At 73.6% G+C, this 57280-nt stretch carries 44 protein-coding genes, 1 tRNA gene and 2 pseudogenes (1 of these 47 cut by a window edge); 22 read left to right on the top strand and 25 right to left on the bottom strand.

The window, feature by feature from the left end; genetic code table 11:
- The 3 genes from ACFPP6_RS03125 to ACFPP6_RS03115 all read right to left on the bottom strand — a co-directional run.
- A protein-coding gene (locus ACFPP6_RS03125) for a sigma-70 family RNA polymerase sigma factor (RefSeq protein WP_382036914.1) crosses the window boundary here: on the bottom strand, positions 1-901 show its 5' portion. Its footprint begins 773 nt before the window's first position; 901 of the gene's 1674 nt are visible here — the first part of the coding sequence; its start codon is at positions 899-901; the stop codon falls past the left edge of the window.
- A 130-nt stretch (positions 902-1031) separates the two neighbouring features.
- A complete protein-coding gene (locus ACFPP6_RS03120) occupies positions 1032-2576 on the bottom strand; it encodes a PH domain-containing protein (RefSeq protein WP_382036911.1) in 1545 nt (514 codons plus the stop codon).
- Positions 2573-3118 carry a PH domain-containing protein gene (locus ACFPP6_RS03115; RefSeq protein WP_382036910.1) on the bottom strand — a complete coding sequence of 182 codons (546 nt, stop codon included), beginning with the start codon at positions 3116-3118 and terminating at the stop codon, positions 2573-2575. The genes ACFPP6_RS03120 and ACFPP6_RS03115 overlap by 4 nt, the downstream gene beginning before the upstream one ends.
- 84 nt (positions 3119-3202) lie before the next feature.
- Between ACFPP6_RS03115 and ACFPP6_RS03110 the strand changes: the two genes are divergently transcribed.
- The gene (locus ACFPP6_RS03110; protein ID WP_382036907.1) at positions 3203-3802 is read left to right on the top strand and encodes a TetR/AcrR family transcriptional regulator; all 600 of its coding nucleotides are present in this window, start codon (positions 3203-3205) and stop codon (positions 3800-3802) included.
- A gap of 249 nt (positions 3803-4051) precedes the next feature.
- On the opposite strand, the gene ACFPP6_RS03105 is transcribed toward ACFPP6_RS03110, so the two are convergent.
- The 6 genes from ACFPP6_RS03105 to iolC all read right to left on the bottom strand — a co-directional run bounded on the left by ACFPP6_RS03105 (position 4052) and on the right by iolC (position 12770).
- Positions 4052-6148: an FUSC family protein gene (locus ACFPP6_RS03105; protein ID WP_382036904.1), complete on the bottom strand. Its 2097-nt coding sequence runs from the start codon at positions 6146-6148 to the stop codon at positions 4052-4054.
- Between the two features lie 49 nt (positions 6149-6197).
- Positions 6198-7691: a CoA-acylating methylmalonate-semialdehyde dehydrogenase gene (locus ACFPP6_RS03100; RefSeq protein ID WP_382036902.1), complete on the bottom strand. Its 1494-nt coding sequence runs from the start codon at positions 7689-7691 to the stop codon at positions 6198-6200.
- A gap of 19 nt (positions 7692-7710) precedes the next feature.
- Complete coding sequence (gene iolD, locus ACFPP6_RS03095) at positions 7711-9612, bottom strand: 3D-(3,5/4)-trihydroxycyclohexane-1,2-dione acylhydrolase (decyclizing) (RefSeq protein WP_382036899.1); 1902 nt, start codon at positions 9610-9612, stop codon at positions 7711-7713.
- The gene (iolB, locus tag ACFPP6_RS03090; RefSeq protein WP_382036897.1) at positions 9609-10457 is read right to left on the bottom strand and encodes a 5-deoxy-glucuronate isomerase; all 849 of its coding nucleotides are present in this window, start codon (positions 10455-10457) and stop codon (positions 9609-9611) included. The genes iolD and iolB overlap by 4 nt, the downstream gene beginning before the upstream one ends.
- A gap of 292 nt (positions 10458-10749) precedes the next feature.
- A complete protein-coding gene (locus ACFPP6_RS03085) occupies positions 10750-11628 on the bottom strand; it encodes a Cgl0159 family (beta/alpha)8-fold protein (protein ID WP_382036891.1) in 879 nt (292 codons plus the stop codon).
- Positions 11625-12770: a 5-dehydro-2-deoxygluconokinase gene (iolC, locus tag ACFPP6_RS03080; RefSeq protein WP_382036889.1), complete on the bottom strand. Its 1146-nt coding sequence runs from the start codon at positions 12768-12770 to the stop codon at positions 11625-11627. The genes ACFPP6_RS03085 and iolC overlap by 4 nt, the downstream gene beginning before the upstream one ends.
- A gap of 191 nt (positions 12771-12961) precedes the next feature.
- Here iolC and ACFPP6_RS03075 point away from each other — a divergent pair, with 191 nt between their 5' ends.
- The 5 genes and pseudogenes from ACFPP6_RS03075 to ACFPP6_RS03055 all read left to right on the top strand — a co-directional run.
- Positions 12962-13888: a sugar phosphate isomerase/epimerase family protein gene (locus tag ACFPP6_RS03075; protein WP_382036886.1), complete on the top strand. Its 927-nt coding sequence runs from the start codon at positions 12962-12964 to the stop codon at positions 13886-13888.
- A gap of 19 nt (positions 13889-13907) precedes the next feature.
- Complete coding sequence (locus tag ACFPP6_RS03070; RefSeq protein WP_382036884.1) at positions 13908-14927, top strand: Gfo/Idh/MocA family protein; 1020 nt, start codon at positions 13908-13910, stop codon at positions 14925-14927.
- Positions 14928-15340: 413 nt separating this feature from the next.
- Complete coding sequence (locus ACFPP6_RS03065; protein WP_382036882.1) at positions 15341-16363, top strand: Gfo/Idh/MocA family protein; 1023 nt, start codon at positions 15341-15343, stop codon at positions 16361-16363.
- Between the two features lie 188 nt (positions 16364-16551).
- Positions 16552-16758, top strand: coding sequence for a helix-turn-helix transcriptional regulator (locus ACFPP6_RS03060; RefSeq protein ID WP_382036879.1), 207 nt, complete (start codon positions 16552-16554; stop codon positions 16756-16758).
- 212 nt (positions 16759-16970) lie between these two features.
- A pseudogene (locus tag ACFPP6_RS03055) lies at positions 16971-17174 on the top strand (heavy-metal-associated domain-containing protein); the annotation flags it as partial.
- A 473-nt stretch (positions 17175-17647) separates the two neighbouring features.
- On the opposite strand, the gene ACFPP6_RS03050 reads toward ACFPP6_RS03055, so the two are convergent.
- Both ACFPP6_RS03050 and recD2 read right to left on the bottom strand, forming a co-directional pair.
- The gene (locus ACFPP6_RS03050; RefSeq protein WP_382036877.1) at positions 17648-18934 is read right to left on the bottom strand and encodes a citrate synthase; all 1287 of its coding nucleotides are present in this window, start codon (positions 18932-18934) and stop codon (positions 17648-17650) included.
- A 265-nt stretch (positions 18935-19199) separates the two neighbouring features.
- Entirely contained in the window at positions 19200-21416 is a 2217-nt protein-coding gene (gene recD2, locus ACFPP6_RS03045) for an SF1B family DNA helicase RecD2 (RefSeq protein WP_382036875.1), read from the bottom strand.
- Positions 21417-21574: 158 nt separating this feature from the next.
- Between recD2 and ACFPP6_RS03040 the strand changes: the two are divergent.
- Positions 21575-22468: pseudogene (locus ACFPP6_RS03040) on the top strand (sugar phosphate isomerase/epimerase family protein); the annotation flags it as partial.
- Here ACFPP6_RS03040 and ACFPP6_RS03035 read toward each other — a convergent pair.
- Complete coding sequence (locus tag ACFPP6_RS03035; RefSeq protein ID WP_382036872.1) at positions 22449-23432, bottom strand: EamA family transporter; 984 nt, start codon at positions 23430-23432, stop codon at positions 22449-22451. The pseudogene ACFPP6_RS03040 and the gene ACFPP6_RS03035 overlap by 20 nt on opposite strands.
- Before the next feature lie 92 nt (positions 23433-23524).
- On the opposite strand from ACFPP6_RS03035, the gene ACFPP6_RS03030 reads away from it, so the two are divergent.
- From ACFPP6_RS03030 to ACFPP6_RS03020, 3 genes are all read left to right on the top strand, one after another.
- The gene (locus ACFPP6_RS03030; protein ID WP_382036869.1) at positions 23525-24430 is read left to right on the top strand and encodes a LysR family transcriptional regulator; all 906 of its coding nucleotides are present in this window, start codon (positions 23525-23527) and stop codon (positions 24428-24430) included.
- Between the two features lie 104 nt (positions 24431-24534).
- On the top strand, positions 24535-25155 hold the full coding sequence (locus ACFPP6_RS03025) for a TetR/AcrR family transcriptional regulator (RefSeq protein WP_382036866.1): 621 nt from the start codon (positions 24535-24537) through the stop codon (positions 25153-25155).
- Positions 25156-25544: 389 nt separating this feature from the next.
- Complete coding sequence (locus ACFPP6_RS03020; RefSeq protein WP_382036864.1) at positions 25545-26168, top strand: hypothetical protein; 624 nt, start codon at positions 25545-25547, stop codon at positions 26166-26168.
- Positions 26169-26192: 24 nt separating this feature from the next.
- Here the strand turns inward: ACFPP6_RS03020 and ACFPP6_RS03015 are convergent, their stop codons facing one another.
- From ACFPP6_RS03015 to speB, 6 genes are all read right to left on the bottom strand, one after another.
- Positions 26193-27623 (bottom strand): S28 family serine protease, encoded by a 1431-nt coding sequence (locus ACFPP6_RS03015; RefSeq protein ID WP_382036861.1) that lies wholly within the window; start codon positions 27621-27623, stop codon positions 26193-26195.
- Positions 27624-27749: 126 nt separating this feature from the next.
- Complete coding sequence (locus ACFPP6_RS03010) at positions 27750-28331, bottom strand: dihydrofolate reductase family protein (protein ID WP_382036858.1); 582 nt, start codon at positions 28329-28331, stop codon at positions 27750-27752.
- Positions 28332-28406: 75 nt separating this feature from the next.
- Positions 28407-32288: an ABC transporter ATP-binding protein gene (locus ACFPP6_RS03005; protein WP_382036855.1), complete on the bottom strand. Its 3882-nt coding sequence runs from the start codon at positions 32286-32288 to the stop codon at positions 28407-28409.
- Positions 32289-32334: 46 nt separating this feature from the next.
- Positions 32335-33420 (bottom strand): esterase-like activity of phytase family protein, encoded by a 1086-nt coding sequence (locus tag ACFPP6_RS03000; RefSeq protein WP_382036852.1) that lies wholly within the window; start codon positions 33418-33420, stop codon positions 32335-32337.
- 113 nt (positions 33421-33533) lie between these two features.
- A complete protein-coding gene (gene kdpB, locus ACFPP6_RS02995; RefSeq protein WP_382036850.1) occupies positions 33534-35720 on the bottom strand; it encodes a potassium-transporting ATPase subunit KdpB in 2187 nt (728 codons plus the stop codon).
- A gap of 182 nt (positions 35721-35902) precedes the next feature.
- The gene (gene speB, locus ACFPP6_RS02990) at positions 35903-36883 is read right to left on the bottom strand and encodes an agmatinase (protein WP_058044362.1); all 981 of its coding nucleotides are present in this window, start codon (positions 36881-36883) and stop codon (positions 35903-35905) included.
- A gap of 178 nt (positions 36884-37061) precedes the next feature.
- Between speB and ACFPP6_RS02985 the strand changes: the two genes are divergently transcribed.
- Positions 37062-37865, top strand: coding sequence for a phosphatase (locus tag ACFPP6_RS02985; protein ID WP_382036846.1), 804 nt, complete (start codon positions 37062-37064; stop codon positions 37863-37865).
- A 26-nt stretch (positions 37866-37891) separates the two neighbouring features.
- Here the strand turns inward: ACFPP6_RS02985 and ACFPP6_RS02980 are convergent, their stop codons facing one another.
- The 4 genes from ACFPP6_RS02980 to ACFPP6_RS02965 form a co-directional block, all read right to left on the bottom strand.
- Positions 37892-38137: a hypothetical protein gene (locus ACFPP6_RS02980; RefSeq protein WP_382036844.1), complete on the bottom strand. Its 246-nt coding sequence runs from the start codon at positions 38135-38137 to the stop codon at positions 37892-37894.
- A gap of 49 nt (positions 38138-38186) precedes the next feature.
- A complete protein-coding gene (gene tesB / locus ACFPP6_RS02975) occupies positions 38187-39089 on the bottom strand; it encodes an acyl-CoA thioesterase II (protein ID WP_382036841.1) in 903 nt (300 codons plus the stop codon).
- Between the two features lie 20 nt (positions 39090-39109).
- Positions 39110-40267 (bottom strand): acyl-CoA dehydrogenase family protein, encoded by a 1158-nt coding sequence (locus ACFPP6_RS02970; RefSeq protein WP_382036838.1) that lies wholly within the window; start codon positions 40265-40267, stop codon positions 39110-39112.
- Between the two features lie 134 nt (positions 40268-40401).
- Positions 40402-41118: an SACE_7040 family transcriptional regulator gene (locus ACFPP6_RS02965; protein ID WP_382036836.1), complete on the bottom strand. Its 717-nt coding sequence runs from the start codon at positions 41116-41118 to the stop codon at positions 40402-40404.
- Between the two features lie 104 nt (positions 41119-41222).
- On the opposite strand from ACFPP6_RS02965, the gene ACFPP6_RS02960 reads away from it, so the two are divergent.
- The 4 genes from ACFPP6_RS02960 to ACFPP6_RS02945 are packed head-to-tail and all read left to right on the top strand — an operon-like array spanning position 41223 to position 47115.
- Complete coding sequence (locus tag ACFPP6_RS02960; RefSeq protein ID WP_382036834.1) at positions 41223-42854, top strand: carboxyl transferase domain-containing protein; 1632 nt, start codon at positions 41223-41225, stop codon at positions 42852-42854.
- A gap of 8 nt (positions 42855-42862) precedes the next feature.
- On the top strand, positions 42863-45010 hold the full coding sequence (locus ACFPP6_RS02955) for an acetyl/propionyl/methylcrotonyl-CoA carboxylase subunit alpha (protein WP_382036832.1): 2148 nt from the start codon (positions 42863-42865) through the stop codon (positions 45008-45010).
- On the top strand, positions 45007-45945 hold the full coding sequence (locus ACFPP6_RS02950; protein ID WP_382036829.1) for a hydroxymethylglutaryl-CoA lyase: 939 nt from the start codon (positions 45007-45009) through the stop codon (positions 45943-45945). The genes ACFPP6_RS02955 and ACFPP6_RS02950 overlap by 4 nt, the downstream gene beginning before the upstream one ends.
- Positions 45946-45954: 9 nt before the next feature.
- Positions 45955-47115, top strand: a complete 1161-nt coding sequence (locus ACFPP6_RS02945; protein WP_382037685.1) for an acyl-CoA dehydrogenase family protein — start codon at positions 45955-45957, stop codon at positions 47113-47115.
- Positions 47116-47191: 76 nt separating this feature from the next.
- Here ACFPP6_RS02945 and ACFPP6_RS02940 read toward each other — a convergent pair whose 3' ends face one another.
- A complete protein-coding gene (locus ACFPP6_RS02940; RefSeq protein WP_382037684.1) occupies positions 47192-48814 on the bottom strand; it encodes a beta-N-acetylhexosaminidase in 1623 nt (540 codons plus the stop codon).
- A gap of 160 nt (positions 48815-48974) precedes the next feature.
- On the opposite strand from ACFPP6_RS02940, the gene ACFPP6_RS02935 reads away from it, so the two are divergent.
- The 3 genes from ACFPP6_RS02935 to glmS all read left to right on the top strand — a co-directional run bounded on the left by ACFPP6_RS02935 (position 48975) and on the right by glmS (position 52143).
- The gene (locus ACFPP6_RS02935; protein WP_382036826.1) at positions 48975-49889 is read left to right on the top strand and encodes a DUF4429 domain-containing protein; all 915 of its coding nucleotides are present in this window, start codon (positions 48975-48977) and stop codon (positions 49887-49889) included.
- A gap of 86 nt (positions 49890-49975) precedes the next feature.
- Entirely contained in the window at positions 49976-50251 is a 276-nt protein-coding gene (locus ACFPP6_RS02930; protein ID WP_190020631.1) for a hypothetical protein, read from the top strand.
- A 77-nt stretch (positions 50252-50328) separates the two neighbouring features.
- Entirely contained in the window at positions 50329-52143 is a 1815-nt protein-coding gene (glmS, locus tag ACFPP6_RS02925) for a glutamine--fructose-6-phosphate transaminase (isomerizing) (RefSeq protein ID WP_382036823.1), read from the top strand.
- 321 nt (positions 52144-52464) lie between these two features.
- Here the strand turns inward: glmS and ACFPP6_RS02920 are convergent, their stop codons facing one another.
- Positions 52465-52986: a universal stress protein gene (locus ACFPP6_RS02920; protein WP_058044349.1), complete on the bottom strand. Its 522-nt coding sequence runs from the start codon at positions 52984-52986 to the stop codon at positions 52465-52467.
- A gap of 379 nt (positions 52987-53365) precedes the next feature.
- Here ACFPP6_RS02920 and ACFPP6_RS02915 point away from each other — a divergent pair, with 379 nt between their 5' ends.
- The 4 genes from ACFPP6_RS02915 to ACFPP6_RS02900 all read left to right on the top strand — a co-directional run bounded on the left by ACFPP6_RS02915 (position 53366) and on the right by ACFPP6_RS02900 (position 56214).
- A complete protein-coding gene (locus tag ACFPP6_RS02915; RefSeq protein WP_382036820.1) occupies positions 53366-53698 on the top strand; it encodes a hypothetical protein in 333 nt (110 codons plus the stop codon).
- 368 nt (positions 53699-54066) lie between these two features.
- Positions 54067-55428, top strand: a complete 1362-nt coding sequence (locus tag ACFPP6_RS02910) for a helix-turn-helix domain-containing protein (RefSeq protein ID WP_382036817.1) — start codon at positions 54067-54069, stop codon at positions 55426-55428.
- 5 nt (positions 55429-55433) lie between these two features.
- Complete coding sequence (gene orn, locus ACFPP6_RS02905) at positions 55434-56042, top strand: oligoribonuclease (RefSeq protein ID WP_336013667.1); 609 nt, start codon at positions 55434-55436, stop codon at positions 56040-56042.
- A gap of 99 nt (positions 56043-56141) precedes the next feature.
- Positions 56142-56214, top strand: a tRNA-His gene (locus ACFPP6_RS02900).
- 102 nt (positions 56215-56316) lie between these two features.
- Here ACFPP6_RS02900 and ACFPP6_RS02895 read toward each other — a convergent pair.
- The coding region (locus ACFPP6_RS02895; protein ID WP_382036814.1) for a tetratricopeptide repeat protein at positions 56317-57280 on the bottom strand (964 nt) is incomplete at its 5' end.

The following is a 57280-nucleotide window of genomic DNA, read 5'->3' as shown; positions in this document are numbered from 1 at the left end:
CCCGGTTGCCGTTGCCCGCGCGGCGGTGGCCCACGCGCGCGCCCGCACGCGTGCCCTCGCCGACGCCGGCCGGGGAGCCCGCCGGGGACACGTGGGCCACCGGCTGCGTCTGCAGCGACGAGCCGCCGGGCCACCAGCCCAGCAGACCGGCGCCCAGCGGCACCAGGCCGAGGCCGACGAGCAGCCCCTCGGCGGGGACCAGGGCCGACGTCGCGCCGACGCAGCGGCCGCAGCCGCGCACGTGGCGGGCGACGCGCTTGCGCCACAGGGCGGAGGGGGCGCCGTCCCAGGAGGCGACGACGTCGCCGAGCTGCGGGCAGGCCGGCTGCGCCGCGAGGGCCCGGACGACGCCGCGGGCGGTGTCCAGCTGGGCCTTGGTGCGCTGGATGCGGACGGCGGCGTGCTGCGGGGTCATGTCGAGGGCGGCGGCGACCTCGGCGCGCGTCAGCTCGCCGGCGGCCTCCAGCCACCACAGGGACAGCACGGTCTGCTCGTCGTCGTCGAGCCAGCGCGTGGCCTCGGCGACCTCCTTGCGCTGCCCCTGCAGACCGAGCCGGACGATGGTGATGTCGACGAAGTCCGCCTCCGGGTCGGGGACTTCGGCGACCTCCTGCAGGCCACTGACGGGAGTCTCCGGGCGCTCCCGCCAGTGGCTGCGTATCTGGTTCATGGCGATGGCGACGAGCCAGGACCGGAAGGCGGCGGCGTCGCGCAGCTCGCCGAGGCCGTTGATGACCCGGAGCATGGTCTCCTGGACCACGTCGTCGACGTCGGCGTGGCCGCCCAGGGCCCGGCCGACGATGTTGTAGACGAGTGGCAGGTACGCGGCGACGAGCTCGTCCTGTGCCGCCGTGTCCCCGGCTCGCGCCGCCTCGACCACGGCCACGCTCTGACTGTTCACGCTCCGCCACCCTTCTCCGGCATTCCGTTTCGGGAGTCGATCCGTTCGGTCCGACACATAGGAGATGCGGATGGGGCGCGACGATAACAAAAACTGCTCGGAAAACTTCAAGAGGACCGGACAAATCCCTCTATGTGTGGCTGCTGTTCGCCGCGCTCCGGGGAGGCTCCAGGAATTCGGTGAGGATTCCCGGAGTCGCCGCCTCCGCGAAGCCCGCGGCGGTACCGGCGGACATGTCCCGAATGCGGTATCCGCCCTCTCCCGCGGCGACGGCGGCGGTCGCGGTGACGACGCCCGCCCGGCGGGAGAAGGGGCTGTCGGTGAAGGTCCACGCCAGCACGGCCGACCGGTCCAGGGCCGTCGTCTCCCGGCCGAAGGTGCCGGACCGCACGAGGAGGAAGCGGCCCCGGAGGCCGTGGCCGAGCCCGCGGTAGGCGTCGCGCGCGAGCCCGTACGCCACGGGGGCGGCGAGGAGCGCCCAGCCCGCCGCGCAGTACAGCAGGACGGGCGTGAGGAGCGCGCCCAGCACGGCCAGCGCGACGGCGGGCGGCAGCACGCACCACGCGAACGCCCGCACGACGCGGCGGCGGAGCGCGGCCCGCGGGTGGGGCGCCAGCTCCGGCGCGCCCAGGGGCTCGCCGAGCACCCCGTCGCACACGCGCAGGGCCTCGCCGTACGAGGCGGGCGGCAGGACGACGCTGCGGCTGCGGTTCTCCTCCTTGGTGCCCAGGCCGCCCGCGACGGCCCGGACGCTCGCCCCGCCGCCCGCGCGCAGCAGCAGCGGCTCGCGCAGGGTCACGCCGCGCAGCCGGGCGCGCTCGATGGAGACGGACCGCGTGGTGAACAGGCCTCGACGCACGCGCAGGGTGGCCTCGTCGGCCCACTCCAGGCGGTAGTCCCACCACTGCTCGGCGTACAGCGCGACCGCGCCGACGGTGCCGAGGGCGGTGATCGCGAGGAGGGCGAGCGGGATCGTGACCCACAGGAAGCTGTGGCCGAAGTCGTCGAAGGCGCGGCGGACGAAGCCGATGCGCCAGGGCTCGATGCCGATCCCGTCGAGGATCCGCCACACGCCGCCCGCGGCGGCGAAGACGCCGCCGACGACCCAGAACGTCAGCGGGGCGTAGCGCAGCCGGCGCAGGTCGGCGGTGGCCAGCACGGGGTCGTCGGCGCGGCCGGCGCCGGAGCGGGCGAGGAGCTCGGCGCGCAGCCGGACGGCCTCGGGGCGGGCGAGGGCCTCCAGGGAGATCTCGCCGCCGCTGCCCCCGCCGCCGGTGCCGGCGCGCAGCACGGCGAGGCCGAGGACGCGCTGGACGGCGTTGGCGGTGATGTCGACGTTGCGGACGCGGTGCAGGGGGATCGCGCGGACGCTGCGCGTGAACAGGCCCGTGCGGAGCTCGACGGCGTCGGCGGTGACGCGGTAGCGGGTGCGCCGCCAGGTGACGACGCCGCTCGCGGTGATGGCGGCGAAGACGGCGCCGATCACGGCGAGGGTGATCCACGCGCGCGTGTCGAACCGGCCGTCGGTGGCGAGCGCGGTGAGGGCGAGCGAGCCGAGGGGCGCGCCCAGCCAGGTGCAGTGCACGGCGATCGTGCGGGGGTCGAGGGTGCGCCACTGCTCGGGGCGCCGGTGGGGGTGCTGGTGGGGGTGCCGGCCGGGCAGCTGCTCGCTCATGCGGCGTCACCGTTCCCGGGCACGAGGCGGGCGGCTTCGGTGATCCGGGCGGCCAGCCACTCGGCGGCCTCGTCGGAGACGCCGGTGATGCGGACGTCGCCGGCCGTGGAGGCGGTGGTGACGGTGACCGTGGCGAGGCCGTAGCGGCTCTGGAGCGGGCCGCGGACGGTGTCGACGGTCTGGACGCGCGAGAGCGGGGCTATGCGGCGCTTGCGCAGGAGCCAGCCGCCGGCCGCGTAGACCGCGGCCTCCCCGACCTCCCAGGCGTGGACGCGGCAGCGCAGGCGCGGCATGGCCAGGACGTAGCCGGCGGCGGGCAGGACGAGGACGGCGAGGACGAGCGGGGCGAGCCACGGGAGGGCGCCGGGGAAGAACAGCAGGGAGTTGACGAGCAGGGCGACCGCGACGAGCAGCAGGGGGCCGGTGACCGTCAGCAGTGCCTGCACGGTCCACCAGCGGCGGGCCCGCGGGTCCACTCCGTTGCGGGGTGGCCTGAGCACGGGCTGCGTCTGTGCGTGTGCGCCGTGTCGGTGTCCTGTCATGGCGTGCCGCTCCTGTTTTCCAAGTCAGTTGTATGGCAATAAGCTATAGCAATACAAACGACTTGGAAAGGCGAGGTGGTGGGCGTGCCCAAGCGCGTGGACCACGAGGAGCGCCGCCGGGCGATCGCGGAGGCCCTGTGGCGCATCGCCTGCGCGCGGGGGCTCGACGGCGCGAGCCTGCGCGACGTCGCGGCGGAGGCGGGGATCTCGCTGGGGCAGCTCCAGCACTACTTCCCCAGCAGGGACGAGCTGCTCGTCTTCGCCCTCAAGCACCTGGGCGGCCTGGCGGAGGAGCGCATCCGCACGCGCCTCATGGGCCTCGCCGCGCCGCCGTCCCCGCGGGACGTCCTGCGGGAGACGATCACGGAGATGCTCCCCCTGGACGAGAAGAGCCGCACCGGGAACCTGGTCCAGATCGCCTACTTCGTCCGCGCCCTCCACGACGAACGGCTGCGCGGCCACGCCAAGGAGGGCGTACCGGCCCTACGGGCCTTCTACGCGGACCAGATCCGCGCCGGGATCGCACAGGGCGAGGTGGGGGCGACCCGCGTCCCGGACGCGGAAGCGATGCTTCTGATCGCCCTGACGGACGGGCTGACGACGTATCTCCTCCTGGAGGTGTGCACGCCGGAGGAGGCGAAGGGCCTACTGGAGGACCACCTGGAACGCCTGTTCACGCCGTGATCCGACCGCCGGGCAGGCCCGGCACCGCCGGAACGCGGGGTTGATCGCCGCCGCGGCGGAAGAATGTGCCCGGCTCGGCCGGCGCTGAGGGGCCGGTGACGCCGCACCGAATCCCTCCGCCGCAACGGCGCCGCACCACCACGGCGGAGACCGGCGGTGCCGCACCGGGCGGCCGGGCCGCCCGGCACCGCCGGAACGCGCCGCGGGGGCCGGACGCCGTCGCGGCGGAAGGCGAGCGGGACGCCCCTTTTACGACCTGCGCGCCGCTCGGTTGCGGCCGCCCGGGCCCGGGGACAGGGCCGTTGCCAGTTCGTTCAGGGCGTCCAGGAGGAGTTCCGCGCCCCGGACGGCCACGCCCTCCTCGCCCTCCTCCGCGCGCCACGCGGCGAGCGCCTCCCGGGGCGCCGTCCAGTCGAGGGGCTTGCGGTCCCGGACGGCCTCGGCGGCGGCCGGCAGGGAGCCGGCCACGGCGGCGGCGAACGAGGCCGCTCCCTTCGACGGTTCGGCGTCCTTCTCCGGCAGGTGGGCCTCCATCAGCAGCGTCGCCCGGCCCATCGTGGCCAGCGCCGACTCCGCCGCCCGCTCCGAGGTGCGCGAGAGCCCGCGGTGCCGCACGGGTTCGATCAGGGCGCGGCCGGCCATCTCCTCCCAGGCGGTGCGGGCGGCACGCGCGTCGAGCAGGGCCTCGCGCACGCGGCGCGGCTTGCGCTCCCCCGGTTCGGCGTACGCGCCCAGCACGGCGAGCGCGTAGTGCCCGTTGGCGGTGAGCCATTCGGCGAGCCGGTCCCGCAGCCGGGGCGTCTCCCAGGTGGGGAAGAGCGCGTAGGCGGCCATCGCCAGCAGCCCGCCGAGGAGGGTGAGGGCGACGCGCGCCTCGACGGTCTGCGACCAGCCCTCCCCCGCGATGCCGAGCAGGAAGACGACGTAGGCGGTGATGCACGCCGACGTCACGCTGTAGCCGGTGCGCATCAGCAGGTACATCAGCCCGACGCACACGACCGACAGGCCGGCGCACACCCACGGCCCGGGGTGCGTGAGGGCCATGAGCACGCCGGCGACGGCCACGCCGACGACCGTCCCGGCGAACCGGGCGACGCCCCGCGAGTACGTCTGGCCGAAGTCGGGCCGCATCACCATCACGGAGGTCATGGGCGCCCAGTAGGCGTGTCCCCAGGGCAGGGCGGTGCCGGCGGCGTAGCCGGCGAGGACGACCGCGGCGCTCCGTACGGCGTGCCGCCCGACCGGTGACGACCAGCGGGCCTCGCGCCGCAGCGCCCGCAGCGCGACGGGCACGAGCCGGGGCACGGACGGCCGCAGCAGGTGCCGGTGTTCGCGGTCGCCGCGCGCGGCGGTGCGGCGCACGGGCTGGTCGGTGGCGTCGACCGCGTCGCCGAGCAGGGCCATCAGGCGCAGGGCGGAGCGGCGCGCGGCGCCGTGCAGGACGGGCCCGGTGGCGGGCACGGTGAGGACGGCGGTCGCCTCCTCGGGCAGTTTCACGGGCTTGCCCCACCGGATGGCGCGCGCGACCGCGTCCAGCACGGTCGCCGCCGCGCCCAGCAGGTCCCGCGCGCGGTCCCGTTCGGGCCCCTCCGCGGGGGCGCCGAGGACGGGGTCGGCGAGCGCGGCGAGGACGGGCCGCAGCCGTTCGGCGACGCCGCGCGGCCCGCCCAGCTGGCGGGGCCGGCTGCGGGCCTGGCGGGGGGTCAGCTCTGCGGCCTCGCGGGCGTCCATGAGCGGCTGGGGGTCGAAGCCGGCCTGCGGGTCGTGGCGGAGGCGGCGCGCGTAGTCCGCCTCGGCGGCGAGCGCGTCGGCGAGCGCGTCCCGCTGGACGCCCCAGGGGCGCACGGGCAGGAGCACGATGAGGGCCGCCTGGACGAGCCCGCCGACGGCGATCAGCCCGGCGTGGTGCAGCGCCCCCGTGACGGAGGTCGGGAGGGTGACGGTGACGAGCATGACGGCGATCGTCTGCGTGGCGACCAGTCCGGAGACCGGCCCGACCGCCCAGGCCATGCCCGCGAGCAGCGTCCAGACGGTCAGCAGGGTGCCGAAGACGACGGGGTCGAAGGCGGCCACGTAGCCGAGGAAGGTGCTGACGGCGAGGCCGACCGCCACGGCGAGCGCCAGCACCGGGCGGGGCCGCCAGCTCCGCTGGAACGTCACCAGCCCGGCGGAGAACGCGCCGAACGCGGACGACACCGCGAGGGCCGGGGTCCCCAGCCACAGGATGACCCCGACCACGATCGCGACGCCGAGCGCGCCACGGGCGGCGACCACGGGCGTCAGCTTGGTGCGCTCGATCGTCAGCCCGTCGCGCGCGGCCTTCCGCAGCGCACTGGACCAGGTCATGGCCTGAGCTTACGTTCCGGACGATCGCGTTCCGTGCAGCGGGAGGTTCTCAGCGGTGGCTCGGGAAGCCCAGGTCCACGCCGCTGTCGGCCGGGTCGGGCCACCGGGTGGTGACGACCTTGCCGCGCGTATAGAAGTGGACGCCGTCGTTCCCGTAGATGTGGTGGTCGCCGAAGAGGGAGTCCTTCCAGCCGCCGAAGGAGTGGTAGCCGACCGGCACCGGGATGGGCACGTTGATGCCGACCATCCCCGCCTCGACCTCCATCTGGAAGCGCCGGGCCGCGCCGCCGTCCCGGGTGAAGACGGCCGTGCCGTTGCCCCACGGCGAGGAGTTGATGAGCGCCAGTCCCTCCTCGTAGGACTCCGCGCGCAGCACGCACAGCACCGGGCCGAAGATCTCGTCGCGGTAGGCGTCGGACTCGACCGGCACCTTGTCGAGCAGGGACAGCCCGATCCAGTGCCCGTCCTCGTAGCCCTCGACCGTGAAGCCGGTCCCGTCGAGGACGACCTCGGCGCCCTGGGCGGCCGCGCCGTGCACGTAGGAGGCGACCTTGTCGCGGTGGGCCTTGGTGATGAGCGGGCCCATCTCGGAGGCGGGGTCGTCGCCCGGCCCGATCTTGATCTTCTCGGCGCGCTCGCGGATCTTCGCCACCAGCTCGTCGCCGGCCGCGCCCACCGCGACGACCGCGGAGACGGCCATGCAGCGCTCGCCGGCCGAGCCGTACGCGGCGGACACGGCGGCGTCGGCGGCCGCGTCGAGGTCGGCGTCGGGCAGCACCAGCATGTGGTTCTTGGCACCGCCGAGGGCCTGGACGCGCTTGCCGTGCTCGCCGGCCACCCGGTGGATGTGGCGGGCGATGGGCGTGGAGCCCACGAAGGAGACGGCGGCGACGTCCGGGTGGGTCAGCAGCCGGTCGACGGCCTCCTTGTCGCCGTTGACGACGTTGAGGACGCCCTCGGGCAGGCCGGCCTCGGCGGCCAGCTGGGCCAGCAGGATCGCGGGCGAGGGGTCCTTCTCGCTGGGCTTGAGCACGAAGGTGTTGCCGCAGGCGATGGCCAGCGGGAACATCCACATCGGCACCATCGCCGGGAAGTTGAACGGCGTGATGCCCGCGACGACGCCGAGCGGCTGGCGGATCGCCGCCACGTCCACGCCGCCGGACACCTGGGTCGACAGCTCGCCCTTGAGCTGCGTGGTGATGCCGCACGCCAGCTCGACGATCTCCAGGCCGCGGGCCACCTCGCCGAGGGCGTCGGAGTGCACCTTGCCGTGCTCGGCGGTGATCAGCTCGGCGAGCTCGGCGCGGTGGGCGTCCAGCAGCGCGCGGTAGCGGAAGAGGATCGCGGTGCGGGTGGCCAGGGAGGACGTGCCCCACGTCGCGAAGGCGGCCTTGGCGGCGGCGACGGCGGCGTCCACCTCCTCCGCCGAGGCGAAGGCGACCCGCGTCGTCCGCGCGCCCGTCGCCGGGTCGGTGACCGGCCCGTACGTGCCGGAGGTGCCCTCGACGGCCTTGCCGTCGATCCAGTGGTTGACGGTCTTCATCGGTCGGCCTCTCCTACGGTCAAAGATAGCGGCGGCGGGCGGCGGCGTGGCGCTCGTACTCCTCCCGGGCCCTGCGGGCCGCCGGGCGGGTCGCGGTCCCGGCGACAGGCACATCCCACCACGCCTGGGCAGGGGGCGCGCCCGGCACTGTGTCGGCTGTTTCGGTCTCGACATAGACACATGTGGGGCGCGTGGAGGCGCGCGCCTCGGACAGCGCCTCCCGCAGCTCACCGGCCGTGCGGGCGCGCAGCACGTGCATCCCGAGCGAGGCGGCGTTGGCGGCCAGGTCCACGGGCAGCGGGTCGCCGGTGTACGTGCCGTCCGCGGCCCGGAAGCGGTAGGCGGTGCCGAAGCGCTCGCCGCCGACGGATGCGGACAGGCCGCCGATCGAGGCGTACCCGTGGTTCTGGATGAGCACCACCTTGACCGGGATCCCCTCCTGCACGGCGGTGACCAGCTCCGTCGGCATCATCAGGTACGTGCCGTCACCGACGAGCGCCCACACCGGGCGGCCGGGCTCGGCCAGGGCGACGCCGATCGCCGCCGGGATCTCGTAGCCCATGCAGGAGTAGCCGTACTCGAGGTGGTACTGGCGGCGGGAGCGGGCGCGCCAGAGCTTGTGCAGGTCGCCGGGGAGGGAGCCGGCGGCGTTGACCACGACGTCGGTGGCGTCGACGACGGCGTCGAGGGCGCCGAGGACCTGGGCCTGGGTCGGGCGCGCGGCGGCGTCCTGCGCGGTGAACGCCCGGGTGACGAGCCGCTCCCAGGCCTGTTTGCCGGCCGTGTACTCCTTCTCGTACGCGTCCGGGACGCGGTGGCCGGCCAGGGCCTCCGTCAGCGCCTCCAGGCCGGTGCGGGCGTCGGCGACGAGTGGCAGGGCGGAGAGCTTGTGGGCGTCGAACGAGGCGACGTTGAGGTTGACGAAGCGCACGTCCGGGGCGGCGAAGAGGGTGTTCGAGGCGGTGGTGAAGTCGCTGTAGCGGGTGCCGGCGCCGATGACCAGGTCGGCCGTACGGGCCAGGTCGTCGGCGACGGCCGTGCCGGTGTGGCCGATGCCGCCCACGTCCGCCGGGTGGGCGTGGTGCAGGGATCCCTTGCCGGCCTGGGTGGAGGCGACGGGGATGCCGGTCGCGTCGGCGAGGGCTCGCAGCGCGTCCTCGGCCTCGCTGTGGTGGACGCCGCCGCCGGCGATCAGCAGGGGGCGGCGGGCGGCCCGTACCGCCGCCGCGGCCGCGGCCAGTTCGTCCGGGTCGGGGGCGGGGCGGCGCACGTGCCAGACGCGCTCGGCGAAGAACTCCTCCGGCCAGTCGTGGGCCTCGGCCTGCACGTCCTGCGGCAGGGCGAGGGTGACGGCGCCCGTCTCGACGGGGTCGGCGAGGACACGTACGGCCTGCAGGGCGGCCGGAATGAGCGCCTCCGGGCGGGTGATCCGGTCGAAGTACCGGGAGACCGGGCGCAGGCAGTCGTTGACGGACACGTCGCCCGCGCCGGGGTGTTCGAGCTGCTGCAGGACGGGGTCCGCGGGGCGGCCGGCGAACGTGTCGCCGGGCAGCAGGAGGACGGGGAGGCGGTTGACCGTGGCGAGGGCCGCGCCGGTGACGAGGTTGGTGGCGCCGGGGCCGATCGACGTGGTGACGGCGTGCGCGGAGAGCCGGTCGCGGTGGCGGGCGTAGCCGACGGCCGCGTGGACCATGGCCTGTTCGTTGCGGCCCTGGTGGTACGGCATGGCGTCGCCGCACTCCAGCAGCGCCTGCCCGATCCCGGCGACGTTGCCGTGGCCGAAGATGCCCCAGCAGGCGGCGACCAGGCGCTGCCGGACGCCGTCGCGCTCGGTGTACTGGCGGGCGAGGAACTCCACCAGGGCCTGGGCGACGGTGAGGCGGCGGGTGGCCGTCCGGCCGGCGGTGCGGTCGGTGGTCATCGGTTCCCTCCCGGGTGGAGCGGCAGCCGCGGGTCGACCCGCTGGTCCGGCCAGGTCGTACGGATCCAGGCGTGGTCGGGGTGGTCGCGGATGAGCCACTCGCGCTCCGCGCCGGGGCCGGCCATGACGTTGAGGTAGTACATGTCGTGGCCGGGCGCGGCCATGGAGGGGCCGTGCCAGCCGTCGGGGATGAGCACGACGTCGCCCGTGCGGACCTCGGTGAGGATGTCGGTGCCCTTGTCGCGCGAGGGCGACACGCGCTGGTAGCCGAGTCCGGGGGTGCCGGAGGGCCCGTCCGCGATCTCGAAGTAGTAGATCTCCTCCAGCTCGGACTCCTCGCCCGGGTGGTGCTCGTCGTGCTTGTGGGGTGGGTAGGAGGACCAGTTGCCGCCGGGGGTGAGGACCTCGACGGCGATGAGCTTGTCGCATGCGAAGACGCCTGCGGCGGCGAAGTTGTTGACCTGGCGGGAACAGGTGCCGGAGCCGCGCAGCTCGACGGGGACGGCCTCGGCGGGGCCGTAACGGGCGGGCAGACGGCGCTCGCAGCGGGCGCCGGCGAGCGCGAAGCGGCCTCCGGCCGGGGTGGTGAGGGTGGCGGTGGCGTCGCGGGGGACGTAGGCGAAGTCGGACGCGCCGGTGAAGACGCCGTCGCGGCCGTGCAGTTCGAAGGCGTCGCCGTCGCCGGTGGTGACGGCGCAGCCGCCGCGGAGGGGGAGCACGATCCACTCGCTGTCACCGGTGGGGAAGGTGTGGGCGCCGCCGGGGGGAAGGGTGAGCACCCTGAGCGAGGAGTACGCCCAGCCGGCCTGCTCGGGGGTGACGTCCACGTCGTAGGGATGGGTCATCGGTCGGCCTCCTGACGAGGGTGGGTCCGGCCCGCCGGACAGGTCGTGCGGGGTTGCGCTCCCTTGACTGCCGCTGGGCGGAGCCCCAGGCGGCAGGGGGCCGGGGGCTCGCCCCCGGGAATCGGTGAAAGGGCGGGGCCGGGGCTCTTCCTCCGCCGCAACGGCGAGCAACCCCCGCGCAGGAGCCCGGCGGTGCCGGGCCCACCCCGGTGGCGGGGGTCCGGCCGACGAGCCGTCACCCGCCCACGACCGCACCCCGTAGCGCCCGGCCGCGCCGCAAGCCGCGCCCCCGTCACAGCAGTCCCACCGCCCTGTCCACCGCCCCGGCCACGTCCCCGTCCGCCGGGTAGAGGAGGGCCCGGCCCACGACCAGCCCCTGGACCGTCGGCAGGCGCAGCGCCGACCGCCAGCGCTCGTACGCCGCGTCCCGGTCGTCCCCGACGTCGCCCCCGAGGAGCACGGCCGGCAGCGTCGACGTCTCCATCACCCGCGCCATGTCCGCGGGGTCGTCCGTCACCGGCACCTTGAGCCAGGTGTAGGCGGACGTGCCGCCGAGCCCGGAGGCGATGGCGATCGCCTTCGTGACGGCCTCGGCGCCCAGGTCGTTGACGACCCTGCCGTCGACGCGCCGGGAGAGGAACGGTTCGACGAAGACCGGCAGCCGGCGCGCCGCCATCGCGTCGACGGCGCGGGCGGCCGCGTGCAGGGTCGTGAGCGAGCCGGGGTCGCCGGGGTCGATGCGCAGCAGCAGCTTGCCCGCGTCGAAGCCGAGCGCCGCGAGGTCCTCCGCGCGGGGCCCGGTGAAGCGGTCGTCCATCTCGAAAGCCGCGCCGGCCAGCCCGCCGCGGTTCATGGAGCCGATGACGACCTTGTTCTCCAGCGCGCCGAGCAGCAGCAGGTCGTCCAGGATGTCGGCGGAGGCGAGGACCCCGTCGACGCCGGGCCGGGACAGCGCGAGACAGAGCCGCTCCAGCAGGTCGGGCCGGGCGGCCATGGCCAGGGGGCGGTCGCCGACGCCGAGGGCGCCGCGCGCGGGGTGGTCCGCCGCGATGATCATCAGGCGCCCGCTGTCCCCGACGAGCGGCCGCCGGGCACGCCGGGCGGCGGCTTCGGCGATGGCCTCGGGGTGCCGGCTGCGGATACGGGCGAGCTCGGCGATCTGCACGCTCACGAGCGGGGGACCTCCGTACGGGGAGCGCGGGCTTCGGGGCCGGAGGGGCTGGTTCCCGGGCGGGAAGTGCGGGAGGCGCCGGAGACGCCGACCCCGTCGGCCCCGCCGGCCCCGCCGGAACTCCCCGCGCCCCCACCCAGCAGCCCCTCGATCTCCTCCCCCGTCGGCATCGCCGCCGAGCACGACAGCCGCGTCGCCACCAGCGCCCCCGCCGCGTTGGCGTACCTCAGCGTCCGTTCGAGCGGCCAGCCGGCCAGCAGCCCGTGGCACAGGGCTCCGCCGAACGCGTCGCCCGCGCCGAGGCCGTTGACGACCTCGACCTCCACGGGCGGCACTTCCGCCGTCGTCCCGTCGCGGTGGACGGCGAGGACGCCCTCGGGTCCCCGTTTGACCACGGCGAGTTCGACCCCGGCGGCGAGCAGCGCCCGCGCGGCGGCGTGCGGTGCGCGCTCGCCGGTGGCGACCTCGCACTCGTCGGCGTTGCCGACGGCGACCGTGACGTGGGCGAGGGCAGCGGCGTAGTGCGGCCGGGCGGCGGCCATGGCGGCGGGCCCCGTACGCCCGCCCGCGCCCGAGGCGCCGCCCTCGCCGCCCCAGAACAGCGGCCGCCAGTCGAGGTCGAGTACCGTGACGCCGCGCCGCCCGCGCGCCGCGAGCGCGGCCAGCGTCGCGGCCCGGCTGGGCTCCTCGCACAGGCCGGTGCCGGACGCCCAGAAGATGCGGGCGGCCCGGATCGCGCCGAGGTCGAGCTCGTGGGGGTGGATCTCCAGGTCGGGGGCCTTGGGGCGGCGGTAGAAGTAGAGGGGGAAGTCGTCGGGCGGGAAGACCTCGCAGAAGGTCAGGGGCGTGGGGTAGGCGGCGACGGGCGTCACCCACCGGTCGGAGACGCCGAAGTCGCGCAGCGCGTCGTGGAGGTAGTCGCCGAAGGGGTCGGCGCCGGTGCGGCTGATGAGCGCCGTGCGCCTGCCGAGCCGCGCCGCGGCGACGGCGACGTTCGCGGGCGAGCCGCCCAGGAACTTCCCGAAGGTCTCGGCCTTCGCGAGCGGCACGCCGGTCTGCAGGGGATACAGGTCCACGCCGACCCGGCCCATGGTGATCAGGTCGAACGGGGTGGGGGACGTACGCGGACTCGGCTGGCTCATCGGCGCCCTTCCTGACGATTCGGCTCAGGTCTAGCCGGGTCCGCCGGACCCTGTCAAGGATTTGTCCTTACATATAGACGTGAACGGAACGCGCCTTGACGTTACGTCCGTATGTCCGGACGAAGCCTTGACACTCCCCCGCACCCCTAGGAAGCTACGGGCAATCCCGCCCTCGCCCGAGGAGAGCCACCATGCCCGCTCCCCACGCGACGCCCTCCACCGCCGACCGCCGCCGCATCCGGGTCGGCTCCGCCCCCGACTCGTGGGGCGTCTGGTTCGCCGACGATCCCGCGCAGCTGCCGTGGCGGCAGTTCCTCGACGAGGTCGCGGAGGCGGGCTACGAGTGGATCGAACTGGGCCCGTACGGCTATCTGCCGACCGACGCCGCCCGCCTGCGCGACGAGACGCAGCGGCGCGGCCTCGCGGTCTCCGCCGGCACGGTCTTCACCGCGCTGCACCGCGGGCCGGCCGCCTGGGAGGCGACCTGGGCGCACGTCGCCCCGGTCGCGGAGCTCACCGCCGCGCTGGGCGCCCGCCACCTCGTCGTCATCCCCTCCTTCTGGCGCGACGACAAGACCGCGGAGATCGTCGAGGCCCCCGAGCTGAGCGCGGAGCAGTGGCGCCACCTCGCCGCCGGCATGGAGCGCCTCGCCCGCGAGGTCCGCGAGCGCTACGGTCTCGGCATCGTCGTCCACCCGCACGCCGACACCCACATCGACAGCGAGGCGCACGTCGAGCGCTTCCTGGACGCCACGGACGCGTCGCTGGTCAGCCTCTGCCTGGACACCGGGCACTACGCGTACTGCGGCGGGGACAGCGTCCGGCTCATCGAGACGTACGGGGAGCGGATCGGCTACCTCCACCTCAAGCAGGTCGACCCGGAGGTCCTCGCGGACGTCCTCGCCAAGGGGACGGCCTTCGGGCCCGCCGTGCGACAGGGCGTCATGTGCGAGCCCCCGCTAGGGGTTCCCGCGCTGGAGCCCGTCATCGACGCGGCCTCCCGGCTGGACGCGGACCTGTTCGCCATCGTGGAACAGGACATGTACCCGTGCCCGCCGGACCGCCCGCTGCCGATCGCCCGCCGCACGCGGGGGTTCCTGCGCGGCTGCGGCGTCTGAGACGAGGAAAGTGGGACGCATGAAGCACGAAGGCACCCTCGGCGTCGCCGTCATCGGCACGGGGCGGATGGGGTCCGACCACGTCCGGCGCATCGACGAGGCCATCAGCGGGGCCCGGGTGGCGGCGGTCATGGACGTCGACGGCGAGCGCGCGGAGAAGACGGCGGCGGGCATCCCCGGATGCGCGGCCCACACCGACGCCGCCGCGGCGATGGACTCGCCCGGCGTCGACGCCGTGCTCATCGCCTCGCCCGGGCCCGCGCACGAGGCGGCCCTGCTGGACGCCCTCGCGCGCGACCTGCCCGTGCTGTGCGAGAAGCCCCTGACGCCCGATGCGGCGTCCGCGCTGCGGGTGCTGGACGCCGAGGTCCGGCTCGGGCACCGGCGGGTGCAGGTCGGCTTCATGCGGCGCTACGACACCGAGTACGTGCAGCTCAAGGCGCTGCTCGACGGCGGGGCGCTCGGACGGGCACTGATGCTGCACTGCCGGCACCGCAACGTGGCCACGCCGCCCGGCTTCACCGAGGCGATGATGATCAACGACTCGGTGGTGCACGAGATCGACGCCACGCGGTGGCTGCTGGGGCAGGAGATCACGGCGGTGAGCGTGGTGAAACCGGCCCCGTCGTCCGCGGCCCCGGACGCCCTGAGCGACCCTCAGCTGGTCATCCTGGAAACGTCCGGCGGGGCGGTCGCCGACGTCGAGATCTTCGTCAACTGCGGCTTCGGCTACCAGGTGCAGTGCGAGGCGGTGGCCGAGCGCGGCAGCGCGCGGCTCGGCGACGCGCACGGGCTGTACGTGAACGCGGCCGGCCGCTGGGGCGGCGCCGTCGCCCAGGACTACGTGGACCGCTTCCGCGACGCGTACGACCGCGAGGTCCAGCACTGGGTCGACGCCACGCGGCGCGGGGTGACGGAGGGGCCGAGCGTATGGGACGGGTACGCGGCGGCGGCGGTCTGCGAGGCGGGCGTCCGAGCCCAGTCGTCGGGCACCCGCACGGAGGTCGACTTGGCGGCACGCCCGCCTCTGTACGCGTGAGTCGGCGCGCCGATCGCCCTGCGGGTGCGGCCCGCACGATCCGGATGCCGGGCATCCACCTTCCGCCGCAACGGCGGCCAACCGCGACGGCGCAGCCCGGCGGGGCCGAGCCGACGGCGGCCGTTCGGCACCGCCGGACACCCCGGCGGGGGCTGCCCGCCGCGGCGGCGGGACCAGTTCGCCTGCCGGCAACCTCACGGATGCGCGCCGCCCACGCCCCCGGGCCCGCACCGCTCCGGACGCCCGGCATCCACCTTCCGCCGCAACGGCGGCCAACCGCGACGGCGCAGCCCGGCGGTGCCGACCGCCACGCGCCACGGCGCCGCCGCGCCTCCCGGCAGCGGACCCGCCACGGCGATCGGCCACCGGCCGCTCCGGATCGGCGGTGTCAGGACCACAGGACGGAGTCAGTCATGCGGATCGGAGTCGTCGGGGCCGGGCGGATCGGGGCGCACCACGCGGCCGTGGTCAAGGCGCTCGACGGGGTCGGGCAGGTCGTCGTCGCGGATGCCGACCAGGAGCGGGCCGCCGCGGTCGCCGAGCGCATCGGCGCCCGTACCGCCCCCTCCCCCGAGGCCGTGTTCGACGGCCGCGTCGACGCGGTCGTGATCGCGGCGACCACCTCCGCCCACCCCGGCCTGATCGCGCGCGCGGCCCGCGCCGGCCTGCCCGCGTTCTGCGAGAAGCCGGTCGCCCTCGACGTCCCCGGGACGCTGCACGCGCTGCGCGAGGCCGACGCCGCGGGGACGCTGCTGCAGCTGGGGTTCCAGCGGCGCTTCGACGCCGGTTTCCGCGCCGCGCGCGAGGCGCTGCGCACGGGGCGGCTCGGCCGCGTGCACACCATCCGCGCCGTCACGTCCGACCCCGCACCCCCGCCGGCCGGGTTCCTGGCCCGCTCGGGCGGGCTGATCCGCGACTGCCTGGTGCACGACTTCGATGCGGTGCGCTGGCTGACGGGCCGGGAGGTGACGGAGGTGTACGCGCGGGGCGCGACCGGCGGCGCGGGCGCGGCGGTCTTCCGTGCGGCCGGGGACGTGGACACGGCCGCCGTCCTGCTCACCCTGGACGACGGCACCCTGGTGACGGCGACGGCGACCCGCTGCAACGGCGCGGGCTACGACGTGCGGACGGAGCTGTCCGGGGAGCTCGACCAGTGGGTCGTGGGCCTGGACGCCCGCACGCCCGCGACGTCGGCCGAACCGTCCGGCCCGCCCCCTCCGGCCCGCCCCTGGACCGGCTTCCTGGAGCGGTTCGGCGCCGCGTACCGCGCCGAGCTGGCCGCCTTCGTGCGGGCGGCCCGCGGCGAGGCGCCCAACCCCTGCCCGGCCCGCGAGGGCCTGTACGCCCTGCTGGTGGCGGAGGCGTGCGAGACGTCCCGCCGGGAGAACCGGCCGGTCCGCCCGGCCACCCCCGAGGAATCCGGCCCCGCGGGCTGATCCGGGGTCATACGTACGTCACAGGCGTCACGTTCCCGCGGCCCTTCCGTCACAGCCGTACGACAGCGCCTCATCGACGGTCACTCTGCGTCGTTCACGGGACAACAGTCGTGGTGATCGACAAGGCCGCGCCGCAGCTCCCCCGACGGATCCCCCTCCGTCGCTGCGGCGCAGCGGAGAGGCGCGAGATGACTGACCGTCGACTCTGGTCCTACAAGGAGATCGCAGCGCACATCGGCGTGCAGACCGATACCGTGCGGACCTACCGGAAGCACGGGCTGCTGCCCAAGCCCGACCTGACCGAGGGCGGCAAGCCCTACTGGTTCGCGGACACCGTCCGCGCCTGGGTGGCCTCCCGCCCGGGCAACCGTTCCCGGCGCGACACCCGCAACTGACCCTCCACCCACCCACCCCTCCGGCCCCGGACCGCACGCGCGTTCCGGGGCCCTGCCGGTGGACCGCCGGGCGCGCAACCCCCGGGCACGGATGTCCGGTTCACCCCCACAGGAATACCCCCAGGGGGTAAGGTGTTCCCACTGGTGCACGGCACCACGACCGACCTTTTCCGAGGAGAACCGTCATGAGCTCCCAGACCACCGACTCCGTCACCGTCTACCGCGTGACCGGCATGACCTGCGGCCACTGCGAGTCCGCGGTGACGGAGGAGATCTCCACCCTGCCCGGCGTGGTGTCCGTCAAGGCCGTGGCCGCCGCCGGCCGGGTCACCGTGACCTCCACGGCCCCCCTGGACGACGAGGCCGTCCGCGCCGCGGTGGACGAGGCGGGTTACGAGCTCGTCGGCCGCGACTGACGCATCACGTGCGGCGGCCGCGGAGCCTCACGCGGCCGCATAAGTGACACAACACCCACACACTTGCCCTCTTGCCCGACTGCGCCCGTTATGGCAGGAGACCTAGATCACAGCAATCCCAACGTAACCATTGCGGGGGGTCGAGGGTCTAACCAGGCAGTGCTGGATCGTCTTGGGGGACGGTACCGGCCACGCGTGGCCGGGGCACGTACCCGGGGAGCTTTGAGCGGCCCTCCCGTACGTACGCGTCCCGGCAGATCGCGTCGGTCGCGCGCACCGAGGCTCCCGGCCGGATCCCGTGGGGGGAATCCGTACCGGGGAACGGGAAGCGCCCCGCACCGACCCGTGGGGGGATCGGAGGCGGGGCGCTTTTCACAAGCCCTGCGAAAAGCCCTGAGAGCCATGGCGGCTCTCAGGGCTTTTGTCGGCTCAAGGCCTTGCTCGCGGCCTCGCGGCTCGCGGCCTCGTAAGGATCAGGCGCGCTCGACCGGCAGGTCGCGCTCGATGACGCCGGTGTAGATCTGGCGCGGGCGGCCGATGCGGGAACCCGGCTCCTTGATCATCTCGTGCCACTGGGCGATCCAGCCCGGGAGGCGGCCGAGCGCGAAGAGCACGGTGAACATCTCGGTCGGGAAGCCCATGGCCCGGTAGATCAGACCCGTGTAGAAGTCCACGTTCGGGTAGAGGTTGCGCGAGACGAAGTAGTCGTCGGAGAGCGCGTGCTCCTCGAGCTTCAGCGCGATGTCGAGCAGCTCGTCGGACTTGCCGAGCGCCGAGAGGACGTCGTGCGCCGCCGCCTTGATGATCTTCGCCCGGGGGTCGAAGCTCTTGTAGACGCGGTGCCCGAAGCCCATCAGGCGGACGCCGTCCTCCTTGTTCTTCACCTTGCGGATGAAGGCGTCGACGTCGCCGCCGTCGGCCTGGATGCCCTCGAGCATCTCCAGCACCGACTGGTTGGCGCCACCGTGCAGCGGGCCCCACAGGGCGTTGATGCCGGCGGAGATCGACGCGAAGAGGTTGGCCTGCGAGGAGCCCACCAGGCGCACGGTCGAGGTCGAGCAGTTCTGCTCGTGGTCGGCGTGCAGGATCAGCAGCTTGTCGAGCGCGCTGACGACGACCGGGTCCAGCTCGTACTCGGCGGCGGGCACCGAGAAGGTCATGCGCAGGAAGTTCTCGACGTAGCCGAGGTCGTTGCGCGGGTAGACCACCGGGTGGCCGATCGACTTCTTGTACGCGTACGCCGCGATCGTCGGCAGCTTGGCGAGCAGCCGGATCGTGGAGAGGTGGCGCTGCTTCTCGTCGAACGGGTTGTGGCTGTCCTGGTAGAACGTCGACAGCGCGCTGACCACGGAGGACAGCATCGCCATCGGGTGCGCGTCACGCGGGAAGCCGTCGTAGAAGCGCTTGACGTCCTCGTGGAGCAGGGTGTGCTGGGTGATCTCGCCCTTGAAGGCGTCCAGCTCGGCGCCCGACGGGAGCTCGCCGTTGATCAGCAGGAAGGCGGTCTCGAGGAAGGAGCTGCGCTCGGCGAGCTGCTCGATCGGGTAGCCCCGGTAGCGCAGGATGCCCTGCTCGCCGTCGAGGTAGGTGATCGCGGATTTGTAGGCGGCGGTGTTGCCGTAACCGGAGTCCAGGGTCACCAGCCCGGTCTGGGCGCGGAGCTTGCTGATATCGAAGCCCTTGTCGCCGACGGTGCTGTCGACCACCGGGTAGGTGTATTCGCCGTCCCCGTACCGCAGTACTACAGAGTTGTCGCTCACGTCATCCCTCACCGACGTTGTGCCTCTTCTTCGAGGTGCCCTGACTACCCCTACCTTCCCCCATTTGGACGATGCACGTGCACTCGGGGTCGGCCATAGGGCCTAAAGACGGCACTCAGTGCCGTCCAGCCTGGCCATACTGCCCCCTTCGCCCCGGTTGGTAAACCGATGAGAGACGAATCCCACCCCGGATCCCTGCCTCCCGGGGCCTCTTCGCGCGCCGGAATGGCCCTTTAGACCCTTCACAAAACCTCCCCGAGCGGACTCACCTCGCCAGCCGGTGATCGAGCGCCGTACACCTCCTGCCTGCGGAGACGGTCCGTACGGCCTGTCCGAGCGCCTTCCGCGAGCCCACCAGCACCACCAGCCTTTTTGCCCGGGTTACTGCGGTATAGAGCAGATTGCGCTGGAGCATCATCCAGGCACCCGTGGTGACGGGGATCACCACGGCCGGGTATTCGCTGCCCTGCGAGCGGTGGATGGTCACGGCGTAGGCGTGGGCGAGCTCGTCGAGTTCGTCGAAGTCGTAGCCCACCTCCTCGTCCTCGTCGGTGCGCACGGTCAGCCGCTGCTCGACGACGTCGAGCCCGGTGACGACGCCCACCGTCCCGTTGAAGACTCCGTTTGGCCCCTTTTCATAGTTGTTGCGCACTTGGGTGACCTTGTCGCCGACGCGGAAGACCCGGCCGCCGAAGCGCTTCTCGGGCAGGTCGGGCCGGGCGGGCGTAATGGCCTGCTGGAGCAGCCCGTTGAGGGTGCCGGCGCCCGCCGGGCCGCGGTGCATCGGCGCCAGCACCTGGACGTCGCGGCGGGGGTCGAGCCCGAACTTGGCGGGGATGCGCCGGGCCGCCACGTCCACGGTGAGCCGGCCCGCCTCCTCGGTGTCCTCCTCGGCGAAGAGGAAGAAATCCGTCATCCCCTGAGTGATGGGCTGGGCCCCGGAGTTGATGCGGTGTGCATTGGTGACCACGCCGGACTGCTGCGCCTGCCGGAAGATGCGGGTGAGCCGGACGGCCGGGACGGGGCCGCCGGGCGCCAGGAGGTCGCGCAGCACCTCCCCGGCGCCCACGGAGGGCAGTTGGTCCACGTCGCCCACCAGGAGCAGGTGGGCCCCGGGGGGCACGGCCTTGACGAGCTTGTTGGCCAGCAGCAGGTCGAGCATGGACGCCTCGTCCACGACGACCAGATCGGCGTCCAGGGGGCGGTCCTTGTCGTACGCCGCGTCCCCGCCGGGCTTGAGCTCCAGGAGGCGGTGGACGGTGGACGCCTCGGCGCCCGTGAGCTCGGAGAGCCGCTTCGCGGCCCGCCCGGTGGGCGCCGCGAGCACCACCTTCGCCCCCTTGGCCCGGGCCAGTTCGACCACGGACCGGACGGTGAAGGACTTGCCGCAGCCGGGCCCGCCGGTGAGCACCGCCACCCTGCTGGTGAGCGCGAGCCGGACCGCCTCCCGCTGCTCGGGGGCCAGCTGCGCGCCCGTGCGGCCCGCGAGCCAGGTGAGGGCCCGGTCCCAGTCGACGTCCCGGAAGGCGGCGAGCCGGTCGCCCTCGGCGCCCAGCAGCCGCTTCACCTGCCCGGCCAGGGACAGTTCGGCGCGGTGGAAGGGGACGAGGTAGACGGCGGTGACGGGCTGCCCGTCCTCCGGGCCGGGAACGCTCTCGCGGACGACACCGGGACCCTCCTCGCCCTCCTGGGCGGCCAGTTCGGCGAGGCAGTCGATGACGAGGCCGGTGTCGACCTGGAGGAGCTTCACGGCGTCCGCGATCAGCCGCTCCTCGGGGAGGTAGCAGTGGCCCTGGTCGGTGGACTGGGAAAGGGCGTACTGCAGGCCGGCCTTGACCCTCTCGGGGCTGTCGTGCGGGATGCCGACGGCCTGGGCGATGCGGTCGGCGGTGAGGAAGCCGATGCCCCAGACGTCGGCGGCGAGGCGGTAGGGCTGGTTGCGGGTGACGGAGATGGAGGCGTCGCCGTACTTCTTGTAGATGCGCACGGCGATGGAGGTGGAGACGCCCACCCCCTGGAGGAAGACCATGACCTCCTTGATCGCCTTCTGCTCCTCCCAGGCGGCGCCGATCAGCTTCGTGCGCTTCGGGCCGAGGCCGGGGACCTCGATCAGGCGCTCCGGCTGCTGCTCGATGACATCGAGGGTGTCCGTGCCGAAGTGCTCGGTGATGCGGTCGGCGATGCGCGGGCCGATGCCCTTGATCAGGCCGGAGCCCAGATAGCGGCGGATGCCCTGGACGGTGGCGGGCAGCACGGTGGTGTAGTTCTCGACGGTGAACTGCCGCCCGTACTGCGGGTGGGAGCCCCAGCGGCCCTCCAGGCGCAGCGACTCACCCGGCTGCGCCCCGAGCAGCGAGCCGACCACCGTGAGGAGATCGCCGCTGCCCCGGCCGGTGTCGACGCGGGCGACCGTGTAGCCGCTCTCCTCATTGGCGTAGGTGATCCGCTCCAGGACACCTTCGACGACTGCCATCTGGACCATGCACCGACGGTACCGCCGCGGTCTGACAGGTGTTCGGGCCTGTGGACAACCCTCTCGGGGCGCGAACGCAGAGGGGCCCGGTCCGACGACCGGGCCCCTCGTATCCCCCCAAAACCGGCTTCCCCTGAATCCCCCCGGATCCCTCCCCGGGAAGCCCGATGCCAAGTACGACCCACCCGGGCCGCAAAGGGTTGCAGCGCTTTCAAGGAGTTATCGTTCCGTTACCCCTTGTGCGATTTCGAGGTCCTCGGCTACCACGGGTAAGCCGGGCTCGTACCGAGGGTAACCATTTCGGCGTCTCCGGGCCGTCCCCCGCGGCGGCGCGGCACAGGGGCATGTCCCCGCCCGACCCGGGGAACCCGTCCCCCATGAAGCTCGCCTTCTCCACCCTCGGAGTGCCCGGACTGCCCCTGTGGGAGGTGGTGCGGCTGGCCCGTGCGCACGGCTGGGACGGCGTGGAGCTGCGGGCGCACCCGGAGGAGCCCGTGCACCCCGGGTGCGGGGCGAAGGAGCGGGAGGCGGCGGTCGCGGAGTTCGCCGGGGCGGGCGTGGAGGTCCTGGCGGTGGCCGGGTACGCACGGGTCGCATCGGCCGGCGACGACGCGCCCGTGCTGCACGAGCTGTCCGGCCTGGTCCACCTGGCGGCCGACCTCGGCGCCCGCTACGTGCGGGTCTTCCCCGGCGGCGGCGACCTGCCCGCGGAGGAGGCCGACGCGGCGGCGGCCCGGCGGCTGGGCACGGTGGCCCCCCTCGCCGCCGACCGGGGCGTCCACGTGCTGCTGGAGACCCACGACTCGCACCGCCGGGCCGCGGACGCAGCCCGCGTGCTCGGCCCCGTGGGGCACGCCAGCATCGGCGCCCTGTGGGACGTCCTGCACACCTGGCTCGGCGGCGAGACGCCCACCGAGAGCTTCCCCGTGCTCGCCCCGCACCTGGGCTACGTGCAGGTGAAGGACGTCGCTTCGGCCGAAGCGCTCGATCCGCTGCCGCTCGGCGCGGGGGCGCTGCCGCTCGGCGAGTGCGTCCGGGTGCTCACCGGGTCGGGCTGGGACGGCTGGCTGTGCTGGGAGTACGAGAAGCGCTGGTATCCGCAGGCGGCCGATTTCGGGCAGCTGGCGACGGCGGGGGCGGAGTACCTGCGCGGTCTGCTCGCCGCCGCCCCGCCCGCCCCGCCAGGGCCGTGACGCCCACCCCGGACACCAGCAGCACCGCCGCGCCCCAGCGCAGCGGGCTCACCCCCTCGCCCAGCACGAGCGCCGCCGACGACATGCCGAAGACGGGCACCAGCAGGGTGAAGGGCGCGACCGCCGAGGCGTCGTAGGTGCGCAGCAGGAAGCCCCACGCGCCGAAGCCGAGGACGGTGGAGACCCACGCGACGAAGAGGATCGCCCCTGCGCCGCTCCAGTCGAGCGACCGCAGCGCCGCGGCGTCCGCCTCCGGGCCCTCGAAGAGGAGCGAGAGCAGCAGGAGCGGCAGCACCGGCACGGTGCTCACCCACACCATGAAGCGCAGTGCGTCGGGCGGCGCTGCCTTGCGCGTGATCACGTTGGACACGCCCCACACGGCCGCGGCGGCCACGACGAGCGCGAAGCCCGGAAGCGTTCCGGAGGTGCCCTCGTCGACGGCGGCCACCGCGATGCCCGCCAGGGCCAGAGCCATGCCGAGCAGGCGGGTGCGGCCGAGCCGTTCGCCCAGTGCGGCGACGGCGATGAGGGCCGTGAAGACCGCCTGCACCTGCAGGACGAGCGAGGACAGGCCGGCCGGCATGCCCAGGTGCATGCCGGTGAACAGCAGGCCGAACTTGCCCACGCCGAGGACCAGTCCGACGGCCACGATCCAGCGCCACCGCACCTGCGGCCGCCCGACGAGGAAGACGGCCGGCACGGCCGCGGCGAGGAAGCGCAGGGCGGAGAAGAGCAGCGGCGGGAAGTGGTCGAGGCCGACGTCGATGACGACGAAGTTCACGCCCCAGACGGCGGCGACGAGAACGGCGAGGGAGAGGTGCAGCGGACGCATACGGGCCAGCCTCGCCGCCCGGACTCTGTAGCACCAGCACAGGTTCCTTCATGATGGGATTCAGCAACGCTGAAACGACGAGGGGGACTTCCGTGCTGGACCTGGCCCGCCTGCGGGCGCTGCACGCGGTGTCGGTGCACGGTTCGGTGAGCGCCGCGGCCGTGGCCCTGGGCTACACGCCGTCGGCCGTCTCGCAGGCCGTCACCAAGCTGGAGCGGGAGACGCGCACGACGCTGCTGGAGCGCCGCGGGCGCGGCGTGGCGCTGACCGACGAGGGGCGGCACCTGGCGGCCACGGCACGGCAGTTGCTGGCCCTGGTCGAGCAGGCGGAGACGGAGCTGGAGGAGCGCCGGGGGCGGCCGGCGGGCCGGCTGGTCGTCGGGGCGTTCGCTTCGGCCGCGCGCGGCCTGCTGCCCGGCGTGCTCGCCCGGCTCGGCAGCGACCACCCGGCGCTCGACGCCCGGCTGCTGGAGGTGGACCCGCACCTGTCGGCCGACCTGGTCTCCCAAGGGGTCATCGACCTCGCGGTCACGCACGACTGGGACATCGCCCCGCTGGCCGCCCCGGAGGGCCTGGAGCGGGCGGTGATCGGTGACGACCGGTGCGACGTGCTGGTGCCGGAGGGGCACCCGCTGGCCGGCCGCGAGGTGCTCGACCGGACCGACCTGCCGCACCACCGCTGGATCTGCCAGCCGCCGGGCGCCGTCTGCCACGACTGGCTCGTCCGGACGCTGCGCTCCACCGGGCACGAGCCGGACCTCGCCTACCAGGTCGCCGAGAACCACACCCACCTCGCCCTGGTCGCCGCGGGCCTCGGCATCACGCTGATGCCCCGCCTGGGGCGGGGCCCGCTGCCCGCGGGCGTGCGCGCCGTGCCGCTGGAGCCGGTGCCCGTGCGGCGGCTCTTCGCCCTGTGGCGCACGGGCGCGGCCCGCCGGCCCGCGATCACCGAGGCCGTCCGCGCGCTCCACGAGCAGTGGCCCCTGAGGACGTTCTGAACCACCGGCCGGAGGACGTTCAGCAGCTGGTCAACCGGCTTGATCGCATGGTTGCACCACTCGCTCGAATCGTATGATGCAGCCTCGGCGAGAGGGCTGCACACATGACGGTGGACACCAAGGAACGGCTGATCCGGGCGGCGGACACCGTGCTGCGGACGCAGGGGTACGCCAAGTCGAGCGCACGGACGATCGCCAAGGAGGCCGGGGTCAACTCGGCGCTGGTCTTCTATCACTTCGGGGGCGTCGACCCGCTGCTGTTCGCCGCGCTCGACCGCTCCTCCGCCGAGCGCATGGAGCTGCTCACCGAGGCGGTCGCGGGCGCCCGCACCCTCGAGGACCTGGTGGACGCCGGCACGCGCGTGTACCGCAGCGACATCGAGGCCGGGCACCTGACGCTGTTCTCCGAGCTCGTCGCCGCCGCCGTCGCCAAGCCGGAGCTGCGCCCGGAGATCCGGGAGCGGGCCGAGCCGTGGATCGCCTTCGTCGAGCAGACCCTGGAGCGGGTCATCGGCGGGACGCCGCTCGCGCGCCTGACCCCGCCGCGCGACCTCGCCAACGCCGCGATCACCTTCTACCTCGGGGTCAACCTCTTCACCGTCCTGGACAGCGACCGCTCCCGTACGGAGTCGGTGTTCGCGATGGCCCGGCGGCTCGCGCCGCGCGCACGGCTGCTGACCCGGCGGCTGCCCACGCTCGGCGGGAAGCGGCGCGCGCACGACTGACGCGCGCCGGGTGCGGGAACCGCTCCGGGGCGCCGCCCGTCCAAGGGCCGTGCTGCCGCCGTACCCGCAGAGCGGTGTCGGCCCGCGCCGCCGGCCGGTTGCTGACTCTCCCTCTCCGCCGCCTGCGGAAGGCAGCACGCCGTCGTCGGCGCGCCCCCCGCTCCACAGCGCCGGCGGCGGATCCGGCCGGGCGAACGGACGGGGCGGCCGGGGCGGATGGGCACGGCTTACGGGCAGGGTTGTCCGGGCACGGCGTGCACACCCGGCGTACGCCCGGTGGCACGCGCCCGCACACACATCGTTTCCACCGCCGCCGTGCGCCCGGCACGTCTGGTGTGCGCCGGGCCCGGGAAGCCAGGCTGGAGCGCATCGGGGGACGGGGGGTCATCATGGGCCATGGCGCGCCGCGGACGGCGCTGCTCGCGCTCGCGCTGCTCGCGTCCGGCGCGACCGCCGCGCTGAGCGGCTGCCGGGCCCAGCAGCAGCCTGCGGGCGCCGCCGGCACCCCCTCCGCCCACGTCCGCCCGGGACGCGATCCGACGTTCCTGGCCCGCGGCGAGTGCGCGGGGCGGAACGCGGGCTCCTTCACCGAGATCTCCTGCTGGAGCGGGGAGGCCGTGGCCCGGGTCCTCGCCCGCTACAACGGCCCCCGCCCGGGCGGCCCGCGCTGCCCCGACGAGACCGACTTCGTCCTGCACATCACCGCAGTCGACCAGGGCGCCTCGGAGGCGCACAGCGCGCCCGAGGGCTACGCCTGCATGCGCAACGTCCAGCCGCCGCACCCGGGCGACCCCGGCATGGGCGGCGGGCCGGTGACGGTGACCGGCGACTGCCTCTACACCCAGCGGGACGGGGTCGTGAAGGAGACCGCCTGCGACGGCTCGGCGGCCCACGCCCCCGAGTACCGCATCACGGACCGGGTCGGGGCCAGGCCGGAGTGCCCGCCCTCGACCGACCTGTACGTACAAGTGGGCGGCGGGGCACCCGTCGGGTGCGCCCGCCGCCTGGTCTAGCCCGCCCCGCGGGGGCGGTCGCGGCTACGGCCGCAGGGACTGCCGCTGCTCGACGACCGGCTTGTCGAGCTTCGCGTCGTACGGGGCGAGCGGCTTGGCGTGCGCCTCGTCCTTGCGGACGGCCGCCGGGGCGACGCCCGCCCACTGGAGGACCTTGGCCGTGGCCTTGGCCCGCTCGTCGGCGACCAGCTGCGCGATGTTCGAGCCGTGGTTGCCGCCGGGCGCGTAGAAGCGGTAGTCGTCACGCGCGGCCGCGTTCCTGCCGAGGCGGAACGGCTCGCCGCTCCACGGGTCGTTCTGCCCGTAGACGAAGAGCATCCGCTCGCTGTCCTCGCGCACCCAGCGATCGACGTCGGCCATGGCGCCGCGCTTGAACTTCATCGGGATCTCCCGGGGCACGTACGCGCGCGGGTTGAGCGTCTCGGGGTGCCGGAGCAGGCCCTTGAGGTGCGCGTTCTTCACGCTCGGCGCGCCGAGCTCGGTGCCCGCCTGGTAGTAGTACGGGGTGAAGCGCTCCAGGCCCTGGTCGGTGTAGCCGTCGAAGCCCGAGATGCTGTCGACGAACTTGTACAGCTCGTCGGTGGAGGCGTTCGTGGCGGGCACGGACGCGCACTCGCTCTGCAGGTGGTACTGCCAGAACGACCAGACCAGGTCGACCACGACGTTCTCGAAGGCCTTGTCGATGCTGCCGAGGGTCTTGAAGGTCTTGCCGTTCTCGTCGGCCCACTTCTGGTAGCGGGCGACGAACTCGCCGCGGCGCAGCAGCGCCTGGCGCTGCACCGAGTTGAGCTGGGTGCGGCAGGCCTGGTCGCCGACGTTCGCGAAGAACCGGTCGTAGGCCGAGTCCTCGTTGTTGTCGATGTCGTTGGGCGCGACATAGGCCACGGTGCCGTTCATGTCGTCCGGGTAGTAACGGCGGTAGTACGTCGCCGTCATGCCGCCCTTGGAGCCGCCGGTGGCCAGCCAGTTCTTGCCGTAGAGCGGCTTGAGGGCCGCGAAGAGGCGGTGCTGGTCACTGGCCGCCTGGTAGATGTCGAGCTTCGACCAGTCGGCGGGCTGCGGCCGCGACGGAGTGAAGAAACGGTACTCCATCGACACCTGGTTGCCGTCGACGATGCGGGTCGGCTCACTGCGGCCGGGGTTGGTGTTGACGTTGTAGCCGGAGGTGAAGAAGACGGTCGGCCGGTCCGTCGATTTGTGCAGCAGCGTGAAGCGCTGCTGGAAGGTGCCCTTGGCCGGGTTCCGGTGGTCGACCGGCTGATCGTAGGTCATGACGAGGTAGCGGTAGCCCTCGTAGGGCTTCTCCTCGACCAGCTTCATGCCCGGAATCTTCAGGACGCGGTCCTTGATGTCCGGCTCGGTGGCCTTGTCGGCCGCCCCCGCCGTGGCACTGCCGGCACCGACGGTGCCCACGAGCACCGTCAGCGCCAGCAGCCATCTGAGAGCCTTGCGCATTCGCCCTCCCCTGGGTTCGCAAGTTCGCCGCGAACCTACCGGGGGGCCGACCTGCGCACCAGACCCTTTTCTCCCGCCCTTCCCGCCCCTACCGTTCCGGCCGCCACCACCGGCGGCCCGCCGGGCTCAGCCGGTCCGCTTGGCGTACGTCACCATCACGACGCCGTTGCCGAACGAGCGGGTCCCCTTCAGGTCGTAGCGCTGCGGGGAGAACTCCGCCGAGAACAGCGGGATGCCCTTCCCCGCCACGAACGGGTTGACCTTCACCACGAGCTCGTCGATCTCGCCGCGCAGCTGGCCCGCGAGGTTCGCCCCGCCGCACAGCCAGATCCCCTTGCCCTCCTCCTGCTTGAGGTCGCGGACCAGCTCCACCGGGTCGCCGGAGAAGACCGTGACCGCCGGATCGGGGCTGGTGGCCAGGGACTTCGAGACGACGTACTGCCGCAGGTGCGGGTACGGGCTGGTCATGCCGATCGACAGGCCGGGCTCGTAGGTGTTGCGGCCCATCAGGACCGTGTCGAAGTCCCTGTTGTCCGGGCCGAGCCCGACGGCCTCGCGGCCGCGCGCGGAGACGGTGTCGGGGTAGCTCTCGATCAGCGCGGCGACGTACTCGTCGTCCAGGATCGACATCATGAACCCGAACTCGTCACCGGGGCCGGCGATGAAGCCGTCGATCGTGGTGGCGATGAAGTAGGTGAGCTTGCGCACGAGTCCCCCGCTCGGTGAGAAACGCCGGGTCCGGCCCTGTCCGGCGCCAACCTACCGGGCGGGGGCACGTCCGGCCTACGCCGGCACCGCCTCGCCCGTGAACGTCCGCCACAGGTCCGCGTAGCGCCCCTCGCGGGCCAGCAGCTCGGCGTGCGTGCCGTCCTCGACGACGCGGCCGTGGTCCAGGACCACCACCCGGTCCGCGCGGGCGGCCGTGGTCAGCCGGTGGGCGACCACGAGCGTCGTGCGGCGCCCGGCCAGCCGGTCCGTGGCCTGGTTGACCAGCGCCTCGGTGGCCAGGTCCAGGGCGGCGGTAGCCTCGTCCAGCAGCAGGACGTCCGGGTCGACCAGCTCCGCCCGGGCCAGGGCGATCAGCTGGCGCTGGCCGGCGGAGAGGTTGCGGCCCCGCTCGGTGACCGGGTGCAGGTAACCGCCGTCCAGCGTGGCGATCATGTCGTGGGCGCCGACCGCGCGGGCCGCGGCCTCCACCTCGGCGTCGGCGGCGTCCGGGCGCCCGTAGGCGATGGCGTCGCGCACCGTGCCGGGGAAGAGGTAGGGCTCCTGGGGGACGACGCCGAGCCGGTGCCGGTAGCCGGTCGGGTCCAGCTCGCGCAGGTCGTGGCCGTCCACGCGGACCGCACCGCCCGTCGGGTCGTAGAACCGCGCCACCAGCTTGACGAGGGTGGACTTGCCCGCGCCGGTCTCGCCGACGAAGGCGACGGTCTGCCCCGCCGGGATCGTCAGGCTGATGCCGGACAGGGCGTTCTCGCCGTCGCCGTAGTGGAAGGCGACGTCGTCGAAGACGATCTCGCCGGACAGCTCCCGCACCGGGCACGGGCGTTCGGCCACGGGCGTGGTGGTCGGCTCGCGCAGCAGGTCCTGCACCCGGCCGAGGGAGACGGTGGCCTGCTGGTAGCCGTCGAAGACCTGCGACAGCTGCTGGACGGGCGCGAAGAACAGGTCGATGTAGAGCAGGTAGGCCACCAGCGCGCCCGCCGTGAGCGTGCCGTCGCCCACCCGGCCGGCGCCGACGATCAGCACCGCGGCGGCGGCGACGGACGACAGCAGCTGGACGAAGGGGAAGTAGACCGATATCAGCCACTGGCCGCGGACGCGCGCCTGCCGGTAGGACCAGCTGCGCTCCGCGAACCGCCGGGCGCCGGCCGCCTCGCGGCGGAACGCCTGCACGATGCGCAGGCCCGCGACGCTCTCCTGCAGGTCGGCGTTGACCAGCCCGACGCGCTCGCGCGCCAGCTCGTACGCCTTGACGCTCTGCCGGCGGAAGACGACCGTCCCGGCGATCAGCGGCGGCAGCGTCGCGAAGACGACGAGGGCCAGTTCGACGTCGATGACGAGGAGGGCGACGAGTATGCCGAAGAAGGTGAGGACGGAGACGACGGCGGTGACCAGGCCGGTCTGCAGGAACGTCGACAGGGCGTCCACGTCCGTCGTCATCCGCGTCATGATCTTGCCGGTGAGCTCGCGCTCGTAGTAGTCGAGCCCCAGCCGCTGGAGCTGGGCGAAGATCTTCACGCGCAGGGCGTAGAGGATGCGCTCGCCCGTGCGGCCCGTCATGCGCGTCTCCGCGACCTGGGCGGCCCACTGGGCCGCCACCACGAGCAGGGCCAGCCCGGAGGCCGCCCAGACCGCTCCCAGGGCGAGCTGCTGGACGCCCTGGTCGATGCCGTGGCGGATCAGCACCGGCAGCAGCAGCCCGGCGGTGGCGTCGACCGTCACCAGCAGCAGGCTCAGCACCAGCGGCGTGCGGAAGCCGCGCAGCAGCTGCCGCAGCCCGTAGGCCTCCTCCGGGCGCGCGGCCCGCTCCTCGTCCACGTCGGGGGTGTCGTCCGCGGGCGGCAGGGCGGCCACCTTGGCGAGCAGTTCGGGCGTGGCGGGCATGCCCGTGACGCCGTCGGAGCTGCCGGCGGGTTCGTCCTTGCGCACCCACAGGGAGGGGGTGACGCCGTCGGCCAGGACGCGCCGGGGCTTGACCGGGGCCGCGTCGACCTCGAGGCGGGAAAGAGCGTCCACGCGCGCGTGGCCGTCCGTACGGCCGAGGACGCCCGCGGCGGACGCCTCTTCGCCGAAGACGCCGGCGAGGGCGACCGGAGCGGCGCGCCCCGCCGGGTCCCTCGTCACCCCGGCCAGCTCACCCGGGTCCGTCAGCAGGAGGCGGTACCGCTCGCAGCGCTCCTCCAGCTCCTCCGCCGTGCCGACGTCCACCAGCCGGCCGCCGTCCAGGACCGCGATCCGGTCGGCGAGCGCCAGCGTGGAGGCGCGGTGGGCGATGAGCAGGGTCGTACGGCCCGCCATGACGCTGCGCAGCGCCTCGTGGATCTCGTGCTCCACGCGCGCGTCGACCGCGGACGTCGCGTCGTCCAGGAGCAGCAGGCGGGGGTCGGTGAGGATGGCGCGGGCCAGGGCGATGCGCTGGCGCTGGCCGCCGGAGAGGGTCAGGCCCTGCTCGCCGACGGCGGTGTCGTAGCCGTCGGGCAGTTCGCCGATGAAGCCGTCGGCCTGCGCGGCGCGCGCGGCGGCGCGGATCTGCTCGTCGGTGGCGTCCGGGTGCCCGTAGGCGATGTTGTCGCGGATGCTGTCGGAGAACAGGAAGCTGTCCTCGGGGACGAGCCCGATGGCGGCGCGCAGGGAGGGCAGCGTGAGGTCGCGGACGTCGTGGCCGCCGACGCGCACGGCGCCGCCGGTGACGTCGTAGAAGCGCGGCAGCAGCAGCGAGACGGTGGACTTGCCGCTGCCGGAGGCGCCGACGACGGCCACGGTCTCGCCGGGCTCCAGGCGCAGGGAGAAGCCGTCGAGGACGGGCCGCGCCGGGTCGTAGCCGAAGGTGACGTCGTCGAACTCGACGGTGGCGGGGGCGTCCCGGGGCAGCTCGACGGCGCCGGGGCGCTCCTGGACGACCGGCTCGGTGTCGACGAGTTCGAGGACGCGCTCGACGCCCGCGCGGGCCTGCTGGCCGACGGTGAGGACCATGGTGAGCATCCGCACGGGGCCGACGAGCTGCGCCAGGTAGGTCGAGAAGGCGACGAACGTGCCGAGCGTGATCTGGCCGCGGGTGGCCATCCAGCCGCCGAGGGCGAGCATGGCCACCTGGCCGAGCGCGGGGACGGCCTGCAGGGCCGGGGTGTAGCGGGAGTTGAGGCGCACGGTGCGCAGGCGGCCCGCGAAGAGCCGGCGGCTCACCTCGCGGAGCTTGGAGCTCTCCTGTGCCTCCTGGCCGAAGCCCTTGACGACGCGGACGCCGGTCACCGCGCCGTCCACGACGCCGGCGACGGCCGCGGCCTGCCCCTGGGCGTACCAGGTGGCGGGGAAGAGCCGGGTGCGGCTGTGCTTGGCCAGGATCCACAGGGCGGGGGCGACGGCGAGGGCGACGACGGTCAGGAGCGGGGAGAGGACCACCATCACGACGAGCGAGATGGCGAAGAGCATGAGGTTGCCGATCATCATCGGCAGCATGAACAGGAGGCTCTGGATCAGCTGGAGGTCGCTGGTCGCGCGGCCGACGACCTGGCCGGTGGACAGCTCGTCCTGGCGCCGGCCGTCGAGCCGTGCGATGGCCTCGTGCATCTCGGTCCGCAGGTCGTGCTGGACGTCGAGGGCGAGGCGTCCGCCGTAGTAGCGGCGGACGTACGTCAGGCCGTAGACGACTACGGCGGCGGCTATGAGGAGCGTGGCCCAGGGGGCCAGCGGGCGCTGGTGCGAGCCGATCACGTCGTCGATGATCAGCTTGGGTATGAGCGGCACGAGCGCCATGACGGCCATGCCGGCGAGCGAGGAGCCGAGGGCGAGGAGCACCGTGCCGCGGTAGCGCCAGCAGTAGCCGGCGAGCCGCCTGGCCCATCCTTGACCTGTCGTTTCCCTCGCCGCTGCCACCCGAGCCTCCCGCGCTGCCGCTCTCGTCCTGCTGACGGAGGGCCCAACGCCCTGGGCTGCGGATTTCATCCCGGCGCAACAAAGTACGGGTGCGAGGGCGGGCGGTGCGCTCCCCCTACGGCCGCGGCAGGCGCACGGTGAGCGAGTAGAGCCGGGTGACCTGCGCAGGGTTCTGGTTGTCGTCGCTCACCAGCAGCAGACGGAGGAACCCTCCGTTCCGGACGGTGGCCGGCCGGGTGACGGCGAGCCCCTCGATGTTGTCCAGCAGCGGGTTCGGCTGCGGCTGCCGGGCGGTCGCGCCCAGCGACGGGCACGCGCCGATGTCGGCGAGGAGCGTCTTGTGCACGGGCCGCACGGCCGGGCCGCCCGGCAGGTTCGTGACGGCGGTGACGTCGCTCGCGCGGCGCGGGTCGGCGAGGTAGAGCCGCACGGTGTTGCCGACGCCCGCCGTGAAGCCGCGCTCCAGGACCAGGAGGCGGCCGGCGCCGGCCGCGGTGATCTCCGCGACGCCGAGGCCCTCGTCGGCCGGGTAGGCGTACTGCGGGCCGGTGGCGAAGTCCTGCCCGCCGTGCCGCTGCCAGCTCTGCAGGCGCACGAGCGGTCTGCCTGCGGCGTCCGTCCCGTCCCCGGCGAGCGCCTGCTCCATGGAGGCGATCAGGGTGCGCCCGCCGGGCTGCAGGGTCAGCCCCTCGAAGGTCTGGTTGGCCGCGGCGCGCCCGGCCGGGGCGACCTGCAGCGCCTCCGGGACGGTCAGCCGGCCCAGGAGCCTGCCGTCCCTGTCGTAGCGGCGCACGGACGGCTCGGTCTCGGACGTGATCAGTCGGCTGCCGTCGCGGTCGACGACCAGGCCTTCGGCGTCGATCGGGCCCCCCTTCTCGTCGGCGAGATCCACGGCCCGCACCAGCGTCGCGGACGGCGCCTCGCCGGCCCGCTGCTCCACGTCGAGCGAGAACAGCCGGGAGCGGTCGGAGACCGCGGCGACGGTGCCGTCCCCGTCGGTCGCGAGGGCCGAGAAGTTGCCGACGAACGAGCCCTGGAACGTCGTCTTGTCCAGCCCGTCGGAGAAGCCGTCGATCCGCACGGAGGGCGAGCACGCGCGCGTGGACGCGTGCGCCTGCGCCGGAGCGGCCCCGGTCGTCGTCAGGCAGGTGGCCGCGGCCAGCGCGGCGGTGGCGGCGGCGAGCACGGATCGGGTACGCACGGGGCGGGCCTCCTGGGTGGGCTGCGGCGACGCCGTCCACCGTAGATCGCCGTGCGTGACACGGAAGTTGATTCGAGTAAATGCCGGGGGAAACAACGCCCGGGGAAAGGTCCTCACAGCCCCGGCACGAACTGCAGCAGCAGGTCGATGAGTTTGATGCCGACGAAGGGCGCGACCAGCCCGCCCACCCCGTACAGGCCGAGGTTGCGGCGCAGCAGGGCGTGCGCGCTGGAGGGGGCGTAGCGCACGCCGCGCAGGGCGAGGGGGATCAGGGCGACGATGACCAGGGCGTTGAAGACGATCGCCGAGGCGATGGCGGAGGACGGGCTGTGCAGGCCCATGACGTTGAGCTTCTCCAGGCCCTCGTAGCCGGCGACGCCGCCGAACATGGCCGGGACGATCGCGAAGTACTTGGCGACGTCGTTGCAGATGGAGAAGGTGGTGAGTGCGCCGCGCGTGATGAGCAGCTGCTTGCCGGTCTCCACGATCTCGATGAGCTTGGTGGGGTTGGAGTCCAGGTCCACCATGTTCCCGGCCTCCTTGGCGGCCGAGGTGCCGGTGTTCATGGCCACACCCACGTCCGCCTGGGCCAGCGCGGGCGCGTCGTTCGTCCCGTCCCCCGTCATCGCCACCAGCTTGCCGCCGGCCTGTTCCTCGCGGATGCGGGCGAGCTTGTGCTCGGGCGTCGCCTCGGCGATGTAGTCGTCCACGCCGGCCTCGGCGGCGATGGCCTTGGCAGTGAGGGGGTTGTCGCCGGTGACCATGACGGTCCTGATGCCCATGGCGCGCAGCTCGGCGAAGCGCTCGGCTATGCCGGGCTTGACGACGTCCTTGAGGTGGACGGCGCCCAGGACCCGGCAGCCGTCGCGGTCCTCCAGGGCGACGAGCAGCGGAGTGCCGCCGCCGGCCGCGATGGAGTCCGCGATCCAGCCGGCCTCGGCGGGGACCTCGCCGCCGCGCCGGGACACCCACTGCACGACCGCGTTGCCGGCGCCCTTGCGGATGCGGCAGAACTCGCCGTCGTGGGCGAAGTCCGCCCCGCTCATCCTCGTCTGCGCGGAGAACGGCACGAAGCGGCCGTGCGCGAACTCCTCGTTCCCGTGGTGGATCCCGTACTGCTGCGCCAGGGCGACGATCGAGCGGCCCTCGGGGGTCTCGTCGGCCAGGGAGGCGAGCTGGGCGGCGTCGGCCAGCAGCTCGTGCGAAACGCCCTTGACGGGTACGAAGGAGGCCGCCTGGCGGTTGCCGAGGGTGATGGTCCCGGTCTTGTCCAGGAGGAGCGTGTTGACGTCCCCTGCGGCCTCCACGGCCCGCCCGGACAGCGCGAGGACGTTGCGCTGGACGAGGCGGTCCATGCCGGCGATGCCGATCGCGGACAGCAGGGCGCCGATGGTCGTCGGGATGAGGGTGACCAGGAGGGCGACGAGGACGGTGATGGTCTGCGGGGCGCCCGCCCAGCCCGCCATGGGCTGCAGGGACACCACGGCCAGGATGAAGATCACGGTCAGGCAGGCGAGCAGGATGTTCAGGGCCAGCTCGTTGGGGGTCTTCTGCCGGCTGGTGCCCTCGACCAGGGCGATCATGCGGTCCAGGAAGGTGTGCCCGGGACGCGAGGTGATGCGGACGACGACCCGGTCGGAGAGCACCTTCGTGCCGCCGGTGACGCCCGAGCGGTCGCCGCCCGCCTCCCGGATCACCGGTGCGGACTCGCCGGTGATGGCCGACTCGTCGACCGACGCGACGCCGTCGACGACCTCGCCGTCGCCGGGCACGGTCCCGCCCGCCTCCACGACCACGAAGTCCTGCGGGCGCAGATCGGCGGCGACCACGCGCTCCTCCACCCAGTCGCGCCGGTCCATGCCCACCCGCCAGGTGCGCAGCCGCCGGGCGACGGTGGTGTCGCGGGTGCGGCGCAGCGTCTCGGCCTGGGCCTTGCCGCGGCCCTCGGCGACGGCCTCGGCCAGGTTGGCGAAGAGCACGGTCAGCCAGAGCCAGACGCTGATGAGCCAGGTGAAGGGGGACGGGTCGAGAAGCGCGGAGAGGGTGGTGAGGACGGAGCCGGCCTCGACCACGAAGAGCACCGGGTGCTTGACCATGACCCGGGGGTGCAGCTTGCGGAAGGCGTCCGGGAGGGAGACGGCGAGCTGGCGGAGGTCGACGGCGCCCCCGGCCACCCGCCGGTGCCGTTGCCGCTTCCGCCCCGGGGGCGGGGCGGGGCTCGGCGGGCGGACGTCCTGTTCGGGGAGGAGGTGCAGGGTCAACGGGGTGGCCTTCGACGGGGGACGGGGGTGGGTGATCACCCCAGCCAACCGTCCGGGCACGGCCCGTCACCGGATCCTTACGCGCCCTTGTCGGAGCGCAGGTCCGGACTTACGCACCTTTGACGCCGCGCGGCGGCCCCGGGGGCTCCCCCGCCCCGGGAAACGCCGAGCGCCGGGCGGCCCGGATTCCCGGCCCGCCCGGCGCTCGCCGAAGGGTGGCGTCAGCCGCGCGACGCGGCGATCTGCCGCGACATGATCGTCGTCAGCTCGTAGGCGGCGTGGGACGCGGCCACGGACGTGATCTCGGCGTGGTCGTAGGCCGGGGCGACCTCGACCAGGTCGGCGGAGACCAGGTTGCAGGAGGACAGGCCGCGGATGATCTCCAGCAGCTCGCGGGAGGTCAGGCCGCCGGCCTCCGGGGTGCCGGTGCCGGGGGCGTGGGCCGGGTCCAGGACGTCGATGTCGATGGAGATGTACAGCGGGCGGTCCCCGACGCGCTGGCGCAGCTGGTCGGCGATCTCGTCGACGCCCCGGCGCATCACGTCCGCCGAGGTGACGATGCCGAAGCCCATCTTCTCGTCGTCGGTGAGGTCCTTCTTGCCGTACAGCGGGCCGCGCGTGCCGACGTGGGACAGCGCCTCGGTGTCGAGGATGCCCTCCTCGACGGCCCGGCGGAACGGCGTGCCGTGGGTGTACTCGGCGCCGAAGTAGGTGTCCCAGGTGTCCAGGTGCGCGTCGAAGTGCAGCAGGGCGACGGGGCCGTGCTTCTTGGCGACCGAGCGCAGCAGGGGCAGGGCGATGGTGTGGTCGCCGCCCAGGGTCATCATGCGGGCGCCGGTGCCCAGCAGGTCGTCGGCCGCGCCCTCGATGGTCTCGACGGCCTCGTCGATGTTGAACGGGTTCGCGGCGATGTCGCCGGCGTCCGCGACCTGCGCGAGGGCGAAGGGGGAGGCGTCCTGCGCCGGGTTGTACGGGCGCAGCAGGCGGGAGGCCTCGCGGATGGCGTTGCCGCCGAAGCGGGCGCCCGGCCGGTAGGAGACGCCCGTGTCGAAGGGCACGCCGACGACGGCCACGTCCGCCGTGCCGACCTCGTCCAGGCGCGGCAGGCGGGCGAAGGTCGCGGGCCCGGCGTAGCGCGGGATCCGGGAGGAGTCGACGGGGCCGCGCGGTTCACGGGGGGCAGGGCCGTTCTGGGGGGTCATGCGAGTGCCTCTCGAATCACGGACGCGTTACGGTCGAACCAACGTCGGGGCGGCTGCGGTGGACGTACCCGAGGGTAGGCAGGGCGGCGGAATCCGCACATGTACGTAACTGTGGGTCCGGCCTCTCCATATGGACACCGCGTCCAGCACGACGTGATCGGGGGAGACAATGAGCGGCATGCCGATACCGACCCGCAGCGCACTGATCGACCACCTCGTCCGCACGCGCATCGCCGGCGCGGTGGCGACGCCGCGCGAGAACAACCTCGACCACTACCGCAAGCTGGCGAACGGCGACCGCCGCTACTGGTTCGGCCTGGAGCTCGGCGACCGCTGGACCGACGAGCAGGACGTGCTGGCCGTGATGGCGGAGCGCTGCGGTGTCAGCGACGACCTGAACCACCGGGCCGGGCAGGACCACATCGACCCCGAGCTGACCGCCGACGCCCTGGACCGCATGGCGAACGTGCTGCGCAAGGCGGCGGAGGGCCGGCAGCGGGTGCTGTTCGCGACCGGCCACCCGGGCGCCCTGCTGGAGACGCACCGCACCACGGCCGCGGCCATGCGCGCGGCGGGCTGCGAGATCGTCCGGATCCCGGGCGGGCTGACCGCGGACGAGGGCTGCGTCGTGCAGTTCGCGGACGTCGCGGTGTACGAGGGCGGGGCGACGCTCTGGCACACCCACTCCCCCCACCCGATGACCGCGATCCTCGACGGCCTGCTGCGCGCGGGCCGCCCGCTGCCGGACCTGGTCGTCGCCGACCACGGCTGGGCGGGCTGCGCGGCGCAGCGCGGCATCGACGCCGTGGGCTACGCGGACTCCAACGACCCGGCGCTCTTCCTCGCGGAGGCGGAGGGCACGCTGCAGGTGGCCGTCCCCATGGACGACCACGTGGTGGACCCGCGCTTCTACGAGCCGGTGACGGCGTACCTGCTGGCGGCCGCGGGGCTCCCGCTGGACGGGCTCCCGGCGGAGGACTAGCCCCGCGCGGCGCGCCCCGGGGGCGGCTAGCCCTGCCTCACCTCGGGGCCGCCGTTCCAGCCGCGCACGCACGCCCAGGCCCCGCCCCAGATGAGGGCGGCCTCGGCGCCCCGGAACACCAGGAACCCCACCAGCTCGGGCGCCCCCGTCAGGTCGACGAGCGAGGAGTGCCAGAGGAAGACCACGGCGACGCCGAGGACGATGCACAGCCCTCCCGCCACCATCAGCAGGCCCCTGAGGGTCGTTCCCATCTGCGCGGTCGCGCGTGCCATTCCAGCCCCCTCCGTGACGTCAACTCGCCGATTCTAACGGGTAGTCATGTCACCGGGCCCGCGGACGGGGAACCCTGACCACACCCTCCTGGATCACCGACACCGCCAGCTGCCCGCTCTCGGTGAAGATCCGCCCCCGGGCCAGCCCGCGGCCGCCCTGCGAGGTGGGGCTCTCCTGGTCGTACAGCAGCCACTCGTCGGCGCGGAACGGGCGGTGGAACCACATGGCGTGGTCCAGGCTCGCGCCGACGACGTCGCCGACGGCCCAGCCACCGCGGCCGTGGGCCAGGAGGACGGAGTCGAGGAGCGTCATGTCGGACACGTAGGTGGCCAGGCAGATGTGCAGCAGGGGATCGTCGGCCAGTTTGCCGTTGGTACGGAACCAAACCTGCGACTTCGGTTCGCGCGGCTCCCCGACGCTGCCGAACGGCGGCTGGTCCGCGTACCGCAGGTCGACCGCCGAGCGGGCGTCCAGGATGCGGTCCACGACGCCGGGGCCGCCGAGGAGCTCCGCGTACCGGGGCAGCATCTCGGCCGCCGTGGGGAGGGTCTGCGGGTCCGGCGCCGCCGGCATGGCCTCCTGGTGCTCCAGGCCTTCCTCGTGGCGCTGGAAGGACGCCGACAGGTGGAAGATCGGCTGCCCGTGCTGGACGGCCACGACGCGGCGCGTGGTGAAGGAGCCGCCGTCGCGGATGCGGTCGACGGTGTAGACGATGGGCACGGCGGGGTCGCCGGGCCGCAGGAAGTAGGAGTGCAGGGAGTGCGGCGCGCGGTCCGCGGGGACCGTGCGCCCGGCGGCGACGAGGGCCTGCGCGGCGACCTGGCCGCCGAAGACGCGCGGCACGAGGATGGCGCGGCCGGTGGTGCCGCGGAAGATGTCCTCCTCTATCTGCTCCAGGTCGAGCAGGGCGAGCAGGTCGTCCAGTGGGGTGCGGGTAAGGGGCTCGTTCATGGTGACAGGGGCTTACCGGCCTACAGGCCCATCGACTTGGCGATGATCGAGCGCATGACCTCGCTGGTGCCGCCGTAGATGCGGGTCACGCGGGTGTCCGCGTACAGGCGGGCGATCGGATACTCCATCATGTAGCCGTAGCCGCCGTGGAGTTGGAGGCACTTGTCGATGACGGCCGCCGCGCGCTCGGTGGTGAAGAGCTTCGCGGACGCGGCGTCGGCAGGCGTCAGCTCACCGGCGTCGTGCGCGTCGAGGGCGCGGTCGACGACCGCCTGCATCGCGTCGACCTCGGACTTGCAGTCGGCCAGCACGAACTTGGTGTTCTGGAAGGCGGCGACCGACTGCCCGAAGACGGTGCGGTCCCGGACGTACGCCTTGGCGAACTCCACGGCCGCGGCGGACTGGGCGTACGCGCCGACGGCGATGGCCAGCCGCTCCTGGGGGAGGTTGTGGCCGAGGTAGCCGAACGCCTTGCCCTCCTCGCCGAGGAGGTCCTCCACCGGCACCTTGACGTCGGTGAAGGAGAGTTCGGCGGTGTCGGAGGTCTTGAGGCCGAGCTTCTCCAGCTTGCGGCCGACCGCGTAGCCCTCGGAGGCGGTGTCGACGACGAGGATGGAGATGCCGCCGCGCCGGTCCTCGGGGGTGGGCGGGGCGGTGCGCGCGCACACGAGCACCCGGTCGGCGTGGACCCCGCCGGTGATGAAGGTCTTCGCGCCGTTGAGGACGTAGTGCGTGCCGTCCTGGGAGAGCTTGGCGGTGGTCTTCATGCCCGCCAGGTCCGAGCCGGTGCCGGGCTCGGTCATGGCGATGGCGGTCATCATGTCGCCGGAGACGAAGGGGGGCAGCCAGCGCCGCTTCTGCTCCTCGGTGGCGTACTTCAGGAGGTAGGGCAGGCAGAGCGCGGTGTGCACGCCGCTGCCGCCGAAGCTCACGCCCGCCCGGGCGCACTCCTCGGCGATGACGGCCTGGAACTTGAAGCTGCTCTCGCCCGCCCCGCCGTACTCCTCGGGCACCTCGATGCCGAAGACACCCAGCTCGCCGAGCTTCTTGTAGAACTCCCGGGGCGCCGAACCCGCCTCGCGCCACTCGTCGTAGACGGGCACGACCTCGGCCGCGATGAAGTCGCGGATCGTCTCGCGGAAGGCCTCGTGGTCCTCGCTGTACACCGTGCGACGCATTGGCTGCCATTCCCCTCGTGCGGGCCCGGCGACCCCGGGCTCATGCCTGGCCAAGCGCTTGCTCAGGCGAAAGCTACCGGGGAGTCACCAGGGCTGTCCAGAGCGGACTGGACCGAACGGGTGACCCGGCCGCGTCAGCCTGCGGAAGGCTCGGCGGGCTCCTCGGCGGGCTCCTCTCCGGGCGTCCCGGCAGACGTACCGGCAGACGTATCGGCAGGTCCCGCCGGGCCGCCGTCCGTCAGCGACGCGAAGGCCCCGTGGGCCAGGCGGCGCAGCAGGGCGGCCGTGGCCGCGCGGCCGGGGAGCGCGCCGGGGCGGCCGAGGTGCGGGGTGGAGTTGAGGAGGCCGAAGACGGCGTGGACGGCGGCGCGCACCTCCGCCTCGCCGGAGTCCGGGTGCAGGCGGCCGACGACGTCGACCCACAGCTCCACGTACTGCCGCTGCAGCGAGCGGACCTGCTTGCGGTCGCTGTCGCGCAGCTGGCCCAGCTCGCGGTCGTGGAGGGTGATCAGGGCCCGGTCGTCGAGGGCGAAGTCGATGTGGCCGTCGATGAGGGAGCCGAGGACGGCGGCCGGGCCCTCGCCCGTCGAGGTGGCGTCGATGACGCGGCGCTGCCCGCCCGCGAAGAGCCGCTCGCTGATGCCGACCAGGAGCTCGGCGAGCATCGCGTCCTTGCCGGCGAAGTGCCGGTAGAGGCCGGGCCCGCTGATCCCGACCGCGGCGCCTATCTCGTCGACCCCCACGCCGTGGAAGCCGCGCTCCGCGAAGAGGCGGGCCGCCTCCCGGAGGATCTGCTCGCGGCGGGTGGGGGCGGCGGGTGCCGGGGTGGTCCGGGTTGGTGCGTCGTTCACGAAAGAGATTCTAGACAGCGGCGTTAGTGGTCGTTAACCTGAAGGAAACGTGTTAACGCTCATTAACCGAGCGGCTCAGTGACCGAGCAAGGGAGCTCGAGTACATGCAGCAGGCACCGGCGCTGGGGAGCGCCGCCGATCCGGCGTCCGACGCCTGGCGGGTGAACGAGGCCGCGCACCGCGAGCTGTCCGCGGAGCTGCGGGAGCGGCTGGCCGCGGCGCGGCTCGGCGGCGGCGAGCGGGCCAGGGACCGGCACACCGCCCGTGGCAAGCTCCTGCCGCGCGACCGCGTCGACGCCCTGCTGGACCCCGGCTCGCCCTTCCTGGAGCTCGCCCCGCTGGCGGCCGAGGGGATGTACGGCGGGGCCGCGCCGGCCGCGGGCGTCATCTCCGGGATCGGCCGCGTCTCCGGGCGCGAAGTGGTGATCGTCGCCAACGACGCCACCGTCAAGGGCGGTACGTACTACCCGATGACGGTCAAGAAGCACCTGCGCGCGCAGGAGATCGCCCTGGAGAACCGGCTGCCCTGCCTGTACCTGGTGGACTCGGGCGGCGCCTTCCTCCCCATGCAGGACGAGGTCTTCCCCGACCGCGACCACTTCGGCCGCATCTTCTACAACCAGGCGCGGATGTCCGGCGCGGGCATCCCGCAGATCGCCGCGGTCCTGGGCTCCTGCACCGCCGGCGGCGCCTACGTCCCGGCGATGAGCGACGAAGCGGTGATCGTCCGCGGCCAGGGCACGATCTTCCTGGGCGGCCCCCCGCTGGTGAAGGCCGCCACGGGCGAGGTCGTCACGGCCGAGGAGCTGGGCGGCGGCGAGGTCCACTCCAAGGTGTCGGGCGTCACCGACCACCTCGCGGAGAGCGACGAGCACGCCCTGCGGATCGTCCGGACGATCGTCTCCACGCTCCCCGAGCGGGGCGCCCTCCCCTGGCCCGTCGAGCCGGCCGAGGCGCCGGCCGTCGATCCCGCCGGGCTCTACGGCGCCGTCCCGGCCGACTCCCGCACCCCGTACGACGTGCGCGAGGTCATCGCCCGCGTCGTCGACGGCTCGCGGTTCGCCGAGTTCAAGGCCGAGTTCGGGCAGACGCTGGTGACCGGCTTCGCCCGCATCCACGGCCATCCGGTCGGCATCGTCGCCAACAACGGCATCCTGTTCTCCGAATCCGCCCAGAAGGGCGCGCACTTCATCGAGCTGTGCGACCAGCGCGGCATCCCCCTGGTCTTCCTGCAGAACATCTCGGGCTTCATGGTCGGCCGGCAGTACGAGGCAGGCGGAATCGCCAAGCACGGCGCGAAGATGGTGACGGCCGTGGCCTGCACCCGCGTCCCCAAGCTCACCGTCGTCATCGGCGGCTCCTACGGCGCCGGCAACTACTCGATGTGCGGCCGGGCCTATTCGCCGCGCTTCCTGTGGATGTGGCCCAACGCCAAGATCTCCGTCATGGGCGGCGAGCAGGCGGCCTCCGTCCTCGCCACCGTCAAGCGCGACCAGCTCGAAGCCCGCGGCGAGAGCTGGAGCGCCGAGGACGAGGACGCGTTCCGCGCCCCGATCCGCGAGCAGTACGACACCCAGGGCAGCGCCTACTACGCCACCGCGCGCCTGTGGGACGACGGCGTCATCGACCCCCTGGAGACCCGGCAGGTGCTGGGCCTGGCGCTGACGGCCTGCGCCAACGCCCCCCTGCCCGAGAAGGACACCACCGCGCCCGGCTACGGCGTCTTCCGGATGTGAGGCGGAGCATGTTCGAGACTGTCCTTGTCGCCAACCGGGGCGAGATCGCCGTCCGGGTCATCCGCACGCTGCGCGCGCTCGGCATCCGCTCGGTCGCCGTCTTCAGCGACGCCGACGCCGGGGCGCGGCACGTCCGCGAGGCCGACACCGCCGTGCGGATCGGCCCGGCCGCGGCCGCGGAGAGCTATCTGTCGATACCGCGCCTGCTGGAGGCCGCCGCCCGCACCGGCGCCCAGGCCGTCCACCCCGGCTACGGCTTCCTCGCCGAGAACGCCGCCTTCGCCCGCGCCTGCGCCGACGCCGGGCTCGCCTTCATCGGCCCGCCGGCCGGGGCCATCGAGCTGATGGGCGACAAGATCCGGGCCAAGGAGACCGTGCAGGCCGCGGGTGTGCCCGTGGTGCCCGGCTCCTCCGGCAGCGGCCTGACCGACGCCGAGCTGGAGGCCGCCGCCCTCGCGATCGGCATGCCCGTGCTGCTCAAGCCCTCCGCGGGCGGCGGCGGCAAGGGCATGCGCCTCGTGCGCGACGCCGCCCTGCTGGGCGAGGAGATCGCCGCCGCCCGGCGCGAGGCCCGCGGCTCCTTCGGCGACGACACCCTCCTCGTCGAGCGCTGGATCGACCGCCCCCGCCACATCGAGATCCAGGTCCTGGCCGACGGCCACGGCCACGCGATCCACCTGGGCGAGCGCGAGTGCTCCCTGCAGCGCCGCCACCAGAAGATCATCGAGGAGGCGCCCTCCCCGTTCCTCGACGAGGCCACCCGCGCCGCGATGGGCGAGGCGGCGGTCCAGGCCGCGCGCTCCTGCGGCTATGCGGGCGCGGGCACGGTCGAGTTCATCGTGCCGGGCGACGACCCCGCCTCGTACTACTTCATGGAGATGAACACCCGCCTCCAGGTCGAGCACCCCGTCACCGAGATGATCACCGGCCTGGATCTGGTCGAGTGGCAGGTGCGGGTCGCCGCCGGCGAGCACCTGGACGTCTCCCAGGAGCAGGTGACCCTCCGCGGCCACGCCGTGGAGGCCCGTATCTGCGCCGAGACCGCGCGCGTGAGCGCCGACGGCGACCGGGTCGACTTCCTGCCCTCCGCGGGCACGGTGCGGCTGCTGCGCGAGCCCGCGGGCGAGGGCGTCCGCGTCGACTCGGGCCTGACGGAGGGCACGGACGTCGGCACGTCCTACGACCCCATGCTCGCCAAGGTGATCGCCCACGGCCCCGACCGTGAGACGGCGCTGCGCCGCCTGCGGGCCGCCCTCGCGGGCACGGTCGTCCTGGGCGTCGACACCAACGCGGGCTTCCTGCGGCGGCTGCTGGCGCATCCGGACGTGGTGGCGGGCGCGCTCGACACGGGCCTCGTCGACCGCGACGCGGTCGCGCTGGTGGAGCAGGAGGTGCCGGCCGAGGCGTACGCGGCAGCGGCACTGCTGCGGCAGCAGGGGCTGGAGCCCCCGCCCCACGGCTGGGTGGACCCGTTCTCGGCCCCGTCGGGCTGGCGCCTGGGCGGCGAACCGGCATGGACGCCGCACCACCTGCGTGTGCCGGGCCACGAGCCGGTGACGGTACGGGTGCGCGGCACCGCGCGCCAAGCGCAGGTGGTCGTGGACGCCCCTGTGCCCGCCACGGGCAGCGGGCGGCTCCCGGCCTCGGCAGGCACCGCGGACACGGCGCCGCCCGGGGCGGCCCCGGTCTCCGCCGGGCTGGCAGCCGCCGCGCCCGGCGTGGTCGGCGGTGCACAGCCGGTGCCGCACCCGGGGGCCGGTGCCGGAGGCGGCATCACCCTCCACTACGACGGTGTCACCCGGCACTTCACCGCCGCCTCCGGCCCGGAGGGCATCTGGCTCGGCCGTGACGGCGACGCCTGGCACCTGCGCGACCACGACCCCGTCGGGGCCGCGGGCGGCGGCGCGGGCGCCGGCGGCGTGGACACCCTCACCGCCCCCATGCCGGGCACCGTCACCGTCGTCAAGGCGAGCGTCGGCGAGTTCGTCAGCGCCGGGCAGAGCCTGCTCGTGGTGGAGGCGATGAAGATGGAGCACGTCATCTCCGCCCCGCACGACGGCACGGTCTCCGAGCTCGACGTGACGGCCGGCGCCACGGTCGCCATGGACCAGGTGCTGGCGGTCGTCACGCCCGCCGCCCCCGCGGAGGAATCATGATCAGCGGACTGCCCATGGCCGTGCCGGAGCCCGGCTTCCCCTCCCGCGTCCGGATCCACGAGGTGGGCCCGCGCGACGGCCTGCAGAACGAGAAGACGGTCGTCCCGGTCGAGGTGAAGGCGGAGTTCGTCCGCCGCCTCGCCGCGGCGGGCCTCGGCACCGTGGAGGCCACGAGCTTCGTGCACCCCAAGTGGGTGCCGCAGCTCGCGGACGCCGAGCAGCTGATGCCCCTGCTGGACGGCGTGGACGCCCGCCTGCCCGTCCTCGTGCCCAACGCCCGCGGCCTGGAGCGCGCCCTCGGCCTCGGCGCCCGCGAGGTCGCCGTCTTCGGCAGCGCCACGGAGTCCTTCGCCAGGGCGAACCTCAACCGCACGGTCGACGAGTCGCTGGAGATGTTCGCGCCGGTCGTGGCCCGGGCCCGCGAGGCGGGCCTGGGGGTCCGCGGCTATCTGTCCATGTGCTTCGGCGACCCGTGGGAGGGCGCCGTCCCCCTGGAGCAGGTCGTCCGGGTGGCCCGCCGCCTGCTGGACCTCGGCTGCGACGAGCTGAGCCTGGGCGACACGATCGGCGTGGCCACGCCCGGCCACGTCACGGCCCTGCTGACGGCGCTCAACGAAAGCGGCGTGCCCACGGACCGTCTCGCCGTCCACTTCCACGACACCTACGGCCAGGCCCTGTCCAACACGCTGGCCGCCCTGCGGCACGGCGTCACCACCGTCGACGCCTCCGCCGGCGGCCTCGGCGGCTGCCCGTACGCGAAGAGCGCCACGGGCAACCTCGCCACCGAAGACCTTCTCTGGATGCTCGCCGGCCTCGGTGTCGACACCGGGGTCGATCTCGGCCTGCTCACCGCCACCAGCGTGTGGATGGCCGAGCAGCTTGGGCGGCCCAGCCCGTCCCGTACCGTCCGCGCCCTCTCCCAACAGGAGTCCTGAGCCATGCCGCTGGACCACCGCCTCACCCCCGAGCACGAGGAACTCCGCCGCACCGTGGAGGAGTTCGCGCACGACGTCGTCGCACCCAAGATCGGCGACCTCTACGAGCGCCACGAGTTCCCGTACGAGATCGTGCGGGAGATGGGCCGCATGGGCCTCTTCGGGCTGCCGTTCCCCGAGGAGTACGGCGGCATGGGCGGCGACTACCTGGCCCTCGGCCTGGCCCTGGAGGAGCTGGCCCGGGTCGACTCCTCGGTGGCCATCACCCTGGAGGCCGGCGTCTCGCTGGGCGCCATGCCCATCCACCGCTTCGGCACCGAGGAGCAGAAGCGCACCTGGCTGCCGAAGATGTGCTCCGGAGAGGTCCTGGGCGCCTTCGGCCTGACGGAGCCGGAGTGCGGCTCGGACGCGGGCGGCACGCGCACCACGGCCCGGCTGGACGAGGCCACGGACGAGTGGGTGATCAACGGCACCAAGTGCTTCATCACCAACTCCGGCACGGACATCACGGGCCTGGTCACGGTCACCGCCGTCACCGGCCGCACGCCGGAGGGCAAGCCGCTGATCTCCTCGATCATCGTGCCCTCGGGCACGCCCGGCTTCACCGTCGCCGCCCCCTACTCCAAGGTCGGCTGGAACGCCTCGGACACCCGCGAGCTGTCCTTCTCCGACGTCCGCGTCCCGAAGGCCAACCTCGTGGGCGAGGAGGGCCGCGGCTACGCCCAGTTCCTGCGGATACTGGACGAGGGCCGCATCGCGATCTCGGCGCTGGCCACGGGCCTGGCGCAGGGCTGTGTGGACGAGTCGGTGAAGTACGCCAAGGAGCGGCAGGCGTTCGGCCGGCCGATCGGCGCGAACCAGGCCATCCAGTTCAAGCTGGCCGACATGGAGATGCGGGCGCACACGGCACGCCTCGCCTGGCGCGACGCCGCGTCCCGGCTGGTGCACGGCGAGCCGTTCAAGAAGGAGGCGGCCCTCGCCAAGCTGTACTCCTCGGAGATCGCGGTCACGAACGCCCGCGAGGCCACGCAGATCCACGGCGGCTACGGCTTCATGAACGAGTACCCGGTCGCCCGCATGTGGCGCGACTCCAAGATCCTGGAGATCGGCGAGGGCACGAGCGAGGTCCAGCGCATGCTGATCGCCCGCGAGCTCGGCTTCGCGGGCTAGCGGGCCCCGGCCCGGCAGGTCGAAGGGCACTCGCGCCCTCGACCTGCCGGGCCGGGCCCTGGCCCCGTGACCCCGGTCATGTCACAGGCCACGGCACCTGCGGTGAGCGGTAGTAGTTGATGCCCAGTGCGTCCCAGCGCGCACCCTGCGCCGCCAGGCGCCCCCGGTAGGACGGCCAGTCGTGGGTGGCCGCCGGGGACCAGCCCAGTTCGGCGACGGCCGTCAGGCGCGGGAACGCCATGTACTCCAGCTGCGCGCTCGTGGTGATCGTCTCCGTCCACAGCGGCGCCTCGACGCCGGCGACGGCCGCGGCGGGCACGCCCTCCAGGTAGCCGCCGGGATCCCAGTCGTAGGCCTGCCGCACCTCGACCAGGCCCGCCCACTGCAGGCCCAGCGGCGTGTCCTTGGTGTACTTCATGTCCAGGTAGGCCCGGTCCGCGGGCGAGAGGATCAGGCCCGCGCCCGCCCGCACCGCGGCGGCGACCCGGGCCCGTTCGGCGGCCCCGGTCCGGCCGTACCCCCAGTACTGCAGGAGCGCGCCCGGCGCCGGACGCGCCCCGGCCAGCTGGTGCCAGCCGATGACCGTCTTGCCGTGCCGGGCGACTACGGGCTGCACCCGCTCCATGAAGGCCGCGTAGTCGGCGTGGCTGGTGGAGTGCGCCTCGTCGCCGCCGATGTGCAGGTAGGGGCCGGGCGTCAGCGCCGCCAGCTCCCCGATGACGTCCTCCACGAAGTCGTACGTGTCCTGCTTCCCCACGCACAGCGAGCTGAAGCCGACCTCGGTGCCCGTATAGAGGGGACGGGCGACGCCGTCGCAGTTGAGCCGGGCGTACGAGGCGAGCGCCGCGTTGGTGTGGCCCGGCATGTCGATCTCGGGGACCACGGTGAGGTAGCGGCTCGCGGCGTGGCGGACGATCTCGCGGTAGTCGTCGCGGCTGTAGGAGCCGCCGGGGCCGCCGCCCACCTGCGTGCTGCCGCCGTGCCCGGCCAGCCGCGGCCAGGAGCGGACGGCGATGCGCCAGCCCTGGTCGTCGGAGAGGTGCAGGTGCAGCCGGTTGATCTTGTAGAGGGCGAGCTGGTCGATGTACCGCTTCACCTGGTCCACGGTGAAGAAGTGGCGGGCGACGTCGAGCATCGCGCCGCGGTGGGCGTAGCGCGGCGCGTCGGTGACGACGCCGCCCGCCACGGTCCAGGGCCCGGGCTGCCGCTCGGTGCGCTCGGCGCGGGCGGGGAGCAGCTGGCGCAGGGTCTGGACGCCGTGGAAGAGCCCGGCGCCCTCCCGCGCGGAGATCGTCACGGCGCGGGAGGTGACGGACAGCCGGTAGCCCTCGCCGCCGCCGTCCCGGCCCTCTTGCGCACCGTCCTCGTCGAGGACCAGCCGGATGCCGGGCCCGTCCGTCCCGCCGGGCAGGACCGGCAGCCGGTAGCCCGTCGAGGGGCGCAGGAGGCCCGCCAGGTAGCCGCCTATCCGGGCGGCCTCCGGGTTGCCGGGCGGCACCCGCACGACGGTGCGGGCGGTGATCTCGTACGGCTCGCCGCCGGGGCGGACGGAGGCGGGGGCGGGCACGATGCTGCGGTCGAGCGGGGCGGGGGCGGGCTCCGCGGCCCGGGCCGGGACGGCCGTGCCGGCGGCGGAGAGGAGCAGCAGGGCGAGGCCGGTCGTCGCCAGACGCCTCGCGTTCCTGCACCGGGGGCTCATGCGTCTCAAGAGGAAGTCCCTTCGGCGTACCGCTCACGGGAATTCACGCGTACGAACGACCACTTGGGTAGCGCCGGCCCCGGCCGGCGTCAAGGCCGGGGCCGGGATCCGCGTCACGATCCGCGCCTTTCCGAGCGTACGCGCCTGAGAGAATTCGCCCATGGCTGAGATCCTCCAGAAGGACGGTACGTGGACCTTCGACGGCGACACGATACGGATCGTTCCGGGCCGCGAGCGCGGTGTGCACCTGCTGCGCCAGACCCTCGGTGAGCTGGCCGTTCCGCTGCGGGCGGTGGCGGGGATCTCCTACGAGCCGGGCCGCAAGCACGGCCGTCTGCGGCTGCGGCTGCGCGACGGGGCGGACCCCCTGCTGCAGGCCGCGCGGGGCCGGCTGCCGGACGCCGCCGATCCGTACCGGCTGACGGTCGAGTCCGACCGCGCGGGCGTCGCGGAGTACTTCGTGGACGAGGTGCGCAACGCCCTCCTGCTGGAGCAGGTCCCGGACGGGCCGGCCGACCGCTACCTCCTGCCGGGCCCGACGCTGCCGCTGTCGGTGGGCGCCGGGGACGGCACGGTCACCTTCGACGGCGAGTGGATCCGCCTGGAGTGGAACTGGATGACCGAGGAGGGCAAGAAGTCCGCCGGTCCGCAGGCGCTCGCCCTGGCGGAGGTCCGCTCGGTGGAGTGGCTGCCCTCCGCCGGCCTGGAGAACGGCTACCTCCGTTTCGTCGTCCTCAGGGAGCCGACCAAGGCCCCGCCCAAGCACGACCCCCACGCGATCGAGCTGTACGGCTTCAAGAAGGACCTGCTGATGGCGATGGCCGCGGCCGCCGTCCTCGCCCGGCTCCCGCACCCGGCCGGCGCCGGGGCGCCGACCGCCCTGCCCTCCCCCGCCGAGGCCGCGGCCGCACCCGCCGCGCTCGTGCCCGCACCCGCCGGGCCGGCCCCCGCCGCCGCTTCCGATCACGACGCCCTGCTGCGGCGCCTGCGGGAGCTGGGCGAACTGCACCAGGCCGGGATCTTGACGGAGGAGGAGTTCACCGCGGCGAAACAGGCTGTATTGAAGCGTTTCTAGTCGATTCCGGCACCCGATCCACCCACCCTTGCCCGATATCGGGCAGGATTCTTGCGAATGTCGCCGACAGCCCTCAGTATCGACGGGTGCTCGAACGCCGTATGAATCATGACGACCTGGTGGATCACCTGGTGCGCAGCACGCCGCTTCAGCGCGGCGAGGCCGCCCGGGTGGTCCTGGACGTCCTGGCGTACTTCGACGAGACGACCGAGGTCTTCGTCCGCCGCCGTCATCGCGAGCTGCAGTCCGGCGGACTGCGCAACGCGGAGATCTTCGAGCGGATCTCGGCCGAGCTGCCGCACCGGGCGGTGGCTCCGCCGGAGCTCTCGCTGCGGCAGCTGCGCCGCATCGTCTACGGCTGAGGCAGTGGGGGCGGCGCCGCTACCGCCGCCCCCACTGCCGGGCACCACTGATCGTTTCTCTGGGAGGGTCACCACTTATGTGCGGAATCGTCGGATATATCGGTAAGCGCGATGTTGCACCGCTGCTGCTGGAGGGTCTGCAGCGGCTGGAGTACCGCGGCTACGACTCCGCCGGCATCGCCCTGCACGGCAAGACCGGTGGCCTGAAGTCCGCCAAGGCCAAGGGCCGCGTCCGCGAGCTGGAGTCCCGCCTGCCCAAGCGCTTCGCGGGCACCACCGGCATCGCGCACACCCGCTGGGCCACCCACGGCGCGCCGAACGACGTCAACGCCCACCCGCACCTGGACGCGGAGGAGAAGGTCGCCGTCGTCCACAACGGCATCATCGACAACGCCTCCGACCTGCGCGCCAGGCTGACGGCCGAGGGCTTCGTCTTCGTCTCCGACACCGACACCGAGGTCCTCGCCCACCTCATCGCCCGCTCCGAGGCCGGCACGCTGGAGGAGAAGGTCCGCGAGGCGGTCAAGCACATCGAGGGCACGTACGGCATCGCCGTCCTGCACGCCGACTTCCCGGACCGCATCGTCGTCGCCCGCAACGGCTCCCCCGTGGTCCTGGGCATAGGCGAGAAGGAGATGTTCGTCTCCTCCGACGTCGCCGCCCTGGTCAGCCACACCCGCCAGGTCGTCACCCTCGACGACGGCGAGATGGCCACCCTGCGCGCCGACGACTACCGCACGTACACCACCGAGGGCTCCTCCACCTCGGCCCAGCCGACCACCGTGGAGTGGGAGGCCGAGTCGTACGACATGGGCGGCCACGACACGTACATGCACAAGGAGATCCACGAGCAGGCCGAGGCGGTCGACCGCGCCCTGCGCGGCCGGATCGACGACCGCTTCTCCACCGTGCACCTGGGCGGCCTGAACCTCGACGCCCGCGACGCCCGCGCCGTGCGCCGGGTGAAGATCCTCGGCTGCGGCACCTCGTACCACGCCGGCCAGATCGGCGCCCAGATGATCGAGGAGCTGGCCCGCATCCCCGCCGATGCCGAGCCCGCCTCCGAGTTCCGCTACCGCAACCCGGTCGTGGACCCCGACACCCTCTACATCGCGGTGTCCCAGTCCGGTGAGACCTACGACGTCCTGGCGGCCGTCCAGGAGCTCAAGCGCAAGGGCGCCCGCGTCCTGGGCCTGGTCAACGTGGTCGGCTCCGCGATCGCCCGCGAGACCGACGGCGGCATCTACGTGCACGCCGGCCCCGAGGTCTGCGTCGTCTCCACCAAGTGCTTCACCAACATGGTGGTCTCCTTCGGCCTGCTCGCCCTGCACCTGGGCCGCACCCGCGACCTGTCCGTCGCCGACGGCAAGCGGATCATCGAGGGCCTGCGCAAGCTGCCCGGCCAGATCGAGGAGATCCTGGCCAACGAGGAGCAGATCGAGAAGCTGGCCGGGGAGTACGCGGACGCCAAGTCGATGATGTTCATCGGCCGCGTCCGGGGCTACCCGGTGGCCCGCGAGGCCTCGCTGAAGCTCAAGGAGGTCTCGTACATCCACGCCGAGGCCTACCCCGCCTCCGAGCTCAAGCACGGCCCGCTGGCCCTGATCGAGCCCGCGATGCCGACGGTCGCCATCGTCCCGGACGACGAGCTGCTGGAGAAGAACCGCGCCGCGCTGGAGGAGATCAAGGCCCGCAGCGGCCGCATCCTCGCCGTCGCGCACCAGGAGCAGGAGAAGGCCGACCACACGATCGTGGTGCCGAAGAACGAGGACGAGCTGGACGCCATCCTCATGGGCATCCCGCTGCAGCTCTTCGCGTACTACACGGCGAAGGCCATGGGCCGTGACATCGACAAGCCGCGCAACCTGGCGAAGTCGGTCACCGTCGAGTAGTCCCCGCCGGGCCCGCCGCGGCGGGCCCCCCGGAGCCCTCTCGTACCTGTCCGCACCTGTCCGCGACAGGTCCGAGAGAAACGGCCTTCCCGCACGTGCCACCACGCGCGCGGGAAGGCCGCTTTCCCATGCGCCGGCATTCGCCCTCGCGCCGGCGGGGATGCCGCCGCTTCCGGGAACCGTCACCTCCCGTACGGCAGCACGCCGTCCGGGCGGTTCCTACCCGCGGCAGCGGCGCGATCCACCCCCTACGCGCGGGTAGATTCACGGGCCGTCAAGTCGGGGGCAGGAGTCATCACCCCTGCAGGGTGGGGAAGTCGGCTACGGAATGACGACGACGGGCCGCTGGGCCCGCCGGGCGAGCCGGCCCGCCACCGATCCGAAGATCCGGCCGACCAGGCCGTGCGTCGAACCGACGACGATCGCGTCGGCGGCGTACTCCCGGCCGACCTCCTCCAGTTCGTGGCAGATGTCCCCGCCGCGCTCGACGAGGATCCACGGCACCTCCGACAGATGGTCCGCACAGGCCAGTTCCAGGCCGAGGACCTCGGTGCGGTGGTCGGGGACGTCCACGAAGACGGGGGGCTCGCAGCCCGCCCAGACCGTCGTCGGCAGCCGGTTGGCGACATGCACGATGATCAGCCCGGAGCCGGAGCGCCGGGCCATCCCGATTGCATACGCAAGCGCCCGCTCGCTGGACGTGGAGCCGTCGAAGCCCACCACGACGCCGTGCTGGAACGCCGGATCGCAGGAATGGCGTGTTTCTTCCGCCGCTTCGGGGTGCGCCGCGTGATCGGCGACCCGCTTGCGGTCCGCAGGTTCGGAGAATTCGTGACCGGCCATCGGTATCTCGGCGAAGGGTGTCCTCGGGCGGAGGGAGATCGGCGGTTGCTCCCCCGGGGCGGATCTTGGAGGCAAAATCCGTCCGGGATTCATCTTTTCAATCACTTACCCACCAGGGTACGGCGACACGCGCCGCCTGCCCAGGGGCCGACCGGCGACCCGGAGCCCCGGGGTCGCACGGGCGTGGCACGCGGTGCCCGCCCGGGCCGCCGGTGGGTGGGGTGGCGGGCGGGCGTTCCCCGGAGCATGCACGAGGGCGGCGCGTAGCGCAATGCCCCCGCCGTGCTCCGGGTGTACTCCCGATGCGCTCCGCGCAGTGACCGAGGGCCCCGGCCGGGCGTTGTACCACCGCCAGCCCGCCGCCAGCAGGGAGCGCTCCGTGCCCGGAACCCGTGACCACGCCCGCGCCGACGCCCCGCCGCAGGACTCCCCCGATCCGGTGAGCGACGTGGTCCGCTGGGCCGCCTTCAGCTGCGTGCTCGTCCCGGTGACCCTGCTGATCTGCGGTCAGTCCTTCGGCGGCGCCGCGGGCACGGCGGCCGGGCTCGTCGCCGTCACCTGCGCCTGCCGCGCCGTGCTGCGCCAGTCGGAGCGCAGCGCCGCCCGGGCTCTTGCGGAACAGACGATTCCGCACCGCGGCCGGCACGGCCGGACGGGCACCGGGGCGCACCGCGGCGGACGCCACCCGGGTGGCACCGCGCCGGGAGAATGACACTTTCGCACACCCGGACCCACCACTTTTCAGCCAACTTCAGTCCGAACCCCATACCTTGGCTTGAGACGCCCCTAACAGCCGGTCGACCAGCAAGGAAGGGACCGCGGAGGGCGGTTGCACCCTACGGGGATTGGGCATGGGCGAGAGGCGTACTTTTCACCGAGGCCTGCAAGTGCAACGCTTCGTGATCGAACGCTTCGCGCCAAGTTGCCATGTCGACTTAGAGCCGAGTGGTGAACTGGTCACTGCGTCTCCATCCGACGCAGTAGATTCGATCTTGGCCATGACCGGCGGGGGAACCGTTCAGGACCGAGGGGAAACGTGCAGGACCGAGAGGACTCGACCGCCGAGGGGGGCTTAGCGCCATGAGCCAGGACTCCACGACCGTACCGGAGACCACGCGCAAGCTCTCCGGACGCCGCCGCCGGGAGATCGTCGCAGTGCTGCTATTCAGCGGCGGCCCCATCTTCGAAAGCTCCATTCCGCTCTCCGTGTTCGGCATCGACCGACAGGATGCCGGAGTCCCTCGCTACCGCTTGCTGGTGTGCGCGGGCGAGGATGTGCCATTGCGAACAACCGGCGGTCTTGAATTGACCGCACCGTACGGCCTGGAGGCGCTCTCCCGGGCCGGCACCGTCGTCGTACCGGCCTGGCGGTCGATCACCCAGCCGCCGCCCACCGCCGCGCTCGACGCACTGCGCCGCGCCCACGAGGAGGGCGCCCGCATCGTCGGGCTGTGCACCGGGGCCTTCGTACTGGCCGCGGCAGGCCTGCTCGACGGCAGGCCGGCGACCACCCACTGGATGTACGCGCCCACGCTCGCCAAGCGCTATCCGTCGGTCCACGTGGACCCGCGGGAGCTCTTCGTGGACGACGGCGACGTACTGACGTCCGCGGGCACCGCGGCAGGCATCGACCTGTGCCTGCACATCGTCCGCACCGACCACGGCGCCGATGCCGCGGGGGCCCTGGCCCGCCGGCTCGTCGTCCCGCCGCGCCGCAGCGGAGGACAGGAGCGCTACCTCGACAGGTCTTTACCCGAGGAGATCGGCGCCGACCCGCTCGCCGAGGTCGTCGCCTGGGCGCTGGAGCACCTCCACGAGCAGTTCGACGTGGAGACGCTCGCCGCCCGTGCCTACATGTCCCGCCGGACCTTCGACCGGCGGTTCCGTTCGCTCACCGGGAGCGCGCCCCTGCAGTGGCTGATCACTCAGCGGGTGCTCCAGGCGCAGCGGCTGCTGGAGACCTCCGACTACTCCGTGGACGAGGTCGCCGGACGCTGCGGCTTCCGCTCGCCGGTGGCCCTGCGCGGCCACTTCCGCCGGCAGCTGGGGTCCTCCCCGGCCGCCTACCGGGCCGCGTACCGCGCGCGCCGTCCCCAGAACTCGGCCGACCGCCCCGAGCGGGCCGAGCGCGAGGGGCGTCCGGAGCGGGAGCGTCCGGACCGGTTCGACCGGCCGGAGCTGGGCGAGCAGCGGACCGGGGAGTCGTCGGTGATGGCGCTCCGGCGCGCGGCCATGGCCCCGGCGCACGCCGCGTCCGGCGCCGGCGGCGTGCTCGGCGGGCCGCCGCCGTCGCACGGAGGGCACCAGGGCCACGTCCCGCACGGAACCCATCCGGGCGGGCATAGCGGTGGATATGGGATAGGTGGTGCGGAACCGGGCAAGCCGGAATCCGACCTCTACACCCCACGCCTGCCCGGCCAGCGGGAACGCCCCGTAGGGTGAGGAGCATGAACGATCGCATGGTGTGGATCGACTGCGAGATGACCGGGCTCTCGCTGTCGGACGACGCGCTCATCGAGGTGGCCGCCCTGGTGACCGACTCGGAGCTGAACATCCTCGGCGACGGCGTGGACATTGTCGTCCGCCCGCCCGCCGAGGCCCTCGTCACCATGCCCGAGGTGGTGCGCCAGATGCACACGGCCTCCGGGCTGCTCGCGGAGCTGGACCGGGGCACCACCCTCGAGGACGCCGAGCAGCAGGTCCTCGCCTACGTCCGCGAGCACGTCCCGGAGCCGGGCAAGGCCCCGCTGTGCGGAAACTCGGTCGGCACCGACCGCGGCTTCCTCTCGCGGGACATGCCGGCCCTGGAGTCCCACCTGCACTACCGGATCGTCGACGTGTCGTCGGTGAAGGAGCTGGCCCGCCGCTGGTATCCGCGGGCCTACTTCTCCAGCCCGAAGAAGAGCGGCAACCACCGCGCCCTCGCCGACATCCGCGAGTCGATCGCCGAGCTCCGCTACTACCGCGAGGCGATCTTCGTGCCGCAGCCCGGCCCGGACTCCGACACGGCGAAGGCCATCGCGGCCAAGCACGTCCTGCCCGCCAAGGCGGTGTGACACAGCTCGCTCCCGGCTCGGCGGAAAGCCGGGAGCGAGCACCCCCGAAGACCCTGTAGACTTCTTCTCGGCCGGTGGGAAACACGCCGGACAAACATGGTGGGTATAGCTCAGCTGGCAGAGCACCTGGTTGTGGTCCAGGATGTCGCGGGTTCAAGTCCCGTTACTCACCCTGACAGAGGGCCCCGGTCCGCGGAAGCGGACCGGGGCCCTCGTCGTATTCCGGGTCCGTAGGGCCGGCCGCTTGGGCCGTCCCGGGGATTCGTACGGCGTGTCAGCCGTCGCTCTTCCGCTCCGCCGCGTGCCGCTCCAGGAACCCCGCCACGGACGGCTCGCCCCCGTGGCCGCCGAGCAGCCGGGCCGTGGCGGCGAGCATCGTCCGGATCCGGGTCGAGCGGACCTCGGTCAGCAGGTCCAGCGCGCGCTCCCCCGCGGCCGCCGCCGCGTCCGGCGCCCCGCCCCGGGCGAGGTCCCCGGCGAGCTGCGCGGTGAAGAGGGCGGTGTTGCGGGCGAAGTGCGGATCCTGGAGGGCGACGGCGCGCCGGGCGTGCTCCGCCGCCCGCGCCCAGTCGCCGAGCGCCGACCGGCACTGGGCCTCCAGCCCCTCCAGCTCGGCCTCCCCGAAGAAGCTCATCCACTCGGGGTCGGCGTCGCCCGGCCCGCGGCCGAAGAGCGTGCGCGCCCGCAGCAGGGCGGCCTCGCAGGCGGCCCGGTCGCCGAGCCCGGCCCAGCCGCCGGCCTCCCGCAGGGCCAGCAGGGACATCAGGCGCGGGGAGGCCAGCCCCTTCGCGGCGCCCTGCGCGGCCTGCGCCGCGCGCACGGCCTCCCGCGGGCGGCCCGCGTCCCGCGCGAGGAAGGCGGCGTTGCAGAAGGCGTGGGCCTCCAGCGCCGCGTCCCCGGCCACCCGGGCCGTGGCGAGCGCCTCGGCGTAGTGGGAGCGGGCGTCCGCGAAACGGCCGGAGTCGTGGGCCAGCCAGCCGACGGAGAGCGCGAGTTCGCCCGCGCCCGACTGCAGCCGCTCGGCGACCGACCGGCGGCGGGTGTCGGCGTCGAGCAGCTCGTAGGCGATCCGCAGCGGGCGGGTGGACCGCCGGTAGAGGCCGTCGCCGCCGTGCCGGTCGTCCAGCAGGCGGATGCGGCGGACGGCCTGCTCGACGGCGGACGCCTCGGCCTCGCCGGCGCGGCGCTGGCCGCGCGGCGCGGGCGCCGCCGGCGCGGCGGCGCCGAGCGAGGCCGCG

Source organism: Streptomyces aureoversilis (genome assembly GCF_042657885.1).
GTDB lineage: Bacteria > Actinomycetota > Actinomycetes > Streptomycetales > Streptomycetaceae > Streptomyces > Streptomyces aureoversilis.
This window is presented reverse-complemented; position numbering and strand designations above follow the sequence as displayed.

Bases quoted from the DNA above. Each gene is read 5' to 3' on its own strand.
- ACFPP6_RS02960 (WP_382036834.1), top strand. From the start codon at position 41,223: ATGCAGCAGGCACCGGCGCTGGGGAGCGCCGCCGATCCGGCGTCCGAC.
- recD2 (WP_382036875.1), bottom strand. From the start codon at position 21,416: ATGGTCCAGATGGCAGTCGTCGAAGGTGTCCTGGAGCGGATCACCTAC.
- ACFPP6_RS03035 (WP_382036872.1), bottom strand. From the start codon at position 23,432: ATGCGTCCGCTGCACCTCTCCCTCGCCGTTCTCGTCGCCGCCGTCTGG.
- ACFPP6_RS03060 (WP_382036879.1), top strand. From the start codon at position 16,552: ATGACTGACCGTCGACTCTGGTCCTACAAGGAGATCGCAGCGCACATC.
- ACFPP6_RS02955 (WP_382036832.1), top strand. From the start codon at position 42,863: ATGTTCGAGACTGTCCTTGTCGCCAACCGGGGCGAGATCGCCGTCCGG.
- ACFPP6_RS02935 (WP_382036826.1), top strand. From the start codon at position 48,975: ATGGCTGAGATCCTCCAGAAGGACGGTACGTGGACCTTCGACGGCGAC.
- ACFPP6_RS03120 (WP_382036911.1), bottom strand. From the start codon at position 2,576: ATGAGCGAGCAGCTGCCCGGCCGGCACCCCCACCAGCACCCCCACCGG.
- iolB (WP_382036897.1), bottom strand. From the start codon at position 10,457: ATGACCCATCCCTACGACGTGGACGTCACCCCCGAGCAGGCCGGCTGG.
- orn (WP_336013667.1), top strand. From the start codon at position 55,434: ATGAACGATCGCATGGTGTGGATCGACTGCGAGATGACCGGGCTCTCG.
- ACFPP6_RS03070 (WP_382036884.1), top strand. From the start codon at position 13,908: ATGAAGCACGAAGGCACCCTCGGCGTCGCCGTCATCGGCACGGGGCGG.
- ACFPP6_RS03005 (WP_382036855.1), bottom strand. From the start codon at position 32,288: ATGAAATCCGCAGCCCAGGGCGTTGGGCCCTCCGTCAGCAGGACGAGA.
- ACFPP6_RS02985 (WP_382036846.1), top strand. From the start codon at position 37,062: ATGCCGATACCGACCCGCAGCGCACTGATCGACCACCTCGTCCGCACG.
- ACFPP6_RS03115 (WP_382036910.1), bottom strand. From the start codon at position 3,118: ATGACAGGACACCGACACGGCGCACACGCACAGACGCAGCCCGTGCTC.
- glmS (WP_382036823.1), top strand. From the start codon at position 50,329: ATGTGCGGAATCGTCGGATATATCGGTAAGCGCGATGTTGCACCGCTG.
- iolC (WP_382036889.1), bottom strand. From the start codon at position 12,770: ATGAGCCAGCCGAGTCCGCGTACGTCCCCCACCCCGTTCGACCTGATC.
- ACFPP6_RS02970 (WP_382036838.1), bottom strand. From the start codon at position 40,267: ATGCGTCGCACGGTGTACAGCGAGGACCACGAGGCCTTCCGCGAGACG.
- ACFPP6_RS02980 (WP_382036844.1), bottom strand. From the start codon at position 38,137: ATGGCACGCGCGACCGCGCAGATGGGAACGACCCTCAGGGGCCTGCTG.
- ACFPP6_RS02940 (WP_382037684.1), bottom strand. From the start codon at position 48,814: ATGAGCCCCCGGTGCAGGAACGCGAGGCGTCTGGCGACGACCGGCCTC.
- iolD (WP_382036899.1), bottom strand. From the start codon at position 9,612: ATGACCACCGACCGCACCGCCGGCCGGACGGCCACCCGCCGCCTCACC.
- ACFPP6_RS02950 (WP_382036829.1), top strand. From the start codon at position 45,007: ATGATCAGCGGACTGCCCATGGCCGTGCCGGAGCCCGGCTTCCCCTCC.
- ACFPP6_RS03020 (WP_382036864.1), top strand. From the start codon at position 25,545: ATGGGCCATGGCGCGCCGCGGACGGCGCTGCTCGCGCTCGCGCTGCTC.
- ACFPP6_RS03015 (WP_382036861.1), bottom strand. From the start codon at position 27,623: ATGCGCAAGGCTCTCAGATGGCTGCTGGCGCTGACGGTGCTCGTGGGC.
- ACFPP6_RS03100 (WP_382036902.1), bottom strand. From the start codon at position 7,691: ATGAAGACCGTCAACCACTGGATCGACGGCAAGGCCGTCGAGGGCACC.
- speB (WP_058044362.1), bottom strand. From the start codon at position 36,883: ATGACCCCCCAGAACGGCCCTGCCCCCCGTGAACCGCGCGGCCCCGTC.
- ACFPP6_RS03025 (WP_382036866.1), top strand. From the start codon at position 24,535: ATGACGGTGGACACCAAGGAACGGCTGATCCGGGCGGCGGACACCGTG.
- ACFPP6_RS03105 (WP_382036904.1), bottom strand. From the start codon at position 6,148: ATGACCTGGTCCAGTGCGCTGCGGAAGGCCGCGCGCGACGGGCTGACG.
- ACFPP6_RS03075 (WP_382036886.1), top strand. From the start codon at position 12,962: ATGCCCGCTCCCCACGCGACGCCCTCCACCGCCGACCGCCGCCGCATC.
- tesB (WP_382036841.1), bottom strand. From the start codon at position 39,089: ATGAACGAGCCCCTTACCCGCACCCCACTGGACGACCTGCTCGCCCTG.
- ACFPP6_RS02910 (WP_382036817.1), top strand. From the start codon at position 54,067: ATGAGCCAGGACTCCACGACCGTACCGGAGACCACGCGCAAGCTCTCC.
- ACFPP6_RS03065 (WP_382036882.1), top strand. From the start codon at position 15,341: ATGCGGATCGGAGTCGTCGGGGCCGGGCGGATCGGGGCGCACCACGCG.
- ACFPP6_RS02920 (WP_058044349.1), bottom strand. From the start codon at position 52,986: ATGGCCGGTCACGAATTCTCCGAACCTGCGGACCGCAAGCGGGTCGCC.